Annotated in this window: 64 protein-coding genes and 1 pseudogene (1 of these 65 cut by a window edge); 25 read left to right on the top strand and 40 right to left on the bottom strand. The window is 72.6% G+C overall.

Features of this window, described 5'->3' with window-relative positions; translation table 11 throughout:
• Positions 1–213: 213 nt before the first annotated feature.
• Positions 214–1,275 carry a pectinesterase family protein gene (locus RYN42_RS00750; protein WP_315092888.1) on the top strand — a complete coding sequence of 354 codons (1,062 nt, stop codon included), beginning with the start codon at positions 214–216 and terminating at the stop codon, positions 1,273–1,275.
• A 44-nt stretch (positions 1,276–1,319) separates the two neighbouring features.
• Here the strand turns inward: RYN42_RS00750 and RYN42_RS00755 are convergent, their stop codons facing one another.
• The 5 genes from RYN42_RS00755 to RYN42_RS00775 all read right to left on the bottom strand — a co-directional run bounded on the left by RYN42_RS00755 (position 1,320) and on the right by RYN42_RS00775 (position 4,914).
• Complete coding sequence (locus RYN42_RS00755; protein ID WP_315092890.1) at positions 1,320–1,871, bottom strand: GNAT family N-acetyltransferase; 552 nt, start codon at positions 1,869–1,871, stop codon at positions 1,320–1,322.
• Entirely contained in the window at positions 1,865–2,410 is a 546-nt protein-coding gene (locus RYN42_RS00760) for a GNAT family protein (RefSeq protein WP_315092891.1), read from the bottom strand. Before RYN42_RS00760 ends, RYN42_RS00755 begins: the two co-directional genes overlap by 7 nt.
• Positions 2,403–3,137 carry a class I SAM-dependent methyltransferase gene (locus RYN42_RS00765; RefSeq protein ID WP_315092892.1) on the bottom strand — a complete coding sequence of 245 codons (735 nt, stop codon included), beginning with the start codon at positions 3,135–3,137 and terminating at the stop codon, positions 2,403–2,405. The genes RYN42_RS00760 and RYN42_RS00765 overlap by 8 nt, the downstream gene beginning before the upstream one ends.
• 38 nt (positions 3,138–3,175) lie before the next feature.
• The gene (locus tag RYN42_RS00770; protein ID WP_315093104.1) at positions 3,176–4,441 is read right to left on the bottom strand and encodes a sigma-70 family RNA polymerase sigma factor; all 1,266 of its coding nucleotides are present in this window, start codon (positions 4,439–4,441) and stop codon (positions 3,176–3,178) included.
• A gap of 62 nt (positions 4,442–4,503) precedes the next feature.
• The gene (locus RYN42_RS00775; protein ID WP_315093105.1) at positions 4,504–4,914 is read right to left on the bottom strand and encodes a YciI family protein; all 411 of its coding nucleotides are present in this window, start codon (positions 4,912–4,914) and stop codon (positions 4,504–4,506) included.
• Positions 4,915–5,021: 107 nt separating this feature from the next.
• Between RYN42_RS00775 and RYN42_RS00780 the strand changes: the two genes are divergently transcribed.
• Positions 5,022–5,960, top strand: coding sequence for a GNAT family N-acetyltransferase (locus RYN42_RS00780; protein WP_315092893.1), 939 nt, complete (start codon positions 5,022–5,024; stop codon positions 5,958–5,960).
• Here RYN42_RS00780 and RYN42_RS00785 read toward each other — a convergent pair whose 3' ends face one another.
• Positions 5,961–6,629: a pyridoxal 5'-phosphate synthase gene (locus RYN42_RS00785; RefSeq protein ID WP_315092895.1), complete on the bottom strand. Its 669-nt coding sequence runs from the start codon at positions 6,627–6,629 to the stop codon at positions 5,961–5,963. It lies immediately after the preceding gene.
• Between the two features lie 70 nt (positions 6,630–6,699).
• On the opposite strand from RYN42_RS00785, the gene RYN42_RS00790 reads away from it, so the two are divergent.
• The 5 genes from RYN42_RS00790 (at position 6,700) to RYN42_RS00810 (ending at position 11,067) form a co-directional block, all read left to right on the top strand.
• Entirely contained in the window at positions 6,700–7,245 is a 546-nt protein-coding gene (locus RYN42_RS00790) for a PadR family transcriptional regulator (RefSeq protein WP_315092896.1), read from the top strand.
• 69 nt (positions 7,246–7,314) lie between these two features.
• A complete protein-coding gene (locus RYN42_RS00795) occupies positions 7,315–8,139 on the top strand; it encodes a CPBP family intramembrane glutamic endopeptidase (protein ID WP_315092898.1) in 825 nt (274 codons plus the stop codon).
• Positions 8,136–8,477: a hypothetical protein gene (locus tag RYN42_RS00800; RefSeq protein ID WP_315092899.1), complete on the top strand. Its 342-nt coding sequence runs from the start codon at positions 8,136–8,138 to the stop codon at positions 8,475–8,477. The genes RYN42_RS00795 and RYN42_RS00800 overlap by 4 nt, the downstream gene beginning before the upstream one ends.
• A 28-nt stretch (positions 8,478–8,505) precedes the next feature.
• Positions 8,506–9,327, top strand: a complete 822-nt coding sequence (locus RYN42_RS00805) for a class I SAM-dependent methyltransferase (RefSeq protein WP_315092901.1) — start codon at positions 8,506–8,508, stop codon at positions 9,325–9,327.
• A gap of 90 nt (positions 9,328–9,417) precedes the next feature.
• Positions 9,418–11,067 carry a cellulose binding domain-containing protein gene (locus tag RYN42_RS00810; RefSeq protein ID WP_315092903.1) on the top strand — a complete coding sequence of 550 codons (1,650 nt, stop codon included), beginning with the start codon at positions 9,418–9,420 and terminating at the stop codon, positions 11,065–11,067.
• On the opposite strand, the gene RYN42_RS00815 is transcribed toward RYN42_RS00810, so the two are convergent.
• The 6 genes from RYN42_RS00815 to RYN42_RS00840 all read right to left on the bottom strand — a co-directional run bounded on the left by RYN42_RS00815 (position 11,068) and on the right by RYN42_RS00840 (position 15,120).
• On the bottom strand, positions 11,068–11,430 hold the full coding sequence (locus RYN42_RS00815) for a VOC family protein (protein ID WP_315092905.1): 363 nt from the start codon (positions 11,428–11,430) through the stop codon (positions 11,068–11,070).
• A gap of 36 nt (positions 11,431–11,466) precedes the next feature.
• Entirely contained in the window at positions 11,467–12,675 is a 1,209-nt protein-coding gene (locus tag RYN42_RS00820; protein WP_315092907.1) for a hypothetical protein, read from the bottom strand.
• Positions 12,672–13,226, bottom strand: coding sequence for a sigma-70 family RNA polymerase sigma factor (locus tag RYN42_RS00825; protein ID WP_315092908.1), 555 nt, complete (start codon positions 13,224–13,226; stop codon positions 12,672–12,674). The genes RYN42_RS00820 and RYN42_RS00825 overlap by 4 nt, the downstream gene beginning before the upstream one ends.
• A 105-nt stretch (positions 13,227–13,331) precedes the next feature.
• Positions 13,332–14,108, bottom strand: coding sequence for a DinB family protein (locus tag RYN42_RS00830; RefSeq protein ID WP_315092909.1), 777 nt, complete (start codon positions 14,106–14,108; stop codon positions 13,332–13,334).
• Between the two features lie 34 nt (positions 14,109–14,142).
• Positions 14,143–14,919 (bottom strand): class I SAM-dependent methyltransferase, encoded by a 777-nt coding sequence (locus RYN42_RS00835; RefSeq protein WP_315092910.1) that lies wholly within the window; start codon positions 14,917–14,919, stop codon positions 14,143–14,145.
• Between the two features lie 21 nt (positions 14,920–14,940).
• A complete protein-coding gene (locus tag RYN42_RS00840; protein WP_315092911.1) occupies positions 14,941–15,120 on the bottom strand; it encodes a hypothetical protein in 180 nt (59 codons plus the stop codon).
• A 143-nt stretch (positions 15,121–15,263) separates the two neighbouring features.
• On the opposite strand from RYN42_RS00840, the gene RYN42_RS00845 reads away from it, so the two are divergent.
• Positions 15,264–17,534: a family 43 glycosylhydrolase gene (locus RYN42_RS00845; RefSeq protein WP_315092912.1), complete on the top strand. Its 2,271-nt coding sequence runs from the start codon at positions 15,264–15,266 to the stop codon at positions 17,532–17,534.
• 7 nt (positions 17,535–17,541) lie between these two features.
• Here the strand turns inward: RYN42_RS00845 and RYN42_RS00850 are convergent, their stop codons facing one another.
• Positions 17,542–18,354, bottom strand: a complete 813-nt coding sequence (locus RYN42_RS00850) for a hypothetical protein (protein WP_315092914.1) — start codon at positions 18,352–18,354, stop codon at positions 17,542–17,544.
• A gap of 81 nt (positions 18,355–18,435) precedes the next feature.
• Here RYN42_RS00850 and RYN42_RS00855 point away from each other — a divergent pair, with 81 nt between their 5' ends.
• Genes RYN42_RS00855 through RYN42_RS00865 form a run of 3 tightly spaced genes read left to right on the top strand, consistent with a single transcriptional unit; the run spans position 18,436 to position 19,880 of the window.
• Positions 18,436–19,035 (top strand): dihydrofolate reductase family protein, encoded by a 600-nt coding sequence (locus RYN42_RS00855; protein WP_315092916.1) that lies wholly within the window; start codon positions 18,436–18,438, stop codon positions 19,033–19,035.
• Complete coding sequence (locus RYN42_RS00860; RefSeq protein WP_315092917.1) at positions 19,032–19,424, top strand: VOC family protein; 393 nt, start codon at positions 19,032–19,034, stop codon at positions 19,422–19,424. Before RYN42_RS00855 ends, RYN42_RS00860 begins: the two co-directional genes overlap by 4 nt.
• Positions 19,425–19,478: 54 nt before the next feature.
• Positions 19,479–19,880, top strand: a complete 402-nt coding sequence (locus RYN42_RS00865; protein ID WP_315092918.1) for a RidA family protein — start codon at positions 19,479–19,481, stop codon at positions 19,878–19,880.
• On the opposite strand, the gene RYN42_RS00870 is transcribed toward RYN42_RS00865, so the two are convergent.
• The 3 genes from RYN42_RS00870 to RYN42_RS00880 all read right to left on the bottom strand — a co-directional run bounded on the left by RYN42_RS00870 (position 19,840) and on the right by RYN42_RS00880 (position 23,862).
• Positions 19,840–20,406 (bottom strand): alpha/beta hydrolase, encoded by a 567-nt coding sequence (locus tag RYN42_RS00870; RefSeq protein WP_315092919.1) that lies wholly within the window; start codon positions 20,404–20,406, stop codon positions 19,840–19,842. The two genes, RYN42_RS00865 and RYN42_RS00870, sit on opposite strands and share 41 nt — an antisense overlap.
• A gap of 133 nt (positions 20,407–20,539) precedes the next feature.
• A complete protein-coding gene (locus RYN42_RS00875; RefSeq protein ID WP_315092921.1) occupies positions 20,540–23,086 on the bottom strand; it encodes an FtsX-like permease family protein in 2,547 nt (848 codons plus the stop codon).
• On the bottom strand, positions 23,086–23,862 hold the full coding sequence (locus tag RYN42_RS00880; RefSeq protein WP_315092922.1) for an ABC transporter ATP-binding protein: 777 nt from the start codon (positions 23,860–23,862) through the stop codon (positions 23,086–23,088). The genes RYN42_RS00875 and RYN42_RS00880 overlap by 1 nt, the downstream gene beginning before the upstream one ends.
• 126 nt (positions 23,863–23,988) lie before the next feature.
• Here RYN42_RS00880 and RYN42_RS00885 point away from each other — a divergent pair, with 126 nt between their 5' ends.
• The 3 genes from RYN42_RS00885 to RYN42_RS00895 are packed head-to-tail and all read left to right on the top strand — an operon-like array spanning position 23,989 to position 25,299.
• Positions 23,989–24,381 (top strand): hypothetical protein, encoded by a 393-nt coding sequence (locus tag RYN42_RS00885; RefSeq protein WP_315092924.1) that lies wholly within the window; start codon positions 23,989–23,991, stop codon positions 24,379–24,381.
• A complete protein-coding gene (locus RYN42_RS00890; RefSeq protein WP_315092926.1) occupies positions 24,378–24,968 on the top strand; it encodes a class I SAM-dependent methyltransferase in 591 nt (196 codons plus the stop codon). Before RYN42_RS00885 ends, RYN42_RS00890 begins: the two co-directional genes overlap by 4 nt.
• A gap of 37 nt (positions 24,969–25,005) precedes the next feature.
• Positions 25,006–25,299, top strand: coding sequence for a VanZ family protein (locus RYN42_RS00895; protein WP_315092928.1), 294 nt, complete (start codon positions 25,006–25,008; stop codon positions 25,297–25,299).
• A 5-nt stretch (positions 25,300–25,304) separates the two neighbouring features.
• On the opposite strand, the gene RYN42_RS00900 is transcribed toward RYN42_RS00895, so the two are convergent.
• From RYN42_RS00900 to RYN42_RS00910, 3 genes are read right to left on the bottom strand one after another with little or no spacing between them, the layout of a single operon-like run.
• Positions 25,305–26,123 (bottom strand): alpha/beta hydrolase, encoded by an 819-nt coding sequence (locus tag RYN42_RS00900; RefSeq protein ID WP_315092929.1) that lies wholly within the window; start codon positions 26,121–26,123, stop codon positions 25,305–25,307.
• A 23-nt stretch (positions 26,124–26,146) separates the two neighbouring features.
• Entirely contained in the window at positions 26,147–26,941 is a 795-nt protein-coding gene (locus tag RYN42_RS00905; RefSeq protein ID WP_315092930.1) for an SDR family oxidoreductase, read from the bottom strand.
• Between the two features lie 10 nt (positions 26,942–26,951).
• Complete coding sequence (locus RYN42_RS00910; RefSeq protein WP_315092932.1) at positions 26,952–27,806, bottom strand: helix-turn-helix transcriptional regulator; 855 nt, start codon at positions 27,804–27,806, stop codon at positions 26,952–26,954.
• Positions 27,807–27,929: 123 nt separating this feature from the next.
• Between RYN42_RS00910 and RYN42_RS00915 the strand changes: the two genes are divergently transcribed.
• Together RYN42_RS00915 and RYN42_RS00920 are read left to right on the top strand one after the other, a co-directional pair.
• Positions 27,930–28,253, top strand: a complete 324-nt coding sequence (locus tag RYN42_RS00915; protein WP_315092934.1) for a YciI family protein — start codon at positions 27,930–27,932, stop codon at positions 28,251–28,253.
• On the top strand, positions 28,250–29,464 hold the full coding sequence (locus RYN42_RS00920; protein WP_315092935.1) for a DUF6596 domain-containing protein: 1,215 nt from the start codon (positions 28,250–28,252) through the stop codon (positions 29,462–29,464). The genes RYN42_RS00915 and RYN42_RS00920 overlap by 4 nt, the downstream gene beginning before the upstream one ends.
• Here RYN42_RS00920 and RYN42_RS00925 read toward each other — a convergent pair.
• On the bottom strand, positions 29,461–30,036 hold the full coding sequence (locus RYN42_RS00925; protein ID WP_315092937.1) for a TetR/AcrR family transcriptional regulator: 576 nt from the start codon (positions 30,034–30,036) through the stop codon (positions 29,461–29,463). The two genes, RYN42_RS00920 and RYN42_RS00925, sit on opposite strands and share 4 nt — an antisense overlap.
• Positions 30,037–30,140: 104 nt before the next feature.
• Between RYN42_RS00925 and RYN42_RS00930 the strand changes: the two genes are divergently transcribed.
• Positions 30,141–30,563: an ester cyclase gene (locus RYN42_RS00930; RefSeq protein ID WP_315092939.1), complete on the top strand. Its 423-nt coding sequence runs from the start codon at positions 30,141–30,143 to the stop codon at positions 30,561–30,563.
• Positions 30,564–30,606: 43 nt separating this feature from the next.
• Here the strand turns inward: RYN42_RS00930 and RYN42_RS00935 are convergent, their stop codons facing one another.
• The 5 genes from RYN42_RS00935 to RYN42_RS00955 form a co-directional block, all read right to left on the bottom strand.
• Positions 30,607–33,084, bottom strand: coding sequence for a non-reducing end alpha-L-arabinofuranosidase family hydrolase (locus RYN42_RS00935; RefSeq protein ID WP_315092941.1), 2,478 nt, complete (start codon positions 33,082–33,084; stop codon positions 30,607–30,609).
• A gap of 169 nt (positions 33,085–33,253) precedes the next feature.
• Entirely contained in the window at positions 33,254–34,648 is a 1,395-nt protein-coding gene (locus tag RYN42_RS00940) for an endo-1,4-beta-xylanase (protein WP_315092943.1), read from the bottom strand.
• 235 nt (positions 34,649–34,883) lie between these two features.
• Positions 34,884–35,306, bottom strand: a complete 423-nt coding sequence (locus RYN42_RS00945) for a DUF3237 family protein (protein WP_315092944.1) — start codon at positions 35,304–35,306, stop codon at positions 34,884–34,886.
• The gene (locus RYN42_RS00950) at positions 35,303–36,199 is read right to left on the bottom strand and encodes an alpha/beta hydrolase (RefSeq protein ID WP_315092945.1); all 897 of its coding nucleotides are present in this window, start codon (positions 36,197–36,199) and stop codon (positions 35,303–35,305) included. The genes RYN42_RS00945 and RYN42_RS00950 overlap by 4 nt, the downstream gene beginning before the upstream one ends.
• Positions 36,196–37,203 (bottom strand): LacI family DNA-binding transcriptional regulator, encoded by a 1,008-nt coding sequence (locus tag RYN42_RS00955; RefSeq protein ID WP_315092947.1) that lies wholly within the window; start codon positions 37,201–37,203, stop codon positions 36,196–36,198. The genes RYN42_RS00950 and RYN42_RS00955 overlap by 4 nt, the downstream gene beginning before the upstream one ends.
• A 189-nt stretch (positions 37,204–37,392) precedes the next feature.
• Here RYN42_RS00955 and RYN42_RS00960 point away from each other — a divergent pair, with 189 nt between their 5' ends.
• A complete protein-coding gene (locus RYN42_RS00960) occupies positions 37,393–38,151 on the top strand; it encodes a DUF899 family protein (protein ID WP_315092949.1) in 759 nt (252 codons plus the stop codon).
• Here the strand turns inward: RYN42_RS00960 and RYN42_RS20235 are convergent.
• From RYN42_RS20235 to RYN42_RS00975, 4 genes and pseudogenes are all read right to left on the bottom strand, one after another.
• Positions 38,151–38,213: pseudogene (locus tag RYN42_RS20235) on the bottom strand (H-X9-DG-CTERM domain-containing protein); the annotation flags it as partial. The gene RYN42_RS00960 and the pseudogene RYN42_RS20235 sit on opposite strands and share 1 nt — an antisense overlap.
• A gap of 15 nt (positions 38,214–38,228) precedes the next feature.
• The gene (locus RYN42_RS00965) at positions 38,229–38,351 is read right to left on the bottom strand and encodes a hypothetical protein (protein WP_315092951.1); all 123 of its coding nucleotides are present in this window, start codon (positions 38,349–38,351) and stop codon (positions 38,229–38,231) included.
• 49 nt (positions 38,352–38,400) lie between these two features.
• Complete coding sequence (locus RYN42_RS00970) at positions 38,401–39,057, bottom strand: Type 1 glutamine amidotransferase-like domain-containing protein (protein WP_315092952.1); 657 nt, start codon at positions 39,055–39,057, stop codon at positions 38,401–38,403.
• Between the two features lie 141 nt (positions 39,058–39,198).
• On the bottom strand, positions 39,199–39,762 hold the full coding sequence (locus RYN42_RS00975; RefSeq protein ID WP_315092953.1) for an NUDIX hydrolase: 564 nt from the start codon (positions 39,760–39,762) through the stop codon (positions 39,199–39,201).
• Between the two features lie 263 nt (positions 39,763–40,025).
• Between RYN42_RS00975 and RYN42_RS00980 the strand changes: the two genes are divergently transcribed.
• Positions 40,026–41,492, top strand: coding sequence for an endo-1,4-beta-xylanase (locus RYN42_RS00980; RefSeq protein WP_315092954.1), 1,467 nt, complete (start codon positions 40,026–40,028; stop codon positions 41,490–41,492).
• A gap of 71 nt (positions 41,493–41,563) precedes the next feature.
• Complete coding sequence (locus RYN42_RS00985; protein ID WP_315092956.1) at positions 41,564–43,051, top strand: non-reducing end alpha-L-arabinofuranosidase family hydrolase; 1,488 nt, start codon at positions 41,564–41,566, stop codon at positions 43,049–43,051.
• 47 nt (positions 43,052–43,098) lie between these two features.
• Here the strand turns inward: RYN42_RS00985 and RYN42_RS00990 are convergent, their stop codons facing one another.
• The 3 genes from RYN42_RS00990 to RYN42_RS01000 are packed head-to-tail and all read right to left on the bottom strand — an operon-like array spanning position 43,099 to position 44,662.
• Complete coding sequence (locus tag RYN42_RS00990) at positions 43,099–43,641, bottom strand: ATP-binding protein (protein WP_315092958.1); 543 nt, start codon at positions 43,639–43,641, stop codon at positions 43,099–43,101.
• A 17-nt stretch (positions 43,642–43,658) separates the two neighbouring features.
• Positions 43,659–44,336: a cation transporter gene (locus tag RYN42_RS00995; RefSeq protein ID WP_315093107.1), complete on the bottom strand. Its 678-nt coding sequence runs from the start codon at positions 44,334–44,336 to the stop codon at positions 43,659–43,661.
• Positions 44,333–44,662, bottom strand: coding sequence for a metalloregulator ArsR/SmtB family transcription factor (locus RYN42_RS01000; protein ID WP_315092959.1), 330 nt, complete (start codon positions 44,660–44,662; stop codon positions 44,333–44,335). Before RYN42_RS01000 ends, RYN42_RS00995 begins: the two co-directional genes overlap by 4 nt.
• Positions 44,663–44,747: 85 nt before the next feature.
• Here RYN42_RS01000 and RYN42_RS01005 point away from each other — a divergent pair, with 85 nt between their 5' ends.
• Positions 44,748–45,374 carry a DUF4126 domain-containing protein gene (locus RYN42_RS01005; RefSeq protein ID WP_315092961.1) on the top strand — a complete coding sequence of 209 codons (627 nt, stop codon included), beginning with the start codon at positions 44,748–44,750 and terminating at the stop codon, positions 45,372–45,374.
• A gap of 4 nt (positions 45,375–45,378) precedes the next feature.
• Here RYN42_RS01005 and RYN42_RS01010 read toward each other — a convergent pair whose 3' ends face one another.
• Complete coding sequence (locus RYN42_RS01010) at positions 45,379–45,600, bottom strand: hypothetical protein (RefSeq protein ID WP_315092963.1); 222 nt, start codon at positions 45,598–45,600, stop codon at positions 45,379–45,381.
• A 130-nt stretch (positions 45,601–45,730) separates the two neighbouring features.
• On the opposite strand from RYN42_RS01010, the gene RYN42_RS01015 reads away from it, so the two are divergent.
• The 4 genes from RYN42_RS01015 (at position 45,731) to RYN42_RS01030 (ending at position 49,722) form a co-directional block, all read left to right on the top strand.
• Positions 45,731–47,143, top strand: a complete 1,413-nt coding sequence (locus RYN42_RS01015) for a hypothetical protein (RefSeq protein ID WP_315092965.1) — start codon at positions 45,731–45,733, stop codon at positions 47,141–47,143.
• Positions 47,144–47,203: 60 nt separating this feature from the next.
• Positions 47,204–47,974, top strand: a complete 771-nt coding sequence (locus RYN42_RS01020) for a hypothetical protein (protein WP_315092966.1) — start codon at positions 47,204–47,206, stop codon at positions 47,972–47,974.
• On the top strand, positions 47,971–48,915 hold the full coding sequence (locus tag RYN42_RS01025) for a hypothetical protein (protein WP_315092968.1): 945 nt from the start codon (positions 47,971–47,973) through the stop codon (positions 48,913–48,915). The genes RYN42_RS01020 and RYN42_RS01025 overlap by 4 nt, the downstream gene beginning before the upstream one ends.
• 75 nt (positions 48,916–48,990) lie before the next feature.
• A complete protein-coding gene (locus RYN42_RS01030; protein WP_315092970.1) occupies positions 48,991–49,722 on the top strand; it encodes a hypothetical protein in 732 nt (243 codons plus the stop codon).
• Positions 49,723–49,735: 13 nt separating this feature from the next.
• Here the strand turns inward: RYN42_RS01030 and RYN42_RS01035 are convergent, their stop codons facing one another.
• The 7 genes from RYN42_RS01035 to RYN42_RS01065 form a co-directional block, all read right to left on the bottom strand.
• On the bottom strand, positions 49,736–50,455 hold the full coding sequence (locus RYN42_RS01035; protein WP_315092971.1) for a DUF998 domain-containing protein: 720 nt from the start codon (positions 50,453–50,455) through the stop codon (positions 49,736–49,738).
• Between the two features lie 88 nt (positions 50,456–50,543).
• Positions 50,544–50,921 (bottom strand): hypothetical protein, encoded by a 378-nt coding sequence (locus tag RYN42_RS01040; protein ID WP_315092973.1) that lies wholly within the window; start codon positions 50,919–50,921, stop codon positions 50,544–50,546.
• A gap of 18 nt (positions 50,922–50,939) precedes the next feature.
• Positions 50,940–51,272 (bottom strand): YnfA family protein, encoded by a 333-nt coding sequence (locus tag RYN42_RS01045; protein WP_315092975.1) that lies wholly within the window; start codon positions 51,270–51,272, stop codon positions 50,940–50,942.
• Positions 51,273–51,291: 19 nt separating this feature from the next.
• Complete coding sequence (locus RYN42_RS01050; RefSeq protein WP_315092976.1) at positions 51,292–51,525, bottom strand: rhodanese-like domain-containing protein; 234 nt, start codon at positions 51,523–51,525, stop codon at positions 51,292–51,294.
• 27 nt (positions 51,526–51,552) lie between these two features.
• Entirely contained in the window at positions 51,553–51,840 is a 288-nt protein-coding gene (locus RYN42_RS01055; RefSeq protein WP_315092978.1) for a hypothetical protein, read from the bottom strand.
• A 78-nt stretch (positions 51,841–51,918) separates the two neighbouring features.
• Entirely contained in the window at positions 51,919–52,689 is a 771-nt protein-coding gene (locus tag RYN42_RS01060) for a MerR family transcriptional regulator (protein WP_315092980.1), read from the bottom strand.
• Positions 52,690–52,750: 61 nt separating this feature from the next.
• Positions 52,751–53,131, bottom strand: partial view of a class I SAM-dependent methyltransferase gene (locus RYN42_RS01065; protein ID WP_315092981.1) — the 3' portion only. It continues 372 nt past the right edge of the window; 381 of the gene's 753 nt are visible here — the last part of the coding sequence; the start codon falls outside the window, past its right edge; it ends in the stop codon at positions 52,751–52,753.

The raw sequence follows: 53,131 nt of genomic DNA on the forward strand, positions 1-53,131 counted from the left end.
GGGGTGTGGGCGGGGGTGGTGGGGGGGGGGCCCGGGGGGGGGCCCCCCCCCCCACCATCCTGCGGCCGGCTTTTATCGTTAACCGGCGTGGGGGGGGGGGGGGGGGGGCCCCCCCCCCCGGGCGCCCCCCCCCACCAGCGGGGTCTTGACGTGCTGCGCGCGGCTCCCCTAGCGTCGTCCCGCCGCCGGGCAAGCGCTTTCTCAGGGGTAGAGATGCACGTACGACGACGTACCGGTCTGATCCTCGCCACCGTCACGGCCCTGACCCTCACGCTCGCCGCGAGCGCGTCGGCACACGAGCGGCCCGACGCCACCGTCTCGCTGGACGGCCGTGCCGACTTCACCAGCATCCAGGCCGCCGTCGATGCCGCCCCGACAGGCGCCACCGAACCCTGGGTCATCGCGGTACGGCCCGGGCAGTACCGCGAGCTGGTCAAGGTCCCCGCCACCAAACCGTTCCTCACGCTCCTCGGCACCGGCCGGCACGCCCAGGACGTCGTCATCGCGTACGACAACGCGAACGGCACGCCCAAGCCCGACGGCTCCGGCCCCTACGGCACGTCCGGCAGCGCGAGCGTGACGCTCGACGGCGCCGACTTCACCGCCCGGAACCTGACCTTCGCCAACCTCTTCGACGAGGTCGCGCACCCGGAGATCACCAACCGGCAGGCCGTCGCCGTGCTCACCCGCGCCGACCGGCTCGTGTTCGACCGCGTCCGGTTCCTCGGCAACCAGGACACGCTGTACCTGAACAGCTCGGCGGCCGGCGTCGTCGCCCGCGCGTACCTGCGCGACTGCTACGTCGAGGGCGACGTCGACTTCATCTTCGGCCGCGCCACCGCCGTGTTCGACGGCGGCCAGGTCCACTCGCTGACCCGCGGCTCGGCGACGAACAACGGCTACGTGACCGCGCCGAGCACGATGATCGACAACCCCTACGGCTTCCTGTTCACGCGGGTGCGCTTCACCAGCGACGCCCCGGCCGGCACCGTGTTCCTGGGCCGGCCGTGGCACCCGAGCAACGACCCGGACGCGATCGGCCAGGTCCTCGTCCGCGACTCCTGGATCGGCGCGCACGTCGGCCCCGTCGCGTGGAGCGACTTCTCCGGCGGCTGGTCCTGGCGGGACGCGCGGTTCGCCGAGCACCACAACCGCGGACCCGGCGCCCTGGTGACCGACGACCGCCCGCAGCTCGACCGGGCGGCGGCCGCCGAGCTCACGGTCCGCACGTACCTCTCCGGGGCGGACGGCTGGTCCCCGCGCGGATCGGAGTGAGCCGGCTGTCGTCGCGCTGGACGGGACGGACCGGGGGTGGACCGCTAGGGCACGGGCGCGTCGAGCGCTATCCAGTACCGGCGCTTCGGCTCCCCCGACACCGGGTGCGTGACGACGTCCTCCAGCACCCCGCCGGCGGTCTCGATCACGCGGACCGACGCGTGGTTGTCGTCGGAGCAGGTCACGAGGACGCGGTCGAGCCCGACCTCCCGCGCGATGCGCAGCGCCTCGCGCATCATCACCCCGGCGTAGCCGCGTCGGCGGTGCTCGGGAAGGACGACGTACCCGATGTGCCCGCCGACCAGCGCGAGCTCCTCGTTCAGCCGGTGCCGGACCGACAGCCGACCGACGAGCGTCGGGCCGACGAAAGCACCCACGAACGTCTCGGGGACCCACGGAGGGACGGACCCGCCCATCCTGAGTCGTTCGGTCCGGTCGAGCCACGCCGCCCAGGACTCCGTCCCGTCGAGCCCGAGGCAGAACTCGACGCCGTCGGCGGCCAGCCGGCCGTGCGCAGCACGGGCCTGGACCTCGTCGGCGGCGGTGAGGGCTCGGACGTGCGGGGTCGCGCTCCGGGTGGCGACGACGGTCAGCACCCGGCCCCGATCCGTGAGTAGACCAGGGCGTCCGTCCGACGCGTGCCGACCTCGCGGAAGCTGCGCAGGAGGCCCTCGCGCTCGAACCCGCACCGCTCCAGGGTGCGCTGGGACGCGGTGTTCTCGGGGTCGACCCAGGCCTCGACCCGCGCGAACCCGGCCGGGCCGAGCGCCCAGTCGGTGGCCAGGGAGACTGCCCGCGCCGCGAGGCCCTGTCTCCGCTCGCCCGGCACCACCCAGTACCCGATCCCCGCGACGCCCGGTTGCGGCCGCACCTGGACGATCACCAGACCGGCGGCCTCGTCCGTGCGGGCGCTGGTGATCGCCAGCGACACGCCCTGCCCGCTCGTCAGCCGCTCGTGCTGGCGGCTGATGAAGGCCAGCCCCTCCTCCAGCGTGTACTCGGCTGGGACGGTCGTGCCGCCGAGGATGTCCGGGGATGCCGATGCCTGCTCCACGCAGTGCACGTCCCGGTCGTCCCAGGGGCGCAGCTGGACCGTGCCGTCGTCCAGCGGGTCCGGGTAGGTGAGGTCACTCATGCCGGTACACCGACACGTGCGAGCGCGAGTCGGCGGTGAACTCCGCGCCCGACCAGTCGGCGTGCCGGCTCTCCAGGTGGAACCCGGCCAGCTGCGCCATGAGGTCCAGCTCGGACGGCCAGATGTACCTGTGCGGCGTGCGGCCCAGCTCGGCCTGGCGCCCCTCGTCGAAACGGAAATGGTGCGAGACCACCCGCTGGTGCAGGACGTCGTACGTGTCGAGGCCGATGTAGCCAGGCTCGTTCAGCCAGACGGTGGCCTCCACGCCCGGGGGCAGCTTGCGCAGCTCGGGGACCCAGAGCTCGACGACGAAGCAGCCGCCCGGAGCGAGGTGCCGGGCGGCGTTGCGGAAGCAGGCGACCTGCTCCTCCTGGGTGAGCAGGTTGGCGATCGTGTTGAACACCAGGTAGACGAGCGTGAACTCGCCCGGCGCGGTGACCCTGGACATGTCGCCGAGGACCACCGGGATCGTCGACTCGTCGGCCTTGGTGCGCAGCTGTTCGACCATGTGCGGGGACAGCTCGATGCCGACCACGGGCACACCGCGCTGGGCCAGCGGGACGGCCACGCGGCCGGTGCCGATCGCGAGCTCGAGCGCGCGGCCGCCGTCCGCGAGCGCGACAAGGCGGTCCACGGTCGGCCCGAGCACCTCGGGAGCGAACATGCCGGTGCCGGGAGTGTCGTAGCGGCGGGCGGTCTCGGCGTCCCAGAGCAGGGAGGGGTCCATCCCGCCGACGATGGCAGCGGACCGCCGGGCCGTCCACGTCATTCCAGCGCGGCGACCTTGCGCTCCAGCAGTTCACGCTCGCGGTCGTTGCCGCACCTCCGGGCTGCCTCCTCCAGCTCCTTGCGGGCGTCGTCGGGACGGCCGAGCCGCGTGAGCAGCTCGCCGCGCACAGCCGGCAGCAGGTGCGAGCCGGCGAGGCTGCCCGCGGCGACCAGCCCGTCGACGATCCGCAGTGCCGCCGCGGGGCCCTGGGCCATGGAGACGGCGACCGCCCGGTTCAGCTCGACCACCGGCGAGGGCGCCAGCCGGCCGAGCGCCTCGTACAGCAGCACGATCCGGTCCCAGTCCGTCTCCTCGACCGACGGCGCGACCGCGTGACACTCGGCGATCGCGGCCTGCACCCCGTACGCGCCGAGCCCCCGACCCACCCGACCCGCCGTTGCCAGGGCGGCCCGGCCGCGCCGGATCGCCGCACGGTCCCAGCGCCGACGGTCCTGCGCCTCGAGCAGGACCGGCTCGCCGTCGTCGCGCACCCGGGCGGGGAAGCGTGCGGCGGTGAGCTCCAGGAGCGCGAGCAGCCCGTGCACCTCGGCCTCGTCGGGGACCAGCTGCGCCAGGACGCGCACCTGCCGGACCGCCTCGTGGGCGAGGTCCGTGCGGATCCAGTCCGCGCCGGAGCTGGCCGACGACCCCTCCGTGAACACCAGGTAGAGCACGTTGAGCACCGCGCCCAGACGCTGGCGGCGCTCCTCGGGCGGCGGCACCTCGAAGGGCACCTGGGCCGCCGCGAGCGTCTTCTTGGCGCGCGTGATCCGCGCCTGCACCGTGGCCGTGGGCACCAGGAGCGCGCGAGCGATCTCGTCGCTGGTCAGGCCGCCGACCACCCGCAGGGTCAGGCAGAGCTGCGCCTCGCGCGACAGGACCGGGTGGCAGGCGACGAACATCAGGGCGAGGACGTCGTCGTCGAGCCGGTCCGGGTCCCACAGCACGTCGTCGCCGGTCCCCTCGTCGAGGTCCCGCGCGAGGACGGCGTACCGGTCGTCGAGCGCGGCGCGACGTCGGTACGCGTCGACCGCGCGACGACGCCCCACGGTGAGGAGCCACGCGGCGGGGCTGCTCGGCACGCCGTCGCGCGGCCACGACACCAGAGCCGCCGCGAGCGCCTCCTGCGCCAGGTCCTCCGCGAGCGCGAAGTCGCCGGTGTAGCGGGCGAGGGTCGAGACGATGCGCGCGGACTCGATCCGCCACACCGCCTCGACCGCGTCGCGCGTGCTGCCGGGAAGCGTGCGGCCGGGACGGGTCAGAGCTGGCCCGTCTTCTCGCGCCACGCCCGCACTCGTCTCCCCGCGGCTACCGCTCCCACGGGTCAGAGCTGGCCCGTCTTCTCGCGCCACGCCCGCTCCTTCTGGATCCACGGGTTGTCCTGCGGGAACTCGTCGATGCTGGACACCCGGCGGATCTCGGTCTTCTGGCCGGGGCCGGTCATCGGCGCGCGCTTGGCCCACTCGACGGCCTCCTCCTTGGACGCGACATCCAGGATCCAGAAGCCACCGAACAGCTCTTTGGTCTCGCCGTAGGGGCCGTCGCTGACGACCGGCGGGTCCGAGGAGAAGTCGATGACGACGCCGTCGGCCGCGTCGTCCAGGCCCTCGGCGGCCAGCAGGACGCCCGCCTGGATCATCTCGTCGTTGAACCGACCCATCGCCTCCATGATCTCGTCGAAGTCGACGTCCTGGAACGCGGCGTAGGCCTGCTCGTCCGCGCGCATGATCAGCATGTACTTCACGGTGTCTCCTCCGGTCCGGGGGTCTCGTTCGGACCCTCTCATCGACCAGTCGAACGGGGGAAGGCGCAGATCGACATCGCCTCTCCTACGATGCGGCGATGGATCGCGCCGGCCTCGTCGACCACGTCCGCTCGCATGCCGACGGGGTCCTCAGCTCGCTGGGCCCGGACGGACAGCCCCAGGCTGCGTACCTGGCGATCGGCGCGACGGACCGCGGCGAGCTCGTCCTCGACGCGCGCGTGTCGTCGCGCACGGTGGCCAACCTCCGCCGGGACCCGCGTGTCGCTGTGGTCGTCGGGGGTGCGGACGGGACCACTCTGCAGGTCGAGGGGATCGCGGACCTGCCCGAGGGTGTCGAGCTGGAGCGGTGCGCGGCCGCGTACCTCGACGCGTTCCCGCAGTTCGCCGCGTCGTTGTCCGACGACGGCATCGTGGTGATCCGGGTCCGCCCGAGCTGGGCCCGCTACGGCGACTACCGGCCGGGCGGCTCGTCGTCGGTCGACGTGGACCTGCAGGTCGTGGTCCGTCGGATCCGTGCCGACGAGTGGGAGCTCGCCCGTGACCTGCGCCTCGACGCGCTCCGCGACGAGGCCGCCGGGATCGCGTTCCTGGAGTCGTACGAGCACGCCGCGGCCCAGCCCGACGAGTTCTACCGCAGCCGCGCGGCGGCCTCGGCCGACGGGGACGACGTCGCGCAGCTGGTCGCGGTCGAGGGCCGCACGTGGGTGGGTTCGGCGACGGTGCTGGTGGAGCGGGCGGGGTCACGCGACTACCAAGGCCGCCCCGTCGAGCGGAGCCGCGCGGTCGTCGTCGGCGTGTACGTGCGTCCCGAGGACCGCGGAGCCGGGGCGATCGACCGGCTGCTCGAGGCGGCGGCGCGGTGGTCCCGCGACCAGGGTTTCGACGAGCTCGCCCTCGGGGTCCACGTGGACAACGCGCGGGCGCAGGCCTCCTACCGACGAGCCGGGTTCGTGCCGTCCGGCGTCGAGTTCACCGGCTCGATCGGACCCGAGATCGAGATGGTCCGGGCGCTCTGATCAGGGCTGCCGGCGGCTGACCGTCCAGGCGTCGGCGGTGTCCAGGCCACCGTCGCCGACCCGGGTGAACACCAGCCGGTCGTGCAGGCGGTTGCGCCGACCCGCCCACAGCTCCACCTCGTCGCACTCGATCCGCCAGCCGCCCCAGGCGTCGGGGACCGGGACGTCGTCGGGCGAGCCGGTGTCCGGGTAGAGGGCCGCGTACCGCATGAACCCCGCCACGAGCGCGGCCCGGTCGGCGACGGGCTCGGACTGGTCCGACGCCCACGCGCTGATCCGCGAACCCCACGGCCGGGCGACGAAGTACGCGGTGATCTCCTCGCGGCCGACGGCGACGGCCCGACCGCGGAACCGGACCGCCCGGAACATCGCCGGCCAGGTGAGCGCAGCAGCCAGGCCGCCGGTCGCACCGATCTCGCGGCTCTTCGTCGAGCCGAGGTCGGTGACGAACCCGGGACCGCGCTCGTCCAGGAACCGCATGAGGACCGTGCGGACGTTGGGCCGGCCGTCGGCGTCGACCGTCGCGACCGCCAGCGCCGTCGGCTCCGCCACGTCCCCGCGCTCGGCCTGCCGCGCCTGCGCGTCCTCCACCCACCGACGGACCTGCGCGAGGGGCGTCGACGCGAGGTCGCTCTCGCTGAGGCCGTCGCCGGAGTACTCGCTGCGCACGACGCGACAGTACGCCGTTGCGGCGATACAGGACTTGTCATATAGACGACGCGTCCTCTATGGTCACGGCATGTCGCTCAAGCATGCCGTCCTCGGGTTCCTGTCGATCGCCCCGATGAGCGGCTACGACCTGCGCAAGCACATGGAGGAGTCGGTGGCCCACTTCTGGCCGGCCGACCAGGCGCAGATCTACCGCACGCTGGGCCACCTGGCGTCGGAGGGCCTGGTGTCCGTGACGACGATCCCGCAGGAGGGCAGGCCGGACCGCCGCGAGCACGCCATCACCGACGCCGGGCTGACGGAGCTCGACGACTGGCTCGCCTCCCCAGTCGAGTACGTGCCGTCGCGCGAGGTCTTCCTGGTGCGGCTGTTCTTCGTCGGCAGGCTCGGGGTCGACCGCGTGCGGTCGGTCCTGCGGGAGCGTGCCGACGAGGCGCGCGAGCTGGCCGCCGTCCTCGAGCAGACCCGGGACGCCAGCGAGCAGGCCGTCGCGGCGGCCGGGATCACGCTGACCCTGGAGATGCGGCTGCGCCTCGCCACCCTGGCCAACGGTCTGGCGCACGCGCGCGCCGAGCTCGACTGGACCCAGGACCTGCTCGCCGAGCTCACCGACTGACCCGTCCCGCCCGCCACCGACCGCCACCCCGGCGGCCGGGCGATGCCCCACGCCCGAAGGAGCCGTGCCATGACCACCACCGCTGTCCGCACCCGCCGTCCTGCCACCCGGAAGGCCGTCCTCGTCTACGCCGCCGGTGTGCTGATCCTGGCCGCGCTCGGGGGTCTGGTCATGGCCTCGTCCGACGACCCGAGCACCAGCGCCGGCGCCCTGCTCTTCGTCCTGAGCCCGACGCTCCTCGCGGTCGGCCTGCGCACGATCGGCCGGGAGGGCTGGGCCGACGCCGGCCTGCGCCTCGGCCGCGAGCGCGGCTGGTACCTCCTCGCGCTGCTGCTCTTCCCGGTCCTGTTCACCGTCCCGCTCGCGCTCGGAGCGCTCACTGGTGACGTGCACCTGGCACCCGGCGCCGGGCCGCGCTTCGCCGTACTGTTCGCGACCGGGTTCGTGGCCCGCCTCGCCTTCGCCGCCTTCGAGGAGCTCGGCTGGCGCGGCTACCTCGAACCGCGGCTCGCCGCGCTGGGCGTCCCGGCCCTGCGGCGGCACCTCGCGGTCGGCGCCCTGTGGGCGGTCTGGCACGTGCCGTACATCGTCGCGCTCGGCGACGAGTACACCGACCTCCCGCTGGCCGCGCAGCTCCCGCTGTTCTCCGTGGCGGTCCTCGCGATGGCCGTGATCTGGGGCGTGGCGCGCGACCGCACCGGCAGCGTGTGGCCCGCGGTGCTCGGGCACGGCATCGCGAACGCGGTCGCGTTCCCCCTGCTGGCCGCCGACGTGGTGGTCATCGACAACCCCCTCGTGCACGCGGCCCGGCCGGAGGGGTTGGTCGTCCTGGCGCTCCTGGTGCTCACGGCCGTCGTCGTGCACCGGCGCTGGGGCGGTACCGTCCCGGCATGACCGAGCAGGCAGTGACGCGACGAGTCCCGTGGGCGACCGTGCTCGGCTGGACCGCGCTCGTGCTCGCGGTCGCGGGGGCGGTCGGCCTCGGCCTCGCGATCGCGTCCTACGTCGAAGGTGTCAGGGACCCGCAGTCCTTCGGCGTGCTCGGCGCCGTCGTCTATCTCATGTACGCCCTGGTCCCGTCCGTGCTCGCACTGCCGGTCGGGATCCTGCAGGCCAGGCGCGGCTGGGCCCCGCGGTGGCGGACCCGCAGCACCGTCGTCCTGGCGGCGCTCGCGCCGGTCGCGATGGTGGCCCTCCTGCTGGTCGTTGCGATCGGCAATGTCTTCGCCTGACGCAGGTCCGCGCCCCTAGGTTGTCGCGATGGAGCAGACGCCGATCCACCACCACTACGAGACCGCGTTCGACGAGGACCAGCGCCTGCGCCAGGGCCTCGGACGGCTCGAGCTCGCACGCGTCCAGGAGATCGTGCGGCGGCACCTGCACCCGGCGTCGCGCGTGGTCGACGTCGGCGGGGCCACGGGGGTGCATGCCGAGTGGCTGCTGGACGACGGGCACACCGTGCACCTGGTCGACCTGCTACCCGGGCACGTCGCGCGGGCCACGGAGAACCTCGGGTGGCACGACCGGTTCTCCGCGTCCGTCGGCGACGCCCGCGCGCTCGACCGGCCCGACGCGTCGGCGGACGCCGTCCTGCTCCTCGGCCCGCTCTACCACCTGACCGACCGCGCGGACCGGCTGGCCGCGTGGCGGGAGGCGGCCCGCGTCGTCGTCCCCGGCGGGGTGGTGGTCGCGATGGCGATCTCGCGGTTCGCGTCCTTGTTCGACGGGCTCGCGCAGGCCTACCTGTTCGACCCCGCGTTCCGCGCGATCGTGACACAGGACATCGCCACCGGCGTGCACGAGAACCCCACCGGCGACCCCCGCTGGTTCACTACCGCCTACTTCCACCGACCGGAGGAGCTGCCCGCGGAGGCGTCGGAGGCAGGGCTGGAGGTCCGGGAGACGGTGGGGGTCGAAGGGCTGGCGCACTGGGTCAAGCCGTTGGCCTCGGCCCTCGACGACGCGGACCGCCGGGAGGTCGTGCTGGAGTCCGCGCGGGTGATCGAGGCGGAACCGAGCCTGCTCGGTCTCAGCTCCCACCTGGTCACGGTCGCCACCCGGCTATCGAAAGTGCACCCCTGAGCGAGCCGAAAAGGTTAGGCGCATCGACGCGCCTCTCCCTGCGCCGGACGGTGGGCGGGTCAGCTGCCTGCCCCACGGAGGGATGATCCGGTGCCTCGCTCGACGTTCCGCCCCATCGTCGTCGCCCTGGCGGTGGCCGCGCGCGCGGCCACCGCCGTCGTCACCGACATCCCGAGAACCAGCACGCCCGCCGCGGCGGCGTTCCAGGCCGCGGTCGAGAACGAGGGCGCGGACTGTCCCGTCGCGAGCCTGCCCGACGCGGGCGCCCTGCCCACCAATGCCACGCTGCCCGACCCGTTCAGGAAGCTCAACGGGACCCGCATCACGACGAAGGCCGACTGGCGCTGCCAGCGCGAAGAGACCAGGCGCCTGGCGGAGAAGTTCGTCTACGGCGAGAAGCCCGGCAAGCCGGCCGGCGTCACCGGCACGGTCTCCCGCACGAGCATCACCGTGAACACGTCCCACCAGGGCAGGAGCTCCACCTTCTCCGCGAGCGTCCAGCTGCCCAGCGGCACCGGACCCTTCCCCGTCATCGTCGTGCTCGGCGGGTTCGGGGCGGACACCGCCGCGATCCGGGCGGCCGGGGCCGCCACGATCAGCTACGACCCGTACGCGGTCGGCCGGGAGGGCACCGCCCGGAACAACAAGCAGGGGGCGTTCTACACCCTCTACGGCGCCACCAGCAGCACCGGACTCCTGATGTCCTGGGCCTGGGGTGTCAGTCGGATCATCGACGTCATCGAGCAGTCGGACGGCAGCATCCTGCGGGCCGACGCCACCGGGGTCACCGGGTGCTCGCGCTTCGGCAAGGGGGCGTTCGTGGTCGGCGCCTTCGACCAGCGCATCGCCCTGACCATGCCGATCGAGTCGGGCAGCGCCGGGGTGCCGATCTTCCGCGGCATCCCGGGCGAGGGCGCCCAGAGCCTGAGCAGCGCGTACGGCGAGCAGCCGTGGCTGGGCGATGGCTTCGGCACGTTCACCGGGAGCCCGAACCGGCTGCCGGTGGACACCCACCAGGTCGTGGGGCTGGTGGCGCCGCGCGGGCTGTTCATCATGGACAACCCGCACATCGCCAACCTGGGCCCCCGCTCCGCCAGCGTCGCGGCGCTGGGCGGCGCAGAGGTCTACAAGGCGCTCGGTGCCGGCGGGAACCTCACGTACTGGTCCGACGTCACGGACGGGACGCACTGCGCCAACCGGGCCGAGTGGCGCACGCCGCTGCAGCAGCACATCCAGAAGTTCCTGCTCGGCACCGGCAGCTCCGCCGGCACCCTCCGGATCTCGAGCCGGGCGCAGGGCCGCCTGGCGGACTGGGCCGACTGGCAGACGCCGGTCCTGGGTGACGGACCCACGCCGACACCGACGCCCACCTCCAGCGACACGCCGACCCCGACGCCCACCCCGACCCCGACCCCGACCCCGACACCGACCTCCACCCACCCGCCCGTCGGCGGCTGCACGGCGACCGCATCGGTCAACCAGTGGCCCGGCGGGTTCGTCACCACCATCCGGGTCACCGCCGGCTCGTCGGCGATCACCCGGTGGAACGTCGGCCTGACGCTGCCGCCCGGCGCCACCATCACCCACTCCTGGAGCGCCGACCGCAGCGCCAGCACGGGCGTCGTCCAGCTGACAAACGTCGCCTACAACGGCTCACTCGGCGCCGCGCAGTCGACCGAGCTCGGCTTCCAGGCCACGGGCACCGCGGGCAGCATGACGCCGACCTGCAGCGTCGGCTGACTACTCCGGGGCGGCCGCCCACACGCCCAGCTCGTTGCCCGCCGGGTCGTGGAAGTGGAAGCGGCGGCCGCCCGGGAAGTCGTAGGGGCCGTTGACGACGGTCCCTCCGGCGGCGATCACGGACTTCACGGTGGCGTCCAGGTCCTCGGAGAACAGCTGCACGAAGGGTCCGCCGGTGCCGGGCACGCCCTCTGCGTCGAGCCCACCCACCTCACCGTCACCGGAGGCGGAGCGGATGCCGGCGTAGCCGGGGCCGTAGGTGTTGAACTCCCAGCCGAACGCGCGGGAGTAGAAGTCGATCGCCGTCGGCAGGTCCGGTGCCGCGATCTCGACGTAGTCCAGGGTGTGGTGGGTCGGGTTCATGCGCACGACGCTAGGACCTGCCACCGACACGACCGGCTACCGCAGGGTGATCGGGAACGGACCTCCCACAGCGGTGCGAGGCGACGGGGTGCCGGAGCCGTCGTCGGCGAGGAGCACGTCGTACACGTACACGTCGTACGTCCCCGGCTCCGCCCACCCCGTCTCGCTGGTCCGGCTGCACTGCACGAACCACTGGAACACCTCGGCCCCGAACGACTCGCCGCCGCCGACGTCGAACGTGGCACCCGAGTCGAACCGGCCGAGCAGCGCGTCCTCCGCCTGGGTCACGACGAGGCCCTGCTCGTCGACGAGCACCGCGTGCAGCGACTGCGGCACCCGTCCCTGGAGCCGGTCGGAGCCGGTCGCCGTGAGCGTGACGGGCGCGTGCAGGCCGCCGTCCCGGGCGCCCTCCAGCGCGGCAGGGTCGACCGTGACGGTGAAGTCGGGGTCGACGGCCGGCACCGGCTGGCCGCACACCGGCAGCCGGTCGAGGAAGTCCACCGCCGGGCGCGTGCCGTCCCCGCCGAAGGTGACGGGCGCGAGCTCGACGGTCTCCGGGCCGCCCTCGTCGTGCGCGTACACCCGGTACGTACCGGCCAGCGGACGTCCGGTGCGGCAGTCGACGGCGTCGAACAGACCGTAGACCGACGTCCTGCCGCTCATGTCGGTGGCCCCCGCGGGCGGGATCTGCCGTGACGGGTCGGACCAGAAGACGACGGTCCCGTCCTCGTCGACGAGCATGGTCGTCAGCCGGGCCAGCCCGTCACCCGCGGGCTCGCCAGGCACGTCCGCCGTCGTCCAGACGTCCAGGCGCATCGTGCTCCCCGCGCGATCGGGCGCGTAGGCCGCGGTCGCGCGGTCGAGGGTGCCGACGGTGACGCCCCCCTGCACCTCGATCACGGGGTCGTCCACCAGGTCGAGGGCGAAGGCCGCACCGCACGGGGCCCCGCCCGCCGCCCACCCGGCCACCGCGCCCAGCGGCTCGACGGTCGGGCTGGGGCTCGGGGCCACGGTGGCCGTGGCGAAGGGAACCTCCGCGGGCACGGTGACCGGACGGCCGCCCGGCAGGGTCAGCGACGCCACGACGGCACCCACCACCGCCACGCCACCGACGGAGCGGACGACGACGCCCTGGGTGCGCCGCCGCTGGATGCGGGCCTGCACGCCCCCGACCTCCACGGGCCGCAGCGCGCCCTGTGCCTGCGCCGCGATGTCGTCCAGCGCGCGTCCGAAGTCCATGCTCATCTCGCATCTCCGTGGGTCATCAGGATGGTGGCCGACGCGTCGGCGTCCGGTGCGTCGAGCGGACCCAGGAGGTTCTCCAGGCGCCCGACGGCCACGCTGAGGTAGCGCTTCACGGTGCCGACCGCCAGGCCGAGGCGGTCGGCGATCTCCGGGACGGTGAGGTCGTCGTAGTAGCGCAGGACCACGCAGGCGCGCTGCTGCGGTGACAGCTGCCGCAGTGCCGCCTGCACGTCGCTGCGGGCACCGACCGCGTCCGCGGGGCCGTCCTGGCGCTCGCCGCGGACGACCAGGTGCCGCACCCGCTCCCACTGCCGGCGTCGGCGGTAGGTGTCGATCCACGTCGAGAGGATCGCCGTCCGCACGTACCCCTCTGCCGAGCCGATCTCCACGTGCCGGCCCCGGACGAACGTCTTGACCAGCGCGTCCTGCACCAGGTCCTCGGCGTCCCGCAGGTTGCCGGTGAGCAGGTACGCGTACGCCCCGAGCGCTGCGCCGCGGTCGCGGGCCATGACGGCCATGACCTCGTCGCTGCGCTGCCGTCGCTCGTCCATGTGGTCCTCTCGGCGGTGGTGGGCACCACCTTCCACCCCCAAGGACGGACATCTGCGCCGGAACGTTGTGGGCCGTGTCCTGCGAACCGACGAGGGCCTCCCCCGTCAGCCGCCGGCTCGTGCCTCCAGGACCGTCAGGTCCCGCTCCGCATACCTGCGGTGCCACCACTCCTCGTTGAGCACCACCAGGAGCGGCTCGCGGACCGGGAAGGTCGCGTCCTCGTCGGGCCACCCCGGACCGACCAGCGGCTCGGTCGTCCGGTCCAGCTGCTCGTCCGTCAGGTCGTCGACCACCCGGCGCACCACGGCCATCGCCTCCAGGCGCAGGGCCAGCGCCTCGTCCAGGGTCGGTCGAGCGTCCCGGTCGTGCGGCACCCCCGGGCGCGGTCGCATCTCGTCCCACGGCAGCGACAGGGGGTGCCACGGGCTCGGGACGCCCAGGATCCCCCGGGCCACCCACGACTCCGACGCGAACGCCAGGTGGCGCAGGGTCTGGATGAACGACCACTCCTCGGCGACCGACTCGTGCAGGAGGTCCGGCGGCAGCCGGCGGGCGCGCGCCACGGTGGCGGCCCACAGCTGCTCGTTCACGTCCCAGGCCTGTCGGAACCCGTCGGCGGTGGTCGGTCGGAACAGCGGCTTCTCGGGGTGGCGGCGCTCCAGCTCCGCCTCGATCAGCGGGGCGACGTCGATCCCGTTGATGACGACGTCGACGACGTCCCCGTCGATGGTGCTGTGGGTGATCTCGACGCCGCGCATGACGACGCCGTGGAACCCGACGGCGCGGAACGTGGAGCCGGTCAGGTCCACCATCGTGAACCGTGAGCCCTGCATGTCGGCGTCCTGGAACCGCGAGCCGCGCAGGTCGGAGAGGTCGCTCATACCGGTCAGGCTAGGACGGACCTCCCACAGAGGATCAGGCCGGGCGCTCCAGGCGCGCACTCAGGTACCGCAGCGTCCCGGCGGCGAACCCCTCGGGGTTGCGCGTCCCCTCGAGCCCGGCGAACGGCCGCAGCGCCCGCTGGAACGGGCGGGGGATCCACTCCCGGACCAGCTCGGTCTTGCGGGCGTCGTCCAGCCGCAGCGCGTGCAGCACCTCCGCGGTGATGTCACGGTGCTCGACCGCCACCAGACCGCTCGACGTCAGCTGCGCGCGGGTGGTGCCCACGTCGGCCGCAGTACGCAGGTCGGCCCAGACGAACGCGCCGCCGGGGCGCAGGACCCGGTGCACCTGCGCGACGAACGCCTCCATGTCCGCGTAGCAGTGCGAGGACTCCACGTTGACGACGACGTCGAACGACTCGTCAGCGAACGGGAGCGCCTGCGCGTCGCCCTGCACGAACCGCAGGCCGGGGCCCGTGCGGTCTCGGCGGGACAACGACACGGCGGACGCGGCGAAGTCGACGCCCGTCGTCGACCGCGGCCCGAGCGACCGGCTCACCCACGACGCCCCACCGCCACGGCCGGACCCCACCTCCAGCACGTCGGCGCCGGCCACCTCCACGCCGTCGAGCACGTGCGCGTACAGCTGGACGCAGTACCGGTCCACCTCGTCCGCGGCGTCCAGGACGAGCGGGGCGCCCGCCGGGTCCACCGGGGCGTAGCCGTAGTTCATGAACGCCCACTCCGGGCGTCGGACGCGCGCGCCCAGCAGCTCGTAGGTGGCCCGCCAGGCGAGCTGTCGCAGACGCATCCCGGCACGCTACCGGGCGGCTCAGCCGTAGAAGCTCGTCAGCAGCTCGAAGACCACGATGCCGGGCCAGATGATCGCCTTCGGGATGGCCAGCACGAACATCCAGAACGTGTCCGCCTGCTGGAAGTAGAAGACCGCTGCCCCGAAGAACCCGAGCCCGTAGACGGCCCCGCCTCCGGCACCGGACGACCTGCTGGCCATGTCACTCCTCGCTCGCGTCGGCCCCTGCCCCGTGGGCAACCGTTCACCCGTGCACGGTTGCGGGTCAAGGCGCCGAGTGGCCCCATCCGGGCGACCGGCGTACAACGGAAGACCCGCCGGTCGACGACGAAGGGCAGGCCCCGATGCGCTGGATCACCGGTCCCCTCGCTGTCTCGCTCACCCTCGGCCTCGTGCTCGGTGCCACGGCCGCCGTCGCAGGCCCACCCGAGCGCGGCGGCGGGGGTTCGACGCCGTACACCAACCCGGTGAGCGCGGGCTTCGCGGACACCTACGCCGACCCCGCGGTCATCCGCGGCAAGGACGGCTGGTGGTACGCGTACGGCACCACGGACCCGCTGCGGGAGGGCGAGGGGACGCGCCACCTGATCCCGATGTCCCGGTCGGCCGACCTGGTGACCTGGGAGTACGTCGGCGACGCGTTCACCGAGGACACGCGTCCGGCCTGGGCGGACCGCGACCGCGGCGCGGCCCTGTGGGCGCCCGACGTCCGGTACGTCGACGGCCAGTACCGGATGTACGTCGTCGTCACGGAGACCACCCTCACCCCCGAGCCGAGCGACAACGCGATCGGCGTCGCGACCGCCCCGACGCCGACGGGACCGTGGACGCCGTCCGGCACCCCGGTGGTCGGTCCGCGGCCAGGGGCCGGGGGCGGCTTCCTGTGGACGTTCGACCCGTCCCACGTGGTCGGCCCGGACGGCACCGAGCACCTGTTCTACGGGTCCTACTACGGCGGTATCTGGGTCACGGAGCTGTCCGACGACGGCTCGACCGCGGTCGGCGAGCCCGTGCAGGTGGCCATCGACAACAAGTACGAGGGCGCGTACGTGGTCCAGCGCGACGGCTGGTGGTACCTGTTCGCGTCGTCGGCCAACTGCTGCGCCGGACCGACCACCGGCTACAGCGTGCACGTCGGGCGCTCGCGGGACCTGACCGGTCCGTACCTGGACCGCGAGGGTGTCCCGCTGAACCAGTCGCGCGCGGGCGGCACCCCGGTGCTCGCACCGAACGGCAACCGGTGGGTCGGCACGGGGCACAACGCGGTGGTGACCGACCTCGCCGGTCAGGACTGGATCGTCTACCACGCGATCGACCGGTCGGACCCGTATCTGGACGGCACCGACGGGATCAACGAGCGGCCGATGCTGCTCGACCGGCTGGACTGGGTGGACGGATGGCCGACCGCGCGGGCCGGAGCGTGGGCGTCGGAGGACCGCGAGCGCGGTCCGGTGACAGGCGCGACAGACTTCGAGCCGGGCGTCCCGCGCGGCTGGACCACGGCGGGCCGCTGGGCGACCGACGACGAGGCGGACGTCGGGCGGCACCTGGTGTCGCGCGGCGAGGCGTCCCTGACCCGACGGGTGCCGGGTCGTGACGTGCGGGTCGAGGCCGACCTCCGGTTCGACGCGACCGGCACCTCCGCGGGCGGCCTCACCGTCGGCCAGCACCGGCGCGGCGGGTTGCGGGCGACGGTGGACCCGGTGGCCCGCGAGCTGGTGCTGGAGCTCGGTGGACGGTCCGCGGCCCGTGCGTCCGCGCCCTTGCCCGCGGACCTGGACCTCGCCGACTGGCTCGCGCTCGCCCTGACCGTGCGCGACGGCACGGCGACCGCGGAGCTCACGCACGCGCGGCTCGGGGACCCGCTCGCGGTGGTGGCCCTCGACGTCCCCCGCCGAATCGCCGCAGCCGGACGCGCCGGGGCCACGGCCACCGGACCGGGCGTCCGGGTCGACAACCTCAGCGCCCTGCCGGCCGCGAAGCTGGTCGACGAGGCCGTGCCGCTCCCGGAGCCCGGCGCGCTCGACCCCGCGCTCAGCGACGAGATCGAGGGCTCCGCGCTCGGTCCGGGCTGGACCCCGGTGCGTGACCCGCAGGTGACGGTGGCGGACGGCGTGCTGCGCTGGCCCACCGAGGCGGGCGACCTGGTCGGCACGGGCAACGATGCCGGCCTGCTGCTGCGGGACGTGCCGGAGACCGACTGGGTCGCCGAGACGCGGCTGACCATCGACCTCGGCACCGACACCGTCCGCAACTACCAGCAGGGCGGGCTGATCGCCTACGTCGACGACGACCGCTGGGCCCGGCTGTCGCACGTCGCCATCTGGAACACCCGCCAGACCGAGCTCGGCACCGAGCAGCCGTACGCCGGCCGGCTGGCGTACGGGGGGACCATCGTCGGGCCACCCGCCGAGACCACCTGGCTGCGGCTGGCGCACCGGACGGACGTGTCCGGTGAGCACGAGGTGCAGGCGTTCACCAGCACCGACGGACGCACCTGGGTCGCCGGCGGCGTGTGGACGTTCCCGGCGGGCTCGGACCTGCAGGTGGGTCTGCTCTCGCACGGCGGCGTCGGCGCGACCGCGCAGTTCGACTACCTGCGCGTCTACCGGTGACGCCTGCTCAGGCCACGGGTTCCAGATAGACCCGCGGAGCCAGACGGTCCACCGCCCGGTCCCCGACGACAAGACCGAGCCCGAGGCGGTGCAGGACGCGGGCGACGTCGTCGGCGTGCAGCGACCCGTGCCGTTCGAGCACCAGCTGCACCCGGCCGTGCGCGCGCTCGACGCGGTGCAGCCCGAGCACGGTGGTCGACACCGGGAGGTGCCGCCAGACACGGGCACGGGCGGCGGCCTCGTCGGCGTGCTCCAGGACCACCAGGGCGGTGCCCAGCTCCGCACGCAGCCCGTCGACGCGCCAGTGCACCGGCGCGTCGTGACCGCCCGTGACGTGCCGGGACCGGTTGGCCGACGAGATCGCGAGCGGCTCGTCGCCCATCGCCCTGGCCGCTGCAGCGAGGAACACCTGCGACGGGCACGCGTCCCCGGGCACGATCACCTGGGTGGTCGTCGTGCCCCGGTCCTGGGCGGTCAGCCCGGCGGGGACGTGCCCCGCGGCCGGTCCACGGAACCCGAACGGGCCCAGTGCGCAGAACGCGTCGACCACGTCCTGCACCAGGGTGCGGGAGACGCCGACCGGCAGGGCGGCCAGGTCGAACGCGTCCAGGACGCGGCCGGTCGGCGCCGTCACGCTGCCGGTCTGGTCCAGCGGCCGGCCCTTCAGCGCGTTGAGCCGCCTGACCCGGTCCCCCCGGGCGGTGAGGGCGTAGATGCCGCCGAACCCGTGGGCCACGGGGTGGCCGTCGGCCAGCAGCGCAGCGGCCAGGCGCGCGTCGGCCGGACGGTCGAGGATCAGACGGGCGTGGTCGTCGAGCATGGCTGGGCCTCCCGGGGGTCATCGGGAAGGACCGCGCGGAGGCCGGGCAGATACCGGCGGCCGGTGGCATCGTGGGGTGTCATGACTGTGGTCCTCGACATCACGATCTCGCTCGACGGCTTTGTCACCGCCCCGAACGCCGGGCCGGACTACGGGCTCGGCGACGACGGCCTGCCCCTGCACGAGTGGGCGATCGGCGACCGGACCGACGACGACGTCCGCGTGCTGGCCAGGGCGACGGCGGCCACGGGCGCCGTAGTGATGGGCCGGCACACGTTCGACGTCGTCGACGCCCCGGGCGGCTGGAACGAGGAGCGCCACTACGGCGCGGACCAGGGCGACGAGCCGCCCCCGTGCTTCGTCGTCACCCACCACCAGCCCGAGCGGGTGCGGCTCACCGACCGGATGGTCATCGTCACCACCGGCCTGCGCGACGCGATCGCGCAGGCCACCGCCGTGGCCGGGGACAAGGACGTGGTGATCATGGGCGGCGGCGAGCTGGGCGGTGCGGCGCTGCGCGAGGGGGTCGTCGACCGCGTCCACCTGCACGTCGCGCCGCTCCTGCTCGGAGCGGGCACGCCGCTGTTCGATGGGACGCGGCTGTCCCTGCGGCTCGACGAGGCCGCCACCGTGATCACGCCCCACGCGGCGCACCTCTGCTACGAGGTCGTGCGCCCGTGACCGCCCTGCGAGCCGTCGACTGCGTGCGGCTCCCCGTGCCGGACCTCGACGCCGGCCTGGCGTTCTACTGCGACCGCCTCGGGCACGAGCTGCTCTGGCGGTCGGACACCGCCGCCGCGGTGCGGCTCCCCGACGACGACGCGGAGCTGGTGCTGCAGGTCGAGCGGCCGGAGCCCGAGGTCGACCTCCTCGTCGGCTCCGTGGACGAGGCGGTGGCGGAGGTCGTCGCCGCCGGGGGATCCGTCGTCGATCCCGCATCCGACATCCCCGTCGGACGGGTGGCGCGCGTGGCCGACCCGTTCGGCAACGTCCTGACGGTCCTCGACCTGAGCCGCGGTCGCTACGGCACGGACGGCGACGGCCAGGTCCTCGGGGTGCGCCCGGCCTGACGCGCGCCGCACTCCTCATGGCGACGTGTCGGTGGGCGGTGGGACGGTGGTCGCATGGAGATCACACGCCTGCAACCGGCCGGTCTCGTGGTGAGCCCGGCATTCAGCCATGTCGCCGTCGTGCCCGCGGGCGCGACGACCATCTACGTCGGCGGCCAGAACGGCGTCGACGACACCGGCGCGGTCGTCTCGGCCGACGTCGCCGAGCAGTCGGTCCGCACCATCGACAACGTGAGCACCGCGCTCGAGGCCGCGGGTGCCTCGCTCGCCGACGTCGTGCAGTGGACGGTGCTCATCGCCGAGGAGGCCGACCTCGCGGCCGCCTACGGTGCCATCGCCCCGCGGCTCGCCGGCGCCGGCAAGCCGCCGCTGGTCACCGCCGCGCGCGTCGCCGGACTGGGGGTGCCCGGCGCGCTCATCGAGGTGAGCGCGATCGCGGCCGTGCTGCCGACCTGAGCTCGTCGAGCACCGCCCAGCCCTCCGACCAGTCGCCGAGGCGAGAGGCCGCGTTGATGTGCCCCTTGCTCCCGACCTGCACCAGGTCGCCGCCGACCGCAGCAGCGATCCCCGCGGCGTGCTCCGGCGTGCCGTAGGGGTCGTCGTCCGCCACGACGACGACCGTGCGGAACGGCAGCCGCGCGGGCACCCACCGGTCGAACCCGACCGCGCGCCCGGGGAAGGCCGGTCCGTGCACGTCCGGGGGCGCGACGAGGAGCGCACCGACCACGCCGTCGCCGACGTGCTCGGCGGCCCACTGCAGGACGAGCGTGCAGCCCAGGCTGTGCGCCACCAGGAGCGCGGGGCCGTCGATCCCGTGGATCGTCGCCTCGAGATCACTGACCCACTCGTTCCGCACGGGGTGGTCCCACGAGCGGTGCTCCACCCACACGCTGCCGGTCAGCCGGTCGTGCCAGCGACGCTGCCAGTGGTCGGGGTCGGAGTTGCCGATCCCGGCGACGAACACCACGGTCGGATCGCTCATGTGCGGACCTCGCTCCTACGTCGGCTGGTCGGGTTCCGGAGCGTAGGGGCGAGCGCGCGGCGCGAGGGCGCGGTGGGCGCCGGTTGTCGGGATCCCGCCGGAACGCGGCAGGATCTCGACCCCCGGCGACCACTCACTCGTAGGCGACCGCGTCGAGCACCTTCATGCGGGCGGCCCGCGACGCCGGCCACACAGCGGCGAGCACCCCGACCACCACGGCGAGGACGAGCATCCCGGCGAGGCTCCCCCACGGGATGACCAGCGTCGACAGGCCCTCGTCGGCGAACAGCGTCGGGAGGGTCGACGCGAGCGCCACACCCACCACCAGGCCCAGCACCGTGCCGAACACCGCCGTGAGCACCGACTCGATGGTCACCGTGCCCGCCAGCTGCAGGCGCCCGAGGCCGACGGCCCGCAGCAGCCCGATCTCCCGCGTCCGCTCGATCACGGACAGGGCGAGCGTGTTGACGATGCCCAGCACGGCGATGACGACCGACAGCCCGAGCAGCGCGTAGAGGATGACCAGCACCTGGTTCACCTGGTCGGCGATGCTCGACACGAACTCCTCACGCGTGAGGACCGAGACCACGACGTACGGGGCGACGGTCTGGGCGACAGCATCCTGCAGCTGCGCCGTGCTCACGCCGTCCGCCGCCGACACCAGGATCGTGTCGACCATCTGCTGCTCACGCGGCAGCAGGTCGTCCAGCACCGCCCGGTCGACGACGAGCGGCGAGCCGAGGATGTTCGTCGTGAAGACCGCCGTGACGGTCAGGTCCTGCGGTCCGCCGGTGCCGCTCACGCTCAGCGTGTCGCCGACCGCCCAGCCGTGCTCGTCCGCGGCCGACTCCAGGACGGCGACCTCCCCGGCACCGAGCCCGTCGAGCGAGCCGTCGACCACGTCGACCTCGACCGAGCCGCCCAGCGTCCCGGAGTCCAGGCCGATCACGTACTGCACCTCGGGTGCCGCGTCACCGACCGCGACGCCCAGCGGGGCGAACGCGATCGGGTCCGCACGGCCGGCCTCCGGCATCGCGACGACGTCGTCGACCGCACCGGCGGGGATCACCATCGTCGCGGACCGCACCACCACGTCGGCGTTCGTCTGCGCCTCGACCACGCCCGCGACGGACTGCTGCGCGGTCACGGCGATCACCGACACCGCGCCCACCAGCGCCATGCCGATCATGAGGGCGCCGGCCGTGTTGGCGGTCCGGCGCGGGTTGCGCACCACGTTGCCGCGGGCCAGCCGCCCGACGGGCCGCAGCAGCCGCACGAACGGCCAGGCGAGGACCCCGACGGCCGACCGCGCCACCACCGGCGAGAGCATGAGCACCCCCACCAGCACCGCGGCCGCGCCGGTGCCGAGCCAGACCTCCGCGGACTCAGCCTCCGGCCGCAGCAGGGCGACCACCAGCGAGGCCACCCCGGCCCCCGTGACGAGGAGCCCGCCGAGCGCGCGCCAGCGCAGGGTCCGCTCGGGGGTCGCCACGTCGTCGCGCATAGCCTCCACGGGGGGCACGACGGCCGCCCGCCGTGCAGGCAGCGCGGCCGCGAGGACGCTGACGAGGGTGCCGACGAGGAGCGACACGACGACGGTCGTCACGTCGAGCGGGATGGTCCCCACGAGGTCCATCCCGACCGAGCCGAGCCCGACCCGCAGGGCCGAGACGAGCCCGAGCCCACCCGCGATGCCGAGCGCGGACCCGAGCAGGCCCACGACCGCGGCCTGCACGAGCACCGAGGAGAACACCTGCACCGGCGACGCCCCGACGGCCCGCAGGAGGGCGAGCTCACGCATCCGCTGCCGCACCGACATGGCGAACGTGTTGGAGATGATGAACGCCCCGACGAACAGGGCGATCGCCGCGAAGACGAGGAGGAACGTGGTGACGAAGCCGAGCTGGCTGGCGATCTCGGTCTTGTTCTCGGCGCGCAGCGCGTCACCCGTGACCACCTCCAGGCCGTCGGGGGCGAGCGCGGAGATCCGGTCGACGACCGTCGCGACGGACGTGCCGTCCGCCGCGTACACCGCGATGTCGTTGACCCCACCCTCGGGTGCCAGCACGTCCTGACCGGTCTGCGGGTCGACGAGCACGATGGTCGCGCCCGCCATCGGGCCGCCGAGGTCGACACGGCCGACGACCTCCACCTGGGTGACCTCGCCGCCGAGCACGGCATCGGTGGTGTCGCCGACCGCGAGGCCGGACGAGTCCAGCGTCGCCGTCTCCAGCGCGACCTCGCCGGGCCGCTGCGGTCCGCGCCCCTCGACCACGTCGAGCGACGGGTCGTCCGGCACGTACATCAGCGCGAAGGACGGTGCCTGGGTGCTCTGCACGGCGGTCCCGTCCGCGCCGACCAGCACGATCGGCCCCGAGACGCCGGGCACCGCGTGGGCGACCCCCTCGACGGCCGCGATCTGGTCGACCAGGTCCCGCGGCACGCTCTCGCCCGTCGCGTTGGCGGTGCCCGTGACGACGGACGACCCCTCGGCCTGCAGCACGCGCACGTAGACGTCGCCGGGTGCGGCGGCGTCGACGATCCCGTCGAACGTGCCGGAGAGCATGGTGCGCAGGGCGAACGTGCCGGCGACGAAGGCGACCCCCAGCGCGACGGCCAGCACGGACAGCAGGAACCTCACCAGGTGCGCGCGGATGCCGCGCAGCGCGACGCGTCCCATCACACACCCACGGTCTGCGCGCGCAGGACGGAAGCGCCCGGGCGCAGCGCCGCGAGCGCTGCGAGGACCGACTCGGGCGTCGGGTCGGCGAGCTCGCCGACCACCCGTCCGTCGGCCAGGAACAGGACGCGGTGGGCGTAGGACGCGGCGGTCGGGTCGTGCGTCACCATGACCACGGACTGTCCGAGCTCGTCCACGGACCGGCGCAGGAACCCGAGCACCTCCGCGGACGAGGTGGAGTCGAGGTTGCCGGTGGGCTCGTCGGCGAAGACGACCGCGGGCCGGGACACGAGGGCGCGCGCGCAGGCGACCCGCTGCTGCTGCCCGCCCGACAGCTCCGACGGCTTGTGGCTGAGCCGGTCGGCCAGACCGACGGCCTGCACGACCGCGTCGAGGTGCGCCTTGTCGACGGGCCGGCGGGCGATGTCCAGCGGCAGCGTGATGTTCTCCAGCGCCGTGAGCGTGGGCACCAGGTTGAACGCCTGGAAGATGAACCCGAGGCGGTCGCGGCGCAGCCTGGTCAGCTTGCGCTCGTTCATGCCGCTGACCTCGAGCCCGTCGACGACGACCGTCCCGGCGTCGGAGCGGTCGAGGCCGGCCATGCAGTGCATGAGCGTCGACTTCCCGGAACCGGACGGCCCCATGATCGCGGTCATCTCTCCACGACCAAAGTCGACGTCCACCCCCGCGAGGGCGTGCACCGCCGTGTCGCCCTTGCCGTAGGTCTTCACGAGCCCGCGGGCGCTCGCGATGGGAGTGGTCGGTTCGTTGGTCATGGGTCCTCACCTCAGTGCACGTCCGGACAGCCGTTCCGTGACCATGGTCCCGCCGTCCGCATGCGCGCCGCATCGGTGATGTCCCTGGTCAGGCCCTGATTCGACCCTGAGCGGTACGATCGCCCGATGCTGAGCGCGGAGTGGATCGAGCACGTGCGCCCGGGTGACCGCGAGCGCCTCGGGTGGATCCGGCCGGACGGTGACGCGTTCGCCGCCGTCGACGTCCTCGGGCGTGACCTGACCGGTCCGGTCGAGTGGCTGGAGGCGGAGGAGGCGCTCGAGGAGCGTGGGCTCGGCTGGCTGTCCGACCTGTGGGAGCTCGACCTGCCGGACGGCACCCGGGCGCGCGTCCGCATCGTCGAGGTGACCCCGGATCGCGTGGTGGTGCAGACCGACGACTTCGGCGCGGTGGACGTCGACGTGACGCGGCACGTGCTCGAGTTCCCGGCACCGGACACGTTGCGGCCCTTCGAGGGCGACGCGTCCGTGATGGACGCGTTCGGCCACTCCGCGCGATGACTCCGCGCTGGAACCACAACCTGCACTACCACCGCCTGATCCTGGACGCCGTGCCGGCCGACGCCACGACCGCGCTGGACGTCGGCTGCGGCGAGGGCGTGCTGGCGCGCGACCTGCGCGGCCGCGTCCCGCAGGTGACCGGCATCGACCTGCACGAGCCGAGCATCGCGCTGGCCCGCGCGACGGGCGGGACGGGCATCGAGTACGTGTGCGGGGACGCGCTGACCCACCCGATGGGACCGTTCGACGTCGTGGCCTCCGTCGCCACGTTGCACCACCTCGACGCCCGCGCGGGGCTCCGCCGCTTCGCGGAGCTGGTGCGACCGGGCGGGCGCCTCGTCGTCGTCGGCCTCGCCCGCAGCGACGGCCTGCGCGATGCTCCCCGCGAGCTCGGCGCGGTGGTCGCGCACGCGGTCGCCGTGCGGCGTCGCGGGTACTGGGAGCACTCCGCCCCGCAGGTGTGGCCGCCCCCGGGGACCTACGCGGGGATGCGCGCGCTGGTGCGCGAGGAGCTGCCGGGGGCCCGGTTCCGGCGGCACCTGTACTGGCGCTGGTCGCTCGTGTGGGACAAGCCCGGTCCCTGCTGACCACCCAGCTCGTCGGGACCTGGCGGTCGGCTGCGCGATGGAGTGGACGTTACCGACGCTCGGCGCGGTCGAGCTCATGGTCAACGTGATCCTGTTCGCACCGGTAGCCCTGCTGGCCGGCGTGCTGACCCGGCGGCCCGTCGCGGCGCTGCTCGGCGCCAGCGCGGCGTCGCTGGTGGTCGAGGCGGTGCAGGCGTTCGTCACGGTGCTCGGCCGGAGCTGCTCGACCGACGACTGGCTCTCCAACACTCTCGGCGCGCTGCTGGGCGCCCTGCTCGCGGTGGCCGCGCTCCGCCTCGCGCGGGCCACCGGTGAGCCGCCGCCGAGCTGACCGGGTCAGCCGCCGGTCGTGGCCTGCGCGTCCAGCCGCTGCGAGGCCAGCCACCCGAGGGCGACGTCGGCGACGACCCGCCAGCCCGCGTCGATGGTCAGCGAGTGACCGCGACCGGGGATCTCCTGGTAGTCGGTGACCGAGCCGGGACTGTCCTCGTAGAGCTTGGCGACCTCCAGGGTGACCGCCTTGGGCACGGTGTGGTCCTGGTCGCCGGAGATGAGCAGCAGCGGCCCGCGGACCGCCAGGTGGGTGTCGACCTTCGCCGGCGAGGACCGGGAGAAGTTGGCCGTGGCGTCCTCGAACAGCGGCCGGCCCGGCCCGGGGATCGTCCACTGCTCGAAGAGCGCGTCCGACTCCTCCTGCGAGAGGGCGTTGCCGAAGCTGTAGCGGAACTGCTTGGCCGTCAGGGAGACGGTCCGCTTCTTGTTCGCGGGGTTGCCGAGCACGGGGAACCCGGAGCGGAGCTGGGAGAACGGCAGGGTCTTCACGCCCTTGATCGGCGCCGGGTCGATGGCGACGGCGGCGACCGCCAGGTCGTGGGCCAGGAGCTCCTGGGCGATGAGCCCGCCGAACGAGTGTCCGACGACGATCGGCTTGGCACCGAGCGTCTCGATGTGGTCGGCGTAGTGGTGGCAGATCTGCTCGATGCCCACGTCGTCGAGCGCCGCGGCCGCTGCGCGGGTCGCCTCGACCGTCTCCGCGTCACCTGGCCAGCCCGGTGCGCTCACGTCGTACCCGTGCTCGGCGAACAGCTCCAGCCAGGGCGCCCAGGCAGAGGAGTGGATCCAGAGTCCGTGGATGAAGACGACCGGTGTGCGCATGACGACTCCTGGGTGGTGGGTGGTCAGAGCTGCTTGGTGAACCCGCCGTCGATGAGGAAGTCGGCGCCGGTGACGTTGCCCGCCCGCTCGCTGGCGAGCACCAGGACGAGGTCGGCCACCTCCTCGGGCTCGGTGAAGCGACCGGTGGAGAACCCGCCCGCCTCCTCGATGATGCGTCGGCGGGCCTCGTCGAACGACACGCCCAGGCTCGCCGCCACGGTGGCGGCGACACCGGTCTCGCCCAGCCACAGCGGCGTGGACACGGGACCCGGGCTGACGGTGTTGAAGCGCAGACCGCGCGGTCCGTACTCCTTGGACAGGGACTTGGACAGGTTCCAGACCGCCGCCTTGGTGGCGGAGTAGTCGACGACGCCGGGGTCGGGCAGGTACGCGTTGACGGAGCAGATCGTCACCACCGTCCCCCGGCCGCGCTCGAGGAGCAGGGGGATCGCCGCACGTGTCGTCCGCACGGCGGCCATGAGGGTGAGGTTGAGCGTCGCGAGCCAGTCGTCGTCGCTGACCTCCAGGAACCCGGTGGTCCGCGGCGTGACCGCCCCGACGTTGTTGACGACGATGTCCAGCCCGCCGAAGTGCGAGGACCGGGACACCAGCTCCGCGGGCGCGCCGGCCTCCGAGAGGTCGACGGCCACGGCGAGGACCTGCCCCGTGTCGGAGAGCGCGACCAGCTCGTCGGTGATCGACCTCGCCCCCGCGACGACCTTCGCCCCCTCGGCGACGAGCGCACGCGTGACGGCCAGCCCGATGCCCTTGCTGGCACCCGTGACGACCGCGACCTTGTCCGTGAGACGGAGATCCACGAGCGCGACGCTAGTCCTCGTGCCCGATTTCTCCCTGTCCCTCCTGGTCCCACCCGGAGCGGGCCAGCTCCGCCATCGGCCCCGCGCTCGGGGACCCCGGCTCGGCGAAGTACAGGAAGAGCGACTGGCCGTCGCTGCCCACCAGGGGCAACCGCAGGTAGCGCAGCACGAGGTCACCGACCAGCGGGTGGCGGAGGCGATGGACGCCGTCCCCGACCCGCACCACGTCGTGGCGCTCCCACAGCTCCCGGAACAGGCCGCTGCGGGTCGAGCCCTCCGCGACGAGCGCCTCCAGCCGGGCATCACCGCTGCGGCTCTCGGCCAGGGCGCGCAGCAGCGCCACGGAGCGGGCGGCCAGCCCCTCCCAGTCCCGGTGGAACACCCGTTCCGCCGGGTCGACGAACAGCGAGAGCACCCCGTTCACCCCCGTCCGGAAGCGCGGGTTGAGTGCTCGCGCCAGGGCGTTGGACGCGAGCACGTCGACGTGGCGGCTGTGCACCACCGCGGCCGTGAGCGGCCAGGAGTCGATCAGCCAGCGCGTGGCCTCGTGGACGACAGCGGGCTGCCCCGAGTCCTCGTGCCGGTCGCGGGGCTGGGCGAGTGCGTGCAGGTGGGCGGTGGCCACCGGGTCGAGGTGCAGCGCCCGGGCCAGCGAGTCCAGGACCTGGCGGGACGGGTGGGCGTCGCGCCCCTGCTCCAGCCGCAGGTAGTAGTCGGTGCTGACGCCGGCGAGGACCGCGACCTCCTCGCGCCGCAGGCCGGGGACCCGCCGCTGACCCGCACCCACCGCCAGGCCGACGTCCGCGGGCTGCAACCGCTCGCGCCGCGCTCGCAGGAAGTCGCCCAACCGCCGGTCTACGGTCATGTCGCGCAGGCTAGCGCCGCGGCTGCCGTGCGGACAGGGTGTCGGATCGGGGCCAGGCTGTTCGTTGCAGGGGTGAGCGGCGGCTCAGCACGGGGCGCCCCGAGCAGGAGGAGATGATCCGCGATGCAGTACCTGGTCTCCGTCATCAGCGACGACGACGCACTGGCCACCCCGGACGAGATGGCGGCCATCGACGAGTTCAACGACCGGCTGCAGGCCGACGGGCACTGGGTGTTCGCCGGTGGTCTCGCGGCGCCGAGCACGGCCACGGTGGTCGACAACCGGGACGGGAGAGGGCTGGTGACCGACGGACCCTATGTGGAGACCAAGGAGCACCTCGCCGGCTTCTGGATCATGGAGGCCGCCGACCTCGACGTGGCGCTCGGGCTCGCCACGTCGGGGTCGCGGGCGTGCAACCGCAAGCTCGAGGTGCGGCCGCTGCTGTGAGACCTGTGCCCGTCCAGGAGGCGATCGCCGGTGCCCACCGCGACGAGTGGGCGCGGGTGGTCGCCGCCCTGGCCCGGCGGTTCCGCGACCTCGACCTCGCCGAGGAGGCGGCGGCCGAGGCGTTCGCGACGGCGGTCGAGCGCTGGCCGTCCGACGGCGTCCCGCCGAACCCCGGCGCCTGGCTGACCACCACGGCGACGCGCAAGGCCATCGACCGGGTCCGCCGTGAGAACAAGCGGGACGCCAAGCAGAGGGAGGCCCGGATGCTGCACGACCACCAGGCGTCCGAGCCGCGCGGGGCCGTCGACGACGACCGGCTCCGCCTGATCTTCACCTGCTGCCACCCGGCGCTCTCCCTGGACGCCCGCGTGGCGCTCACCCTGCGTCTGGTCGGCGGGCTGACCGTGCCCGAGATCGCCGGTGCGTTCCTGGTGCAGGAGGCCACGATGGGGCAGCGGATCACCCGCGCGAAGGCCAAGGTGGCGGCGGCGCGCATCCCCTGGCGGGTGCCCTCGGCGGAGGACCTCCCCGCCCGCGTGTCCGGCGTGCTCGCCGTCCTGTTCCTCGTGTTCAACGAGGGCTACCTGGCATCGGGTCCGGGCAGCCCGCCCGTCCGGGACGACCTGACCGCCGAGGCCGTCCGGCTCACCCGCACGGTCCGCGCGCTCCTGCCGCAGGACGGGGAGGTGGCGGGGCTGCTGGCGCTCATGCTCCTGACCCAGGCGCGACGCCGCACCCGCGTGTCCGCGACGGGGGAGCTGGTGCCGCTCGACCAGCAGGACCGCAGCACGTGGGACGCGGCGATGATCGCCGAAGGTCATCGGCTGGTGCGCGAGCGCCTGGCCTCCGGGGACGCCCCCGGTCGCTACCAGCTCCTCGCGGCGATCAGTGCGGTGCACACCTCCGTCGGCGACTGGTCGCAGGTGGTCGCCCTCTACGACCAGCTCGTCGTCCTCGACCCGTCGCCGGTCGTCGCCCTCAACCGGGCGGTGGCGGTCGCGGAGCTCGACGGGCCGGCGGTGGGGCTCGCCCTGGTCGACCGGCTCGGGGACGCGCTCGACGGCTACCACGCCTTCCACGCGACGCGCGCCGACCTGCTGCGCCGGCTGGACCGCGGTCCGGAGGCGCGGGAGGCCTACGACCGCGCGATCGAGCTGGCGGGGAACACGGCCGAGTCCGCCTACCTGACGCGGCGGCGCGCCCAGACCTAGCGGCCGCCGACCTCGGCGACGAGGAGGTCGAGGCGCTCGTCGCCTCGGCCCCGGCGGAGCCGGTCGTGCTGCGCGAGCGTGGTCAGGCCGTGCAGAGCGGCCCACAGCACCTCGGTCAGGGTCTCGAGGTCACGTCCCGCGGCGACGGGCTCGGTCGCGGCACGCAGCTCGGTGAACGCCGCCGACAACGCCGCCGGGGCGTCCTCGGCACCGAACCGCAGGTGCGAGGCGCGGGTGAACATGGCGTCGTACAGGGCCGGGTTCTCTGCGGCGAAGGCGCTGTACGCGTGAGCGACCGACCGCAACGCCTCCTCCGGCGATCGCGCGCTGTGCCGGGCCGCACGGAGGGCGTCGGCGAGCTCACCGAACCCCTCGAGCGCCACGGCCTCGGCGATGTCCTCCATCGAGGCGAAGTGCTTGTAGAGCACCGGCTGGCTGTACTCGATCTCGCTCGACAGCCGACGCGTCGTGACGGCGTCCCAGCCCTCGCGCTCGGCCAGCGTCCGGGCCGCCGCGGTGATGAGCCTGCGGCGGGCGTCGCGCTCGCGGAGGCGTCGGTCTTCGAGAGCCATGCGCGTGACGATAGCAGTGCTTGCCGGGCTAGCGCTGCTATTGCGCATCCCGCCACCAGCGGTTAGCGTTGCTAGCACTAGCAGCGCTAACCAAGGAGCACGTCATGAGCCAGCAGCTCGCCACGACCTTCCTCGAGATGCTCAACACGCACGACCCGGACCTGGTGGATCGCCTCATGGGCGACAGCTACGTCAACCACAACGCGTTCGTCGCCGACGGCCGTGAGGCGAACCGACGGTTCTGGGCCGGGTTCTTCGCCGCCCTGCCCGACCTGCACGCCACCCTGGAGGACCTGGTGGTCTCCGGGGACCGGGTGGTGGCCCGCTTCACCTACCAGGGGACCCACACCGGCGAGCTCATGGGCATCCCCGCGAGCGGTCAGCCGGTGACCATGACCAGCATCGACATCTGGCGCGTCGAGGACGGCAGGTTCGTCGAGCACTGGGACGAGCTGAACCTCATGCAGGTGTTCCAGCAGATCGGCGCGCTGCCGCAGCTGGGCGCGAGCCCGGTGCCGCACGCCTGACGGCCGGCCGCCGGCCGGGTGGGCCGGCGGTCGGGCCTCCGAGTCAGCAGGTCGAGTTGGTCTGCGTCAGCAGGCCGATGCGCCACGGGAGCGAGTTGTAGTCACCCGAGGCATTGGGGTCCATGCCCTGGTAGAGGTAGCGCAGGTCGCACGCGCTGATCTCCATCCGCTGGTCCGTGCCGGAGCGCAGCATCTCGCCGTGGCTGATGTCCCGCGTCCACGCTCCCGCCGGGAACGTGACGTTGCTCGCGCGGGCGAACGGGTTGGCCTCGGTGTCCGCCAGCGCGGTCCACGAGCCGGTGATCGACGGGGCCGTCCACGACCGGAAGTACCGCTTGCCGTCCGTCCCGATCGCCTCGTGGACCATGAGCCAGCTGTTCTGGCCGGCCAGCTTGTAGATGTTCGCGGCCTCGAACAGGCGGAAGCGGTCGGAGTCCTGCATCGCGATCACCGTGTTGGTGAACCCGTTCGGGAAGCTCGCCAGAGACGTCTCGGACCGGTACAGGTGGCCGTTGTCGTCGGAGGAGAACAGGTAGCACCTCGCGGTGTCGCAGACCGTCCAGAAGTCCACCCAGTACCCGTTGCCGATGTTGTCCCGGATGATCTGCGGCTGCGAGGCGTAGAAGTTCCTCGGGGCCGACCACGACGCGGGGTCGGAGATGTTCGTCGTCGTCGAGTACGAGCCGCCCGCGCCGGTCTGGTACACGAGGTACCAGAGGTTCTGCGGGGCGAAGAAGAACACCTGCGGCGCCGCCCGGTAACCGGTGCCGATCCCCGACCGGTCGAGGTAGAAGTGCGGCGCGGACGAGGCCTGCGACCAGTCGCTGAAGCTCGTGTAGACCATGTTGTAGCCGCCGCCCGCCACGATCGACGCGAAGACGTGCCACTTCCCGTCGGCGTACACCACGCTCGGGTCCTTGACCGAGACCGCGTTGTGCGAGCTGTCCGGCTTCGGGCTGATGATCGCGCCGGTGGAGGACCACCGGAAGCTCGACGGCAAGGTGCCCGTCGGGGTGGTCGCGGTGGGCGTCGGCGTGGGCGTCGGCTCGGTGGTCGGCGTGGGCGTCGGCGTCGGCGTCGGTCCGACGCTCCCGTTGCACAGGGTGCCGTTGAGCGTGAAGCTCGTGGGCGCCGGGTTGCTGCCGCTGTAGGAGCCGTTGAAGCCGAACTCGACGGTGCCGTTGGTGGCGATCTGTGGGTTGTAGTCGACGTTGCGGGCCGTCACCTGGTTCCCGCTCTGCGTGAGCGCGGTGCTCCACGCCTGCGTCACCGCTTGGTTGCCGGGGAACGCCCACCGGAGCGTCCACCCGTTGATGGCCGGGCCGAGGTTGGTGATGCGGACGTTGGCGGTGAACCCGCTGCCCCACTGGCTCGGTGCCGCGTAGGCCACCGTGCAACCGGTACCCGGGACGGAGGTCGGCGTCGGCGTCGGCGTCGGCGTCGGGTTCGGCGTCGTCGGGTCCGGCGTGGGGGTCGTGGGAGTGGGCGTGGGTGTCGGGTCGACCGTGTTCAGCGTGTTCAGGACGCTGGTGTACGCGGCCTTCTTGCTGCCGGAGCCGTCGAACAGCAGCGGGGTGCCGCCAGAGCGCCAGGAGTCGGTGTCCCGGACGCCCCACACGGTGATGCCGGTGCAGCGGGCGACGTTGAGGCACGCCTGGACGACGCGGCGGTAGCTCTCGGCCTGCGCGCTGCCCGAGCCCTCGATGTCGAGCTCGGTGATCTGCACGTCGACGCCGAGGGCGGCGAAGCTCGAGATCGTCGTCTGGTAGTTGTTCGGCACCGGGCTCTGCGAGTTGAAGTGCGACTGGAGGCCGACGCAGTCGATCGGCACGCCCCGCGACTTGAAGTCGCGAACCATGTTGTAGACACCCTGCGTCTTGGCGTGCGACCAGTCGTCGGTGTTGTAGTCGTTGTAGCAGAGCTTCGCGGCGGGGTCGGCGGCGCGGGCGGCCCGGAAGGCGGCCTCGATCCAGTCGTTGCCGGTGCGCTGCAGGTTCGAGTCGCGACGGGCGCCCGAGGAGCCGTCCGCGAACGCCTCGTTCACCACGTCCCAGGCGTAGATCTTGCCCTTGTAGTGGGTGGCCACCTGGGTGACGTGGTTGAGCATCGCGTTGCGCAGCGCGGTGCCGGACATGTTCTGCATCCAGCCCGGCTGCTGCGCGTACCAAGCGAGGGTGTGGCCGCGGACCCGCTTGCCGTTGTTCAGGGCCCAGTTGAGGATCCGGTCGCCGTTGGTGAAGTTGAACTGGTTCTGGTTCGGCTCGGTCGCGTCCATCTTCATCTCGTTCTCGGCCGTGATCATGTCGAACTCACGGTTCGCGATGGTCGAGTACGTCGAGTCGTTGAGCCGGCCCGCGGCGATCGCGGTGCCGAAGTAGCGACCACTCTGGGCGGCAGCAGCACCGAGCGTGCTAGCGGCGGCTTCGGCGGGCATGGCGGCGACCAGGCCGGCCAGGGCGGTGGCGACGGACAACGTCGCAGCGACCAGGATGCGTCGCGCCCGTCGTGGGGTGGTGGTCATGGAGCACCTCTTCTGGAGCACCTGGCGTCACCGGCAGGTGGGCGGACGGGAGAACGCTCACACTGCCGACGCCCCGGGTCGGTCACCAGGTTGCGAATCGTTTTACACCGGTGAAGACGAGCGGGCGCGGCCCCCCGGTCAGGTGCCGCGCCCGCCCACCGTCAGCCGGTCAGGAGGCCGAGCAGGTGACGCTCGGCCACGTCCAGTTGCCGCCGTGCTGGACCGTGAAGCCGAACGACGTCGACTGCCCGGCCGCGAGTGCGCCGCTGCCGCTGGGTCGCATGGTCATGACGTTGCCGGAGGAGTCCCACGTCGGGGAGCCGCTCCACGTCGCGATGATCCGCTGCGGCGACCGGACGGTCACCGTCGACGACCAGCTGCTGATGGCGGTGTTGGCGCGGATGGTCACCGTGCCGTTGAAGCGGTCGTTCCACTTCTGACCCTCGGAGTACGTCGCCGTGCAGCTGCCGCCACCGGTGGGAGGAGGCGTGGTGGTGGGCGGCGGGGTGCTGGTCGGCGGCGGGGTCGTCGGGTTGGGGTTGGTGGTCCCGCCGGCGTTCAGCTGGTTCAGGACGCTGGTGTACGCGGCCTTCTTGTTGCCCGAGCCGTCGAACAGCAGCGGGGTGCCGGACGCGCGCCACGAGTCGCTGTCCCGGACGCCCCACACGGTGATGCCGGTGCAGCGCGCCACGGACAGGCAGGCCTGGACGACGCCCTGGTACTGCTGCGCCTGCGAGCTGCCCGAGCCCTCGATGTCCAGCTCGGTGATCTGGACGTCCACCCCGAGCGCGGCGAAGTTGCGCAGGGTCGTGTCGTAGTTGGACGGCACCGGGTTGCCGGAGTTGAAGTGCGCCTGGAAGCCGACGCAGTCGATGGGCACGCCGCGCGACTTGAAGTCACGGACCATGTTGTACACGCCCTGCGTCTTGGCGTGCGACCAGTTGTCGGTGTTGTAGTCGTTGTAGCAGAGCTTGGCGGCCGGGTCAGCGGCGCGAGCGGCCCGGAAGGCCGCCTCGATCCAGTCGTTCCCCGTGCGCTGCAGGTTCGAGTCGCGACGCCCACCGGACGAGCCGTCCGCGAACGCCTCGTTCACCACGTCCCAGGCGTAGATCTGGCCCTTGTAGTGCGTGGCCACCTGCGTCACGTGGTTGAGCATGGCGTTGCGCAGCGCGGTGCCGGACATGTTCTGCATCCAGCCGGGCTGCTGCGAGTGCCACGCCAACGCGTGACCGCGGACCTGCTTGCCGTTGCTCCGGGCCCAGCTCACGATTCGGTCGCCGTTGCCGTAGCTGAACTGGTTCTGGTTCGGCTCGGTCGCGTCCATCTTCATCTCGTTCTCGGCCGTGATCATGTTGAACTCACGGTTCGCGATGGTCGAGTACGTGTTGTCGCTCAGGCGGCTGGCCGCGATCGCGGTGCCGAAGTAGCGACCGCTCTCCGCTGCGGCGGCCGCCAGCGTGCTGCCTGCGGCGGCGGCCGGCACGGCGAGCGCCACGGCAACGACTGCTGCGGCCAGGCCGCTGGTCGCGGCAGCGAGCCGACGTCTCTGGTGTGGGGTCGTCATCGAACCCTCCTAGGGGGTTGGGGGTGAGTCCGGCGAGAAGCCGGCACGCCACCCTTCGACGCCCACGCACGCAGCGTCAATGGCGGAGGGGCAAGAAGATAGTTTCGATACCTAATACGAAGCGTTTAAGCACCACTTTTGGCCGTCTATACCGGTGTAGAAGCCCCGTTCGGGCGGATGTGGCCCTCGCGCCCGTAGCGGCACTGAGTGCACATTACGAAAGTTTCGACGCCGCTCACTCGCTCCAGCCGACGCGGTGCACCTCGACGCGCACGGAGTTCTGGTGCAGCCGTGGGACCAGGAGCCCCACGAAGACCCCCGTGCGCAGCCACACCGGGCCACCGTCGCCCACGTCGAACTGCGGGCTCGTGAGGATGGGCAGCCGCGGGTCGGGCTCGTGCACCGCGGTGTTCGTGACGGACACCGCGGAGCCGTCGAGCAGCCGCAGCTCGTACCGCGCCCACAGCTCCGCGGACCCGTCGGATCGCTGCAGGTTCCAGTCCGCGCCGCCCGGCAGCACATGGCCCTCGAGCCGGCCGGACACCGTGCCGCCCACCACCGGGATCACCCGGCGCCGCCCGGTCGGCGTCGTGCCGACGTCGACGACCTCGCCCAGCAGGGCGTCGATCGTGAACAGGTGCTCGCCGGTCAGCCTCATGCAGGTGCCTTCGTGGTCAGGACCCGGCGCAGGAACGCCGCCATCCGGTGCCAGGCGTCGACCGCCTGCTCCTGCGGACCGTCGTGGGTGAAGCCGTGACCGCAGCCCGGGTACACGGCGTGCTCCGTCTCAACGCCCGCCGCGCGGAGCCGACCCGCGTACCGGTCGCCCTCCGCGCGCAGGAGGTCGTTCTCGGCGGTGATGACGAGGGTCGGCGGCAGCCCGGCCAGGTCCGGGGCCAGGGCCGGGGACGCCAGCTCGTCCGCGCCGTCGCGCAGGTCCGGGAGGTACCAGGCGTCGAACCGCGCGCCGACGGCCGCGAGCGCGACCGCACCGGGGTCGTCCCGGACGGCACCGGTGAGCTTCGCGTCCGGGCGCACCGAGAGTTCGAGCGGTGCGTAGTCGACGACGACCCCGCGCAGCCGCGGACCACCTCGTCGGCGCGCCAGGAGAGCGGCCGCGGCGGCGAGGTTGCCGCCGGCGCTGTGCCCGCCGACCGCCAGCCGCGAGGCGTCGACGCCGAGGTCCGCGCCGTGCTCTGCGAGCCAGGCCAGCAGGTCGGAGGTCTGGTGCACCGCGGCGGGGTAGGGGTGCTCCGGCGCCAGGACGTAGTCGAGGTTGATCACCGCGCACCCCGCCGCGTCCGCGAGGAATCGGCAGTACGGGTCGTCACCCTCCCAGTCGCCGAGCACGAAGCCGCCGCCGTGCAGGTTCACGAACACCCCCGGCAGGGCCTCCACACCGGCGGGCCGGTAGAGCATGAGCTCGCCGACGGGCCCGGTGACCGTCTCGTACGTGCCCACCGGCAGCTCGGGCATGACCCGCAGCCGCGACCCCGCGTGCCGCTGCGCCTCCGTGCGGAACAGCCGCACCTCCTCGGACGTGTCGGTCACCGGGGCGGGGTGCTCTCGCGCTCGATGAGCCGCAGGTCCGCGACGTGCAGGACCGGCGGACCCTGCTCGGCGCCGGTGTCGAGCCGGCGGCGCATGAGGTCGACGGCGACCTCGGCGATCTCGCGCCGCCCCGGGTCGATCGTCGTCAGCGTCGGGACCGAGAACCGGGCGTCCTCGATGTCGTCGAACCCGACGACGCCCACGTCGCGGGGGATCGCCAGGCCGCGGACCTGCAGCTCGTGCATCGCACCGATGGCCAGCGCGTCGTTGAACGCGACCACGCCGTCCACCTCGACCCCCGAGTCGAGCACCGCGGCCATCGCCCGCGCCCCGTTGCTCCGGTGCCAGCCGGCGTCGGCCCAGCCGAGCAGACGCGCGTCGACCTCCAGGCCGCGGGCCTCCAGCGCCTCCCGGTAGCCGGTGAACCGCAGGGTGGCGGACCCCGCCGTCGGCGCGTGGAGCATGCCCAGGGCGGCGATGTGCCGCCGACCGGCGTCGAGGAGGAGGTCGGTGGCAGCCCGCGCGCCCTCGACGTTGTGCATCGTCACGTGGTCGACCCGGTCGGAGAAGATCTGCTCGCCCAGGAGCACCAGGGGGTAGTCGAGCCCCTCCAGGAGGTGGGCGTCGGCCTGCTCGAGGGTCGCCGGGCTGAACACCAGTCCGTCGACCAGCCGACCGCGCGGCACGCGCAGCGCCTCGAGCTCGCCCTCGCGCGTGAAGCCCGTCGGCTCGATGAGCACCTGCAGGCCCTGCCGTCGGGCAGCGGCGAGGACCTCGTCGGCAAGCTCCCCGAAGTACGGCTGACCCAGCTCGGGGACCGCCAGCGCGATCACGCCGCTGCGCCCGGAGCGCAGGATCCGCGCCTGCACGTTGATCTCGTACCCGAGGGCGTCGACGGCCGCGAGCACCCGCTCGCGCGTGGAGTCCCGGATGTAGGGGTAGCCGCTGAGCACGTTGGAGACGGTCTTCTTGGAGACGCCCGCCTGCCGAGCGACGTCCGCCATCGTCGCCACAGCGGCCCCCCAACTCGTCGTCGCACCGGCAGCCCGTGCACCGGTCCGGCGCGGCTCTCCCGAGAAGGTCGCAATCTATCGCCGCGTGCGAGGTCGTCCTCGAGATTCGGCAGAAGTGTCGATCTCCGCCGGCCCTGGGAGTCTGACCAAGTGACCGTCGTCGACACCACGGAGGACACCATGACGACCACCACCGCACACCCGCCCGTCGTCGACCTGGCCACCTGGCAGGCCGCCCGCGACGAGCTCCTGGTCCGCGAGAAGGCGCACACGCACGAGGGCGACGCGATCGCGGCAGCACGACGCCGGCTGCCGATGGTCGAGCTCGACGGCTCGCTGGAGGTCGTCGGCCCCGACGGCCCGGTCCCGTTCCTGGACCTGTTCGAGGGTCGCGACGAGCTCCTGGTCTACAAGCACATGTGGCACGACGGCGCACCGCACCAGGGCCAGTGCGAGGGCTGCACCGTCTCGGCGTGGCACCTGAAGGACGCCGTCTACCTGCGCGCCCGGGGCGTCTCGTTCGCCGTCCTGACCACCGGCGCGTGGGACGAGGTCGCCCCGTACGTCGAGTTCATGGGCTACACCGAGCCCTGGTACTCCGTGCGCGGCGTCGACGCTCCCCTCGGTGCCGACATGGGGTCGCTCGCGTGCTTCTTGCGCCAGGGCGACCGCGTGTTCCTCACCTACACCACGACGGGTCGCGGGGTGGAGGCGGCCGCCGGGTCCTTCGCCCTGCTCGACATGACGCCGTACGGACGGCGCGAGGCCTGGCAGGACGACCCCGAGGGCTGGCCGGAGGGGAACGACCCCTGCTGGTACTGGCGCTCTGACGCCGACGGGAACGCCGGCTGGGCCCAGACCACCCGCCCCGTGCCGCAGTGGACCCGCCCCGGCGCGACACCGGTGCAGACCCTCGGCCGGCACGGCGACCACCACTGACGCACCCGTCCATCCCCGAGAACAACGTGGGTGCCGTTCTGGTGCCTCCAGGCAGCACCCACGTTGTTCTCGGCCGGCTAGGGCTGGAGCCGCAGGAGTCCCGCGTGCGTCGGAGCGAAGCCGCGGCGTTCCAGCTCCTCGGCGACCGTGGTCTTTCCGGTGCCGGAGAGGCCTTCGATCAGGTAGTTCGTCCTGCCCACGGGCCGGAACGTAGCAGCCGAGCAGCTCCGGCTCATCCGGATATCGGCACTACAGCTGGACCCATCTCCCCTCAGAGACCACCTCGACCACGCCGTCGACCACGCTGATGGCGGTCTGCTCGTCGATGGCGTACGCCGGCGCACCGAGTTCCGCCGCCCACCGCCGGGCGGCCTCCAGGGTGTTGCTCGGGAAGGCGTCCAGGTGCGGGAAGATCGAGAAGTCGACGACGCCCAGCGTGCGGTCGTCCGGAGCGGACGGCCACTCCACGAACAACGACCCGATCCGCGGCGTCATCACCATGCTCCCCGCACTCACGCCCACCCAGACCGTGTCCGCCAGCGAGGGCAGCAGGTCGGCCAGCCCGGACTCCCGTACCCAGTGGCTCAGGTACGTCGCGTCCCCGCCGTCGACCAGGAGGACGTCCGTCTCCCGCACCCAGGGGACCCACCGGTCAGCGCCGATCGACGGCAGGGCGGTGAGCTCGAGAACCCCGAGCGACGCCCAGCCCAGGCCGGTGAAGTGCGCGAAGCCCGGCTCGGCGGCGACCAGGCCGCGCACGGATCCAGGCCCGCACATCGGGTGGCCCCACTGCGCCGTCGGGACGACCAGGGCGTGGGACTCCTCGATCGGCTTCCCGAGCATCCGGAGCAGTGCCGCGTGGATGCTGGGGTTGGTGACGCCGCCTGAGGTGAGCAAGAGCTTCACGATGCCTCCCGGTCCGCGCGGGCGACCCGCACGCTCAGAGCATCCCGCATCCCGACCCGCTGCAGGGGCGATCGCGGGTGTGGCCGCGCCTGCAGGACGACGGGCTCGGACCGGCGTTCCGCGCGTGAGCCCGTGCTCGACCTAGTGCAGAAGGCCGAGCAGGTCGAGCGCCTGGTACCCGAGGTCCGTGTCGGTCAGGGCACCCGCGCGAAGCTGCGCACGGAAGTCCGCGAGGCTCACCAGGCGCGGCTCGCAGAACTCGTCCTCGCCCGGCGACGGCAGGCCGACCCGGACGCAGTCCCGCGCCACCGCGACGTGACGGACCGTGGTCGCGGTCGCCGACAGGTACGTGCCGCCGAGCACCTCCACCTCGCCGGCGAACCCCGTCTCCTCCCTCAGCTCTCGCAGTGCGGCTGCGGCGACGTCCTCGCCGTCGTCTACGTAGCCGCCCGGCATCTCGTCCAGGATCAGGCCCGGCCCCGGCCGGAACTGGCGCACGAGGAGGACCCGGCCGTCGGGCGTCAGCGCCAGGACGGCCACCGTGCGTCCGCCGATCACGACGTCCCAGTCGCTGTCGCGTCCGTCCGGGAGCCGGTACCGCCTGGTGGCCAGCCGTAGGTGGCCGGACGGCGCGGTGAACCCGGTCTCACTCACCATCGTCCACGGACGGACCGCCGGCCCGGGTCGTCCGTGCAGCTCGGTCACGGTGATCCCCCTCGGCCGCTCTTCTCCAGTCGCACGGTAGACCTCGTCGCCACCGCCTCGCATTAATCGATTTGGCACCTGGTCACCCTCCTAGCGCCCTGTGCCACAGTGGCGGCGGCCCGCGGTGTTAGCGCTAACACGGTGGCCGGACGGCAGAGGACGGCCACGCGCGACAACGGTGTCGACAACGGTGTCGAGCGGCCCCGCACACCCATCCCTGGACAGCACGCCTCGCGTGCCGTCCCGACGGAGAGCGAGACATCATGCGCACGACCCACGAACCACACCGCCCCGGCTGGAGGAGACAGGCCGCGGCGCTCGTCGCGACCACCGGCCTGGTGCTCTCGGCATTCGTCGCCCTGGCCGGGCCGGCCCAGGCGGCCTCGACGCTCGGAGCGTCGGCGGCGGAGAAGGGCCGCTACTTCGGGACGGCGATCGCGGCCGGGAGGATGAGCGACTCGACGTACATCGGGATCGCCAACCGCGAGTTCGGCATGATCACCGCGGAGAACGAGATGAAGTGGGACGCGACGGAGCCATCGCAGAACTCGTTCAGCTACAGCCGCGGGGACCAGATCGTGAACTGGGCCCGCAGCAACGGCAAGCAGGTCCGCGGGCACGCGCTGCTCTGGCACGCCCAGATGCCCGGGTGGGCCCAGAACCTGTCCGGCAGCGCCCTGCGCAACGCCGCCATCAACCACGTCACCAAGGTCGCCACCTACTACCGCGGCAAGATCCACTCCTGGGACGTGGTCAACGAGGCGTTCGCGGACGACGGCCGCGGCAGCCGTCGCGACTCCAGCCTGCAGCGCACCGGCAACGACTGGATCGAGGCCGCCTTCCGCGCCGCTCGCGCCGCCGACCCGGGGGCCAAGCTCTGCTACAACGACTACAACACCGACGGGATCAACGCCAAGTCCACGGGCATCTACACCATGGTCCGCGACTTCAAGGCCCGGGGCGTCCCGATCGACTGCGTCGGCTTCCAGGCGCACCTCGGCACGAGCATGCCGGGCGACTTCCAGGCCAACCTGCAGCGCTTCGCCGACCTCGGCGTGGACGTCCAGATCACCGAGCTCGACATCCAGCAGGGTGGTAACCAGGCCAGCATGTACGCCGCGGTGACCAACGCCTGCCTGGCCGTGGCCCGGTGCAACGGCATCACGGTCTGGGGCGTGCGCGACTCCGACTCGTGGCGCACCGGGGCCAACCCGCTGCTGTTCGACGCCTCCGGCAACAAGAAGCCTGCCTACACGTCCGTCCTGAACGCGCTCAACGCGGGCAGCAGCAACGGCTCCATCGACACCGGCGCCTGGTACGTGCTCCTCAACCGCAACAGCGGCAAGGCGCTCGACGTGTACAACTTCGCCACCAACGACGGTGCCCGCATCACCCAGTGGAGCCGGAACGACGGCAACCAGCAGCAGTGGCAGTTCGTCAGCACCGGCGACGGGTACTACGAGATCAGGTCCCGGCTGTCCGGGAAGAACCTGGACGTCACCGCCAGGTCGACCGCTGACGGCGCTGCGATCGTGCAGTGGACCGACAACAACGGCACGAACCAGCAGTGGCGCGCGACGATCACCAACGGGTACGCCTCGCTGATCAGCCGGAACAGCGGCAAGGCGCTCGAGGTGCAGGGCGCCTCGACGGCCGACGGCGCCAACATCGTGCAGTACAGCAGCTGGAACGGTGCCAACCAGCAGTGGCAGCTCGTCCGCGTCGGATGACCGACACCCGCAAGCGGGGTGGGGTGCCGACCGGGCGCCCCACCCCCACGCCCCCCGAAGGAGTGGGACACATGAGAAGAAGCCCGAGCCAACCGCAACGTCGCTGGCAGGCGTTGCTCCTCGCGCTCGCCGTGGCCGTCACCGGTGCGGTCGCCGTGGTCGCGGCACCGGCGGCCACCGCCGCGACGATCGACACCTCGGCCTCCTACGTGCTGGTCAACCGGACCAGCGGCAAGGCGCTCGACGTCTACAACCTCGCGACGAACGACGGTGCCCGGATCGCGCAGTGGACCCGCAACGACGGCGCCCAGCAGCAGTGGCAGTTCGTCGACTCCGGCGGCGGCTACTACCGGCTCAAGTCACGTCTGTCCGGCAAGGTCCTCGACGTCTCCAGCCGCTCCACCGCCGACGGCGCCGCCCTCATCCAGTGGTCCGACGCCAACTCCACCAACCAGCAGTTCAGCATCCAGGACATCGACGGCTACATCCAGCTGATCGCCCGCCACAGCGGCAAGGCCGTCGAGGTGCAGGGCGCGTCGACCGCCGACGGCGCCAACGTCGTGCAGTACGCCGACTGGAACGGCGCCAACCAGCAGTGGCAGCTGGTCCGCCTCGGCGGCACCACCCCGACCACCCCGCCGCCGACCGGCTCGTGCACGCTGCCGTCGTCGTACCGGTGGACGTCCACGGGGGTGCTCGCCACCCCGCGAGCGGGCTGGGCCTCGCTCAAGGACTTCACCACGGCCGAGTACAACGGCCGACACCTGGTCTACGCGACGACGCACGACTTCGGCTCGTCCTGGGGCTCGATGAACTTCAGCCTCTTCTCGAGCTGGACCGACATGGGCTCCGCCTCGCAGAACGCCATGTCGAACGCCACCGTCGCACCCTCGCTGTTCTACTTCGCGCCGAAGAACATCTGGGTGCTCACCTACCAGTGGGGTCCGTCGGCGTTCATGTACCGCACGTCGAGCGACCCGACGAACGCCAACGGCTGGTCGGCGGCGAGCACCCTGTTCTCCGGGTCGATCTCCGGCTCCGGCACCGGTCCCATCGACCAGACGGTCATCGGTGACGGCACGAACATGTACCTGTTCTTCGCCGGCGACAACGGGAAGATCTACCGGGCCAGCATGCCGATCGGGAACTTCCCGGGCAGCTTCGGCTCGTCGTACACCACGATCATGAGCGACACCACGAACAACCTGTTCGAGGCGCCGCAGGTGTACAAGGTCAAGGGGCAGAACCAGTACCTGATGATCGTCGAGGCCATCGGCGCGAACGGTCGGTACTTCCGCTCGTTCACCGCCAGCAGCCTCTCCGGGTCCTGGACGCCGCAGGCCGCCACCGAGGGCAACCCGTTCGCCGGGAAGGCCAACAGCGGCGCGACGTGGACCAACGACATCAGCCACGGGGAGCTGATCCGCTCCAGCAACGACCAGACGATGACCATCGACCCCTGCAACCTGCAGCTGCTCTACCAGGGACGTTCTCCCAGCTCCGGCGGGGACTACGGCCTGCTGCCGTACCGCCCGGGCCTGTTGACGCTGCAGCGCTGACGGGACCGTGAGGGAGGGCGGGCTCGCTTCGACGCGGGCCCGCCCTCTCACCTCGCGACGGCCGCGGGCCACCGGTGCCGACGCCAGTCCTCCCACGTGGCCCACCCAGCCGGGGGGTCGTCCACGGGTTCGCTCCCGTCCAGCTCACCCGCCGTCGGGACCTCGAACGCAGCCGCCCAGGTGGCGAGCTCCTCGTCGGACATGTCCCAGGTCGTGTGCGGTTCCTCGGCCCGCCGCCGATCGAGCCGGCTGCGCTGCTCCTGCGGCGTGAGCGCGAGGTAGCGCATCTCCACCCGCGCACCGACGCCGGCCGCGGCCTGCCGCAGCGCGGAGCGCTCGTCCCGGCTCCACAGGCCGAAGTCGATCACCACGTCGACGCCGACCTCCAGTGCGCGCACCGCGATCGCGATGAGCCGCCCCTCGATCACGTCGGTCGCGGACGACGGGTTGGCCGGGCCGTAGAGGGCCTTGACCCACTCGTCCTTGGTCAGGCGCAGCGCGTTCCGCTCGACCTCGATGCGGCGTGCCTCGGTCGTCTTCCCGGTCCCGGGCAGCCCTACCGTCAGGAACAGAGTGGGTCGTGTGGTCATCGGATCCCCCTGTGCGGTCAGTCGTCGCAGCAGGCGTCGTCGCAGTGCGCCGCGCCCCCGCCGACCAGCTGGGACACCGGGGTGCAGCAGGCGTCGCCCCTCCAGGCCTCGATGCCCTCCCGGATCGCGAACGCGGCGATGACCACGGCGGCCAGGGGGTCGGCCCACCACCAGCCCAGCGCACTGTTCAGCACGAGCCCGACCAGCAGGACCGCGGACAGGTAGGTGCAGAGCAGCGTCTGCCGGGAGTCGGCGACCGCGGAGGCCGACCCGAGCTCTCGGCCGGTGCGCCGTTCGCACCAGGACAGCAGCGGCATGACCGCCAGGCTGACCGCGGCGAGGATGATCCCGGCCGTGGAGTGCGCCGGCTCGACCGCGTCGAGGAGCGTCCGGGCGGCGTCCACGGTGACGAACGCGGCCAGGCCGAAGAACGACAGCGCGATGGCCCGCATCGCCGTGCGCTCGCGCGTGTGCGGGTCGGGCGCGGAGAACTGCCAGGCGACCGCGGCCGCGGACAGGACCTCCACGATCGAGTCGAGGCCGAACCCGATCAGCGCCGAGGAGGACGCCAGCCGGCCCGCCACCAGCGCGACACCGGCCTCGACCACGTTGTAGGTGATCGTCGCCGCGACCACCCACCGGATCCGGCGCTCGAGCAGTGCCCGGCGGGCGGGGAGGATCGAGATGCCGCTCATGCGCAGGCGCAGTCCGGACCGCAGCACGTGGGGTCCACCGCGAGCACGAGCTGCAGCAGGTCACCCAGGGCCGACGCCAGGTGCGGGTCGGTCAACCGGTACCAGGTCCGGCGCCCGTCGGGGATCGACTCGACCAGGCCGCAGCCGCGCAGGCAGGCGAGCTGGTTCGACATGACCTGCCGCGACACGCCCAGCGCGTCCGCCAGGTCCGACGGGTACGCCGGCGCCTCCCGCAGGGCCAGCAGGATCCGCGTGCGCGTCTCGTCGGACAGGGCGTGCCCCAACCGCGCGAGGGCGGAGGTGTGCGTCAGCGTCCCGGTCTCCATACCTCCCGACAGTACACGTTCCGCTGTACTCAGCGATCGTCAGTCGGAGGCGGCGTCGGCGGGATCGCAGTGGGATGCTGACCGCATGCTCGAGGCGCTCACCGGCACCGGCCTGGCCACCGCGGCCGGGCTCAACGCGTACATCCCGCTGATCGTCATCGGCGCGCTCGCGCGGTGGACGGACCTGGTGGACACGCCTGCCGGATGGGAGTGGCTCGGGAACGGCTGGGTCCTGACCGTGCTGGCCGTGCTCCTGGTGCTCGAGGTCGTCGCGGACAAGATCCCCGGCGTCGACAGTGTCAACGACGTCGTCCAGACGGTCGTGCGGCCCGCCGCGGGTGGCATCGCGTTCGGCGCGGGCTCCAGCTCGCAGACCGCCGTCGTCACCGATCCCGGCGCGTTCGTCGAGTCCGGTCAGTGGGTGCCGGTGGTCGTCGGGATCGTCCTGGCGCTCGTGGTGCACGGCGCGAAGGCGACCGCGCGGCCCGTCGTCAATGTCGCGACGCTCGGCGCCGGCGGTCCCGTGGTGAGCACCGTCGAGGACGCGACCAGCGTCGGGCTGTCGTTCGCGGCGATCCTGGCGCCCCTGCTGGTCCTGGTCGGGCTGGTGGGGCTCGTCGTCGCGTGGTTCCGCTTCCGCGCGCGACGCAGACGCGTCGCGTCGGCGGGGCCGACCTCGCCCGAGGTCTCACCGCCACCGTCGACATCGTGACGCGTCACTGGAGCGTGTAGTCACCCCGGACGACCTTGAGCGGCAGGCCGTCCACCTCGGCGGCGTCCAGCTCGGCGGGAAGTGCGGCGTCCGGGGAGACGGTGACCTCGAGCACCAGACCGGAGTCGATCTGCTTCACGCCGACCGCGTTGACCCCCGCGAGACCCATGAGGTGCCCCTCGTGCGCGCGCTGGACGGCGACCGCCTCGTCGTACGTGAGTGCCATCGCCCCATCGTCCCACCGGCACCCTGACGCCGCCCGCCGTCGTCGGGCGTATCTGCGGCGTCGACGTGGCGCTCCTCTCTCGTGGGTGAGCGCCTGCTCATCCGACGGGATGGATACGAGGGGGTAAGCCATGCCATCCATCGCAGAGCTGGTCGCCATCAAGGAGCGTGTCGAGGCGGAGTACCTCGCACGGCCCGGGGTGACCGGCATCGATGTCGGGTACAAGGTCGTGGCGGGTGTGCAGACCGACGAGGTCGCCATCCGCGTGCACGTGGAGAAGAAGAAGGACACCGTGCCGAAGGCGCAACGGGTTCCGACGTCGATCGACGGCGCCGTGACCGACGTGCTGGAGCGCACCTACGAGCTGCAGGTGGTCCGCACGCCGCTGGACGTCAGCGTCCAGGCGGACACCACGCACTACGCCACCCTCCAGGGCGGCATCAGCATCGGCCCGAGCAGGGCGATCGGCGGCTTCGTCTACGCCGGCACGCTGGGCGCGATCGTCACCGACAACGTCAGCGGCCAGAAGGCGGCGGTGACCAACTTCCACGTGGCGTGCGTCGACAGCGGGTGGAACGTGGGCGACCGCCAGGTGCAGCCCAGCCGCGTCGACACCGGTACGGTTCCCGGCGACGAGTTCGGGGCGATCCTGCGGGCAGTCCTGTCGTCGCACATCGACGGCGCAGTCCTCTCGATCGACGCGGGCAGGACGACGTCGAGCACGATCGTCGACATCGGGACGGTCAACGGCACCAAGCCGGCGACGCTCGGGATGGCGGTCCGCAAGCGCGGACGCACGACCGGTCTGACGCACGGGTCCGTCGACGGGCTGTCCCTCACGGTGAACGTCGACTACGGCGACGGTCTGGGCGTCCACACCCTCACCGACCAGGTCAGCATCGCCACCGACACGGCGCAGAACCCGCTGTTCTCCGACCACGGCGACTCCGGTTCCGTGATCGTCGACTCGACCGGCGCCGTGGTGGCCCTGCTGTTCGCGGGATCCGGCACGAACACCGTCGGCAACCCGATCGCGAGCGTCCTGTCCGAGCTGAACATCGCGATCCCCCTGGGGAAGTCGATCTTCAAGGACATCAAGGACGGTCGCAAGGACTTCATCAAGGACAAGGACAAGGAGCTCCGCAAGGACATCATCAAGGACAAGGAGCTGCGGAAGGACGTCATCAAGGACAAGGAGCTCAAGAAGGAGCTCGTCATCGACGGGAAGCGGCTCAAGGACATCAGGGACGTGTACAAGTCGCCCGACATCCCTCCCTTCGACCCGAGCGACCCCGGCGAGGGGCCGGGCTTCGGTGGTGGCTTCGGTGGTGGATTCTCCGGCCGCCTTGCCGAGCTCGAGGGCAGGCTTGGCTCGCTCGAGAGCTTCATCTCGCCCGACCTGCGCCCGGACCTGACCTCCAGCGCGTTCAGCGCCGAGGAGGAGCTCTCGACCGACGAGATCGCGGCACTGCGTGCCGAGGCCGAACGGCAGGTCGCCGACGCCGCGGCCGCGAAGTCCGACCTCGACAACCTGCTGGGCTGAACAGCCGGCGACCCGGCCGGTGACGACCTCACCGGCCGGGTCCCCACCGAGGGGAACCCCATGTTCGTCATCCTGTGCGACCTCGACGACAGTGCGGCGCTGTGGCTGGACGCGCGATTCCGCGACGCCGGACAGAGCTGCACCCTCGTCACCTCCGGGCTGCTCTCGTTCGCTCGACGACGATCGCAGTGGATCGGCCGCGACGGCACGCGTGCGGTCGTCGACCTGGGCGACGCCGGAGTGATCGACCAACCCGACCTCGTCGTCAACAGGCTCGTGTCGCCGCCCGTCGCCGCGTGGCAGTGGGCGAGGCCGCAGGAGCGCGACTACGCCGGGGCGGAGATGACCGCGTTCACGCTGAGCTGGCTCGCGGCCGTGCCGGGGCCGATGCGCAACCGTCCCTCGCCCACCTGTCTCGCCGGCCCGTCACCGCACCCCCTGCGCGCCGCCGTCCTCGCGCACCGAGCAGGGCTCGACGTGCCCGACGCCGACTTCGGGGCGGTCACTCCCACGCTCGAGCTCCTCGAGGCCGCGGTGCGCAGTGGGGGACCTGCCGCGCGCGCGCTCCACCTCGTCGTCCTGGACGGACGGATCGTCGATGCCGACGGCGTCGAGCAGCGGGCCGGAGCCCGGATGCCCGAGGGCTTCTCGTCGGCGATCGCACGCCTCGCTGCCGCCGTGGGTGCCGCCGAGGGCCTGATCGGCGTCGACGTCGTGGTCGCAGGGAGTCGGTGGTGGTTCGCGGGCATGACTCCCCTGCCCGACCTGGCGTACGCGGGCGACGCCCTGGTCCAGGCCCTGGTCGGACTCGTGGAGAAGGTGCCGGCATGAGCGTCATGGTGTGGGGAGTGCCGACGGAGAGCCCGGTCGAGCTTCTGCTGGGAGCCCTGTCGCGGCGCGGCGCCGACCCGGTGGTGGTCCACCCCCGGCAGTTCCTGGAGCAGAGCGTCAACCTCGGCGTCTCCCACGGACAGCTCCGCGGGTCCATCCGGGTCCGGGACCGGACGACCGACATCGACGACCTGAGCGGCATCTACGTGCGGCCGATCGAGCCGGAGCTCGTGCCCGAGCTTCAGGGGGTGGCCGCCGACGACCCCGCGATGCGGCGGGCCCGCGCCGGGTTCGACGCGCTGATGGCGTTGACCGAAGCCGCTCCCGACGCGCTGGGCTGCAGGGTCGCGAGCCGGCTGTCCGCCATGGCCTCCAACATGTCGAAGCCGTACCAGGCGCAGCTGGTGCAGGAGGGCGGGTTCGACACCCCCGAGACGGTCGTCACCGACGATCCGGACGAGGCTCGCGCGTTCGTCCGTGCGCACCGCGGAGCGATCTACAAGTCGGTGAGCGGGGTCCGCTCGATCGTCAGCATCGTGGACCTGGACCGGGACGCCGAGCGGCTGGAGCTGATCCGCTGGTGCCCTGTGCAGTTCCAGGAGAACGTCCGGGGCCGCGACGTGCGCGTCCACGTGGTCGGCGACGAGGTGTACGCGGCGATCGTCGACTCCTCCGCGACCGACTACCGGTACGCGCGTGCCCAGGTGGGCGAGGACGCCGAGCTCGCGCCGTACGCGTTGGCCGACGACGTCGCCGAGCGGTGCGTCGGCCTCGCCCGCGACCTCGACCTGCCGTTCGCGGGCGTCGACCTCAAGCTCGCGGACGACGGGCGCATCGTCTGCTTCGAGGTGAACCCGTCGCCGGGGTACTCCTGGTACGAGACGGCCGCGGGGCTGCCGATCTCGGACGCCCTGGCCCGGTGGCTGATGCGGGCCGCGTAGACAGCGGCCGGCTCCCGACTCGGCCACACGGCTGAAAGGATCCCCGCCGTCGCACAGGTCTGCCAGGGTGGCCCGATGTCACGTCGGAGCCGGCAGCTCGTCGCCACCCTCGCGACCGCGCTCGTCCTTATGTCCGGCTGCCGAGGACCCGGCGACCAGCGTGCCATCGCCCCCACCGCGAGCGGGACAGACCTCTGCAACCACCCTCCGGACACGGGTGGTGGGGACGGCGGGCTGGGTGCCGGCTTCGGCTACTCCGACGAGCACCACGACTTCGGTGCGGGCGCACCGATGACCCTCTGCATGAACGTGCCCGGGGGCTCGGTGCACGTCGACGGGTCGGCGGTCCACATCGCCGTCGCTCCCGAGACCTTTCCGGGGCCGGGGACGCAGTTCACCTTCACGGTGACCGTGTCGTCGGGGCCGTCAGGAGGGCTCGACCTCGAGGTCGTCGACGACGACGGCGGTGTCGGCGTCCAGTTCCACGGGCCCGCGATCCAGACCGACGACACCGGCTGGTACTTCGGAGCCGAGCGCCCGACGACCGGGTCCCGCGGCCAGCAGCGCATCGTCGGCTGGTCCGTCGCAGACGAGACCCTCCACCTGTGGATCGACACCTGCGACGGAGACCCCGAAGGCGAGGTCGTCGAATCCGATGCCGACGTGACGGTCACGATCGTCTCGACGCGGCGCAACCCCGGCGACGCCTGTCAGGACTGCGTCGAGGTGACGCTCACCGAGCCCCTCGGGGCGCGGGTGCTGATCGACGGCGCGACCGGCCTCGAGCTCGAGCCGATGGAAGGGTGACCCGGCTGCGTGGTCACCTCGTGTATCGAGCACCCGCCGGCGGGCCAGTCAGTCGCGCGGTCACGATCTGCCATGCGGCGTAAGCCAGCACGAGGAGACGCTCGACCCCGCCGATCGGCGCGCCGGGACCCAAGGTGCCCCCGTTCCGCGACGTGAGAACAGCCTGCGCGACCATGAAGACGACGAGCGCCACGAGCGGCAGGGCGCCCGAGACGAGCAGGAGCGTCCGCTGCCGGCCCGCGGAACTGCGCGCGAGGTCCCGGTTGAGCAGAAGAGCTGCGACGGGCAGGAGCACGAGAGAGAGCCCGGCGCCCAGGCCGTGCAGGGTCCCGCTCGAGGACAGCTCGGACTGGGGGGTATCGATGGGGTCGGTGACGAAGATCGCGCCGACGCAGGTGCCGATCGACGCGAGCACCAGCAGCGCGACGGCGATCCGACCGGCCCGGCGGCGGAGCGGATCCGCCACCGCGACCGCCAGTGCTCCGCAGGCCAGTCCGGACAGCAGGAACGCGATCGTCATCACCCAGCCGTGCCGGCCGACCGCGTACTCGCTGGTCGTCTGCCACCGGATGGAGACCTCCGGCTTGAGGACGTGCAGGAGCGCCGTCAGCACCAGCGCCGCCGATCCGGACACCACGGCCGTCCGTGCGGCTCGTGCGCGACGGACGCCGGCAGCGGTCGTCGGGTCCACGGCAGGTGCGGCCGGACGGCGGGACGTCTCGTTCACGGGCATGGCTGTCTCCTCCACCGGACGCCGGTCGGCGTCCCTCACCCCTGGGTCGGAGCCGCCGGCCGATTCTCGACAGGGAGCGAGCGCGTCGCTACGCGACCACCCACCGGGTGATCAGCTCGAGCACGGCAGGGCGACGGGAGTCGAGCTCCGCGGGCAGCACCGAGACAGTCCCGCGGTCCCGGGTGATCCACTCGACCAGGTCGTCGCCGGGGAACGTGAAGTCCTCGGTGTCCTGCCGGACCTTGGCGCCGCGGTGCAGGATCAGCTGGATCCGGTCGGTCGGGCGCAGGTTGAAGGTCACGCGGTCGACGCCGTCGTAGGTGAAGCTCGGCGCCTTCCACTTGATCTGCTCTCCCACCTGCACGGGTAGCGACAGGATGTCCAGCCGCAGCGAGCGCACGTCGGCGGCGAGAGGGTGGTCGAGCTCGTCGAGGAATGCGTCCACAGCAGGGTTGCGGTTGGTCACGTTCGGCCTCTCGTCGGGTCAGGAGCGAGGTGCATACATGATGACGGCGACGCCGAGGAGGCAGATGGCGGCGCCGATGACGTCCCACCGGTCGGGCTGGAACTTGTCGACGGCCATGCCCCACGCCAGGGAGCCGGCCACGAAGATCCCCCCGTACGCGGCCAGGATGCGGCCGAAGTTCGCGTCCGGCTGCAGGGTCGCGACGAATCCGTACGCGCCCAGCGCGACCACTCCCGCCCCGATCCAGAGCACCCCACGGTGCTCTCGTACGCCCTGCCAGATCAGCCACGCGCCACCGATCTCGGCGACGGCCGCGACGGCGAACAGGAGCAGGGAGCGCAGCACGGTCATGGGAGCAGTCTGGCGCGGCTCAGCTCGCGGCCGCGGCACGCTCCATCGGCTGCCCGGCGGCCAACCAGTCGGCCTTGCCACCGACGTAGACGCGGACGTCGGTGTACCCGAGGCGGCGCAACGCCGAGGCGGTGACGGTGGAGCGGCCGCAGCCGGGGCCGGAGCAGTAGACGACGACCGTACGGTGCGGATCGGGTGCGAGGCGGGCTGCGTCGGCGGCGGTCAACTCGCCGCGGGAGATGACGGTGTGCATGCTGGGCTCCTCGTGCGGGTGTCGCGGTCAGCAGCCGCAGCCGGTGTCGCAGGCAGTCGACGCCGCTGCGGCGCGGCGTCGGCGCATCCACACCGCGACCCCCACCAGCCCACCCACAGCGAGGACCACGCCGACGGCGACGGCCTCTCCGCCGGCGAGGAAGGCCCCGACCCCCGCAGCCAGTCCGCCGGCGGCGATCAGCGGCAGCGAGCACGCGACCGCGCAGGCCACCGCGATGCCGGTCCCGGCCAGCAGGCCCCTCTTCTTGGCGCCGGGTGTGGTCGTCGCGTGATCGTGCGTGATGGGGGTGTTCACGGTGTCTCCTCGGTGGGTGCGGGCACAGGTGATCGCGGCCGGAACCCGTTCGGGTGCCGGTCCAGCAGTGCGGCGGGTTCAGGCGGCGGTGCCGAACATCGCCGCCACGACGTCAGCGGCGTTCGCAGGTGCCTGGATCTCGAGGCGGACCTGCTCGGTGGTCATCGTCAGGGTGAAGGTGAAGAAGGTGCAGCACTCCTGCTCGGCGGCGGCGAGTCGGGCGACCTCCGCGACGAGCTCGGGCGATGCGACGAACTGGAGGGCCACGCCGCCGGTGATCGGCTCCCGGCTGACCGCGCGGGCGACCAGCGCCTGCCAGTCGGAGATGCGGTCCGGCACAGCGCCGGCGTCCAGGGAACACGCGATCACCGGCACATCCGGTGCAGCGACAACCGGAGCGCGCGTCAGCGGGACGAAGGTGCGTCGGTCGGCCAACGGCTCGGACGCCGCGGTCGCGCACGGGCACCCGTCCCCGCAGGGACCCGAGGTCGCTGCGGCCGCGAGCCGGCCGGAGACGGTCTGCAGCTGGGCGGCCAGCGCGACCAGCTCACCGATGCGGCTCTGGGTCTCGGCCAGGCGCACGGCCACCATCTCCACGACGTGGTGGGCGACGGTCGAGCAGTCCTCGACGTCGTAGGCCTTCACCAGCTCCGCGACGTCCGCCAACGGGATGCCCAGGTTCTTGGTCGCGGTGATGAACCGGAGCCGCGCGAGATCGGCGTCCTCGTACGACCGGTACCCGTTGCTCCCTCGGGCGGGCTGGCCGACCAGACCGATGTCCTCGTAGTAGCGCAACGTCGTGGCAGGCACCCCCACGAGCTCGGCGACTTCAGCGATGCGGTAGCTCATGCCGCGACGGTAGACCTTCGACCCGAGTCGAAGGTCAAGCGCTCCGCGAGGTCTCGTCTCGTCAGTCCGCCTCGCAGACGCAGAGCTGGACCGCTGCATCCGCGGTGAACGGTCGACCGGACCAGTCGCCGAAGCGCTCGACGAGCCGGAGCCCACCCAGTGAGAGCAGCAACGGCAGCTCCTGGGGGAAGATGCTCCTCATCTCCAGCGGCGCGACGACGACGTCGGCGTCGTCATCGGTCGAGAAGTACCACCGCCCGCGCGTCACCTGCGCAGCCGCGTCGTAGGTCTCCGCAACATCGACGTGCACGACGCCGCGGTCGGGATCGACGAACGACAACGCGTCACGCCTGCGTCGGACGCCGTCGGCGTCGGCAAGCGCGCGCACCCTCGGGTTGAACACGTCGAGGACGAGCCGCGCTCCTGGCGCCAGGTGCCGTCG

It is taken from the genome of uncultured Cellulomonas sp. (assembly GCF_963527515.1).
Taxonomy (GTDB): Bacteria; Actinomycetota; Actinomycetes; order Actinomycetales; family Cellulomonadaceae; genus Cellulomonas.

Coding starts and splice junctions, on each gene's coding strand:
- RYN42_RS01060 (WP_315092980.1), bottom strand. CDS start 52,689: ATGAGCTACCGCATCGCTGAAGTCGCCGAGCTCGTGGGGGTGCCTGCC.
- RYN42_RS00750 (WP_315092888.1), top strand. CDS start 214: ATGCACGTACGACGACGTACCGGTCTGATCCTCGCCACCGTCACGGCC.
- RYN42_RS01050 (WP_315092976.1), bottom strand. CDS start 51,525: ATGCACACCGTCATCTCCCGCGGCGAGTTGACCGCCGCCGACGCAGCC.
- RYN42_RS00880 (WP_315092922.1), bottom strand. CDS start 23,862: ATGACCAACGAACCGACCACTCCCATCGCGAGCGCCCGCGGGCTCGTG.
- RYN42_RS00790 (WP_315092896.1), top strand. CDS start 6,700: ATGTCGCTCAAGCATGCCGTCCTCGGGTTCCTGTCGATCGCCCCGATG.
- RYN42_RS01025 (WP_315092968.1), top strand. CDS start 47,971: ATGAGCGTCATGGTGTGGGGAGTGCCGACGGAGAGCCCGGTCGAGCTT.
- RYN42_RS00935 (WP_315092941.1), bottom strand. CDS start 33,084: ATGACCACCACCCCACGACGGGCGCGACGCATCCTGGTCGCTGCGACG.
- RYN42_RS00955 (WP_315092947.1), bottom strand. CDS start 37,203: ATGGCGGACGTCGCTCGGCAGGCGGGCGTCTCCAAGAAGACCGTCTCC.
- RYN42_RS00830 (WP_315092909.1), bottom strand. CDS start 14,108: ATGAGCGACCTCTCCGACCTGCGCGGCTCGCGGTTCCAGGACGCCGAC.
- RYN42_RS00840 (WP_315092911.1), bottom strand. CDS start 15,120: ATGGCCAGCAGGTCGTCCGGTGCCGGAGGCGGGGCCGTCTACGGGCTC.
- RYN42_RS00925 (WP_315092937.1), bottom strand. CDS start 30,036: ATGGCTCTCGAAGACCGACGCCTCCGCGAGCGCGACGCCCGCCGCAGG.
- RYN42_RS00915 (WP_315092934.1), top strand. CDS start 27,930: ATGCAGTACCTGGTCTCCGTCATCAGCGACGACGACGCACTGGCCACC.
- RYN42_RS01035 (WP_315092971.1), bottom strand. CDS start 50,455: ATGCCCGTGAACGAGACGTCCCGCCGTCCGGCCGCACCTGCCGTGGAC.
- RYN42_RS01000 (WP_315092959.1), bottom strand. CDS start 44,662: ATGGAGACCGGGACGCTGACGCACACCTCCGCCCTCGCGCGGTTGGGG.
- RYN42_RS00815 (WP_315092905.1), bottom strand. CDS start 11,430: ATGAACCCGACCCACCACACCCTGGACTACGTCGAGATCGCGGCACCG.
- RYN42_RS00835 (WP_315092910.1), bottom strand. CDS start 14,919: ATGCGTCTGCGACAGCTCGCCTGGCGGGCCACCTACGAGCTGCTGGGC.
- RYN42_RS00990 (WP_315092958.1), bottom strand. CDS start 43,641: ATGACCACACGACCCACTCTGTTCCTGACGGTAGGGCTGCCCGGGACC.
- RYN42_RS00805 (WP_315092901.1), top strand. CDS start 8,506: ATGGAGCAGACGCCGATCCACCACCACTACGAGACCGCGTTCGACGAG.
- RYN42_RS00960 (WP_315092949.1), top strand. CDS start 37,393: ATGACGACCACCACCGCACACCCGCCCGTCGTCGACCTGGCCACCTGG.
- RYN42_RS00825 (WP_315092908.1), bottom strand. CDS start 13,226: ATGGACGAGCGACGGCAGCGCAGCGACGAGGTCATGGCCGTCATGGCC.
- RYN42_RS00980 (WP_315092954.1), top strand. CDS start 40,026: ATGCGCACGACCCACGAACCACACCGCCCCGGCTGGAGGAGACAGGCC.
- RYN42_RS01005 (WP_315092961.1), top strand. CDS start 44,748: ATGCTCGAGGCGCTCACCGGCACCGGCCTGGCCACCGCGGCCGGGCTC.
- RYN42_RS00900 (WP_315092929.1), bottom strand. CDS start 26,123: ATGCGCACACCGGTCGTCTTCATCCACGGACTCTGGATCCACTCCTCT.
- RYN42_RS00875 (WP_315092921.1), bottom strand. CDS start 23,086: ATGGGACGCGTCGCGCTGCGCGGCATCCGCGCGCACCTGGTGAGGTTC.
- RYN42_RS01010 (WP_315092963.1), bottom strand. CDS start 45,600: ATGGCACTCACGTACGACGAGGCGGTCGCCGTCCAGCGCGCGCACGAG.
- RYN42_RS00780 (WP_315092893.1), top strand. CDS start 5,022: ATGGATCGCGCCGGCCTCGTCGACCACGTCCGCTCGCATGCCGACGGG.
- RYN42_RS00890 (WP_315092926.1), top strand. CDS start 24,378: ATGACTCCGCGCTGGAACCACAACCTGCACTACCACCGCCTGATCCTG.
- RYN42_RS00940 (WP_315092943.1), bottom strand. CDS start 34,648: ATGACGACCCCACACCAGAGACGTCGGCTCGCTGCCGCGACCAGCGGC.
- RYN42_RS00760 (WP_315092891.1), bottom strand. CDS start 2,410: ATGAGTGACCTCACCTACCCGGACCCGCTGGACGACGGCACGGTCCAG.
- RYN42_RS00820 (WP_315092907.1), bottom strand. CDS start 12,675: ATGAGCATGGACTTCGGACGCGCGCTGGACGACATCGCGGCGCAGGCA.
- RYN42_RS01045 (WP_315092975.1), bottom strand. CDS start 51,272: ATGACCGTGCTGCGCTCCCTGCTCCTGTTCGCCGTCGCGGCCGTCGCC.
- RYN42_RS01030 (WP_315092970.1), top strand. CDS start 48,991: ATGTCACGTCGGAGCCGGCAGCTCGTCGCCACCCTCGCGACCGCGCTC.
- RYN42_RS00765 (WP_315092892.1), bottom strand. CDS start 3,137: ATGGACCCCTCCCTGCTCTGGGACGCCGAGACCGCCCGCCGCTACGAC.
- RYN42_RS00800 (WP_315092899.1), top strand. CDS start 8,136: ATGACCGAGCAGGCAGTGACGCGACGAGTCCCGTGGGCGACCGTGCTC.
- RYN42_RS00850 (WP_315092914.1), bottom strand. CDS start 18,354: ATGCTCGACGACCACGCCCGTCTGATCCTCGACCGTCCGGCCGACGCG.
- RYN42_RS00895 (WP_315092928.1), top strand. CDS start 25,006: ATGGAGTGGACGTTACCGACGCTCGGCGCGGTCGAGCTCATGGTCAAC.
- RYN42_RS00845 (WP_315092912.1), top strand. CDS start 15,264: ATGCGCTGGATCACCGGTCCCCTCGCTGTCTCGCTCACCCTCGGCCTC.
- RYN42_RS00930 (WP_315092939.1), top strand. CDS start 30,141: ATGAGCCAGCAGCTCGCCACGACCTTCCTCGAGATGCTCAACACGCAC.
- RYN42_RS01015 (WP_315092965.1), top strand. CDS start 45,731: ATGCCATCCATCGCAGAGCTGGTCGCCATCAAGGAGCGTGTCGAGGCG.
- RYN42_RS00885 (WP_315092924.1), top strand. CDS start 23,989: ATGCTGAGCGCGGAGTGGATCGAGCACGTGCGCCCGGGTGACCGCGAG.
- RYN42_RS00985 (WP_315092956.1), top strand. CDS start 41,564: ATGAGAAGAAGCCCGAGCCAACCGCAACGTCGCTGGCAGGCGTTGCTC.
- RYN42_RS00865 (WP_315092918.1), top strand. CDS start 19,479: ATGGAGATCACACGCCTGCAACCGGCCGGTCTCGTGGTGAGCCCGGCA.
- RYN42_RS00945 (WP_315092944.1), bottom strand. CDS start 35,306: ATGAGGCTGACCGGCGAGCACCTGTTCACGATCGACGCCCTGCTGGGC.
- RYN42_RS00870 (WP_315092919.1), bottom strand. CDS start 20,406: ATGAGCGATCCGACCGTGGTGTTCGTCGCCGGGATCGGCAACTCCGAC.
- RYN42_RS01020 (WP_315092966.1), top strand. CDS start 47,204: ATGTTCGTCATCCTGTGCGACCTCGACGACAGTGCGGCGCTGTGGCTG.
- RYN42_RS00910 (WP_315092932.1), bottom strand. CDS start 27,806: ATGACCGTAGACCGGCGGTTGGGCGACTTCCTGCGAGCGCGGCGCGAG.
- RYN42_RS00775 (WP_315093105.1), bottom strand. CDS start 4,914: ATGCTGATCATGCGCGCGGACGAGCAGGCCTACGCCGCGTTCCAGGAC.
- RYN42_RS00995 (WP_315093107.1), bottom strand. CDS start 44,336: ATGAGCGGCATCTCGATCCTCCCCGCCCGCCGGGCACTGCTCGAGCGC.
- RYN42_RS00855 (WP_315092916.1), top strand. CDS start 18,436: ATGACTGTGGTCCTCGACATCACGATCTCGCTCGACGGCTTTGTCACC.
- RYN42_RS00795 (WP_315092898.1), top strand. CDS start 7,315: ATGACCACCACCGCTGTCCGCACCCGCCGTCCTGCCACCCGGAAGGCC.